This window comes from Paludibacter propionicigenes WB4 (genome assembly GCF_000183135.1).
In the GTDB taxonomy this organism is placed as follows: Bacteria; Bacteroidota; Bacteroidia; order Bacteroidales; family Paludibacteraceae; genus Paludibacter; species Paludibacter propionicigenes.
In genome coordinates this window covers 634,388-692,058 of the sequence record NC_014734.1, presented here as the reverse complement: position 1 = coordinate 692,058, position 57,671 = coordinate 634,388, and the positions used below count along the sequence as shown (strand labels likewise).

Below are 57,671 nucleotides of genomic sequence, written 5' to 3'. Positions count from 1 at the left end.
GACTTCAGCTAAACCTAAAGCTTCTTTAATTTGATCTTCATCTGCTAATAATACATCTGAACTGTCTAATACTGGTGTATATATATTTTTTGTATTACCAACAACCCTACATTTAACATAGTTCATTCCAATGCGTTCAGTTAATGGCTGATGCTCCACATCGCCGAAATCACTAGAAATAAAACCAGCTAGATAACTTGGCGCGTCTGTAATGTGAGAAATTTCTTCAATTACTCCATAAGTTTCTGATTTTTCAATATGCTTTACAACGATAACATCAAAAGGTTTTAATTGCCTCTTTTTGTCAGTCCAAAAATAAAAATCATCAATTGTGGTTGGATTCTTTTCTGTTGCTACTACTTTACCTATGATTTTCATATTAGAATAAGTTTAAAAAGTGTAAATCACTAATATATTGGCTTTTTATAAATTTCTCAGTTAAATATACAGGATATAAATGGTTTGCCCAACGATTGTCACTGCCATAACAAACGGGGTTACGCTCTCTAATGACATTTAAGCTGATCAAATCAACTTCATCAGTTTCCAATCCGTTTTCGCTTTCATTTCCCGTCATTAACATTTTTTCTATTTTTAGTACTCCGGAAAAGGGAGTATCTGTAAATTTGCTATCTCGTATTCTAACATACCAGACTGCAAATCTTGCATCCCCAAATTGTTCTCCTGGTGCATACATAAATGCCGGGGTTCTGTGGAATAAAGGTAAGTGTGCAATAACACTTGCATTACTCTTATCATTTTTATCTTTAAGCAATTCTGGGTTAAATTGCTTTGAAACTCCAATTACACATCGATAATTATTCCTGATCTTAGAAATCTCTCTAAAATCTCCTGTTTTCATTGCCTTATATTGTAATGAGCCATCTTTAATCAAATAATTATCTTGATTTAGTAGATTTCTTGAGGTAAGCTTTGCGACGATTTTTTTTTCACTATCAATCATTTCACTTTGAATTTTTGCAATTCCTTTATTTTCATATGTCTCTCCTACAGGTAGTTTGTTCGAATCATAAGGGAGAATTTTCGAAAAAATCAAATTATATCTTTTTAAGCTTCCAATTTGATTGATTTTATCAGTGAGTGAATTAAAAAATAATTCTGGTTTGTGGCCATCAGCATAAGCATAACTAGGCAAAGATAGAACTAGATTATGTTCTAGTTCAACTTTTCTGAACGTTGAACTATCTACTCGCTCACAACATCCTACTCCAATTTGTCCCGCAATAATTGGGAAAACCTTTTTTTGATATTCAATATCATCAATCTTATACGTTCTTCTTGTTCCATCAAGAAAATATCTAAATAGTGGTGCAGTCCCTTCAAATTGTTTTATTTTTTTAGTTAGATCACGCGTGTATGGTGAGTTTTCTGTTTCTCCATATTCTTTAAGATTAATCTTTTCATTTGGTTTATCTTCGTAGGCAATTGATGGCATTGCAAGAATATCATGGCAGAATTTAAATGATCTATAGCATTCTCCCTTTGTCTCTCTTGAGATAAATTGAAGTAATTTTTCCATATTTATATTGTCTTTAGATTTAAACATTCCTTTCCAAAAATCAATTGTAGCGTTAATGTATTTATTTGCATATTGTTTTGCTTATTTTTTGAAAGAATCGTTGTATACTGAAAAGCTGATGTTGAAATTATCTTTCGGAAAGATATTTATAAAAAATGAACCCCAGTATATATAGTCCTCGTAATTATTTGGTATAATTCTTCCCCTCTTTAATAAATTGACAATCCCCTAAAGCTGGCTTTCTAAAAATTGTTTTTTATCTTCTAACATAAAATGCTTTTTTTCCGCCTCAAATTTACGAATCATTTTTTAACCGCATGCAATTTAAATAAATTATTTTTCTTTTTCTGAATAATTTTCTTACTTCATCGGGGTATTTCTTTTCTTTCGACTACGCTCAAGAACCATTGGTCGTTGAGCGTAGTCGAAACGACGAAACAATAAAAAAGAGAGTCGAATACATTTCAACTCTCTTTTTGGTGCAGGTTACGATGTCGGCGGTTATTGTTTATTTTACTTTGGTTCCGCTTTCTTTGGTCATGGTGGCTGTAATGGTTATCAGATCGTCGCCCGGAATACTGATGGTAAACGTCTGACTGATGTATGCCGGTTTGGACAGTTGTACGGTGTACACTCCGGGTTCGATGGATTTGATATTTGTTCCGCCATTGTCGCCGGTAGTTTTTTCGAGTACGGTTACGCCATCCAGTATAAACGTTATCACTACGCCCGGTAGCCCCAGTCCTGTTTCGGCATCGGTGATGGTACTATTTACCATAAGCGAAGAACTGAAGTAGACGATTTTGCGATTGTCCTGATACTCGGTATACAGCGGGGTGTTGGTGAATTTCAGGGTGTCGATCAGCAGGTCTATTTTCTCAATGATCAGCATTTCGGCGGTAAAGAGGGCACCCATGCGGTCGGTAATTTGTTTACGGCTTATGGTTCCGCCCTTTGGTGTACCGATAGCTGCTTTGAAGGCATCGATGGCTGTTTTAAGTTCGGGCAATTTATTGGGTGTTACGCCATACTCTTGTAATTCGCTCTGATAGCGCATTCCTGCCGAATAAATAACCGACAGGTAGGTGTCCACTTCATTGTCGGACGCTTTACGGAAGTCGGTTGCTGTATAGGCTACCTCGTTGGCCAACACAATATTGTCGGACATTTGGGCATACAACTGCAATGCTTTACAAACCTCGATAGCCTTTTGTGTAGCTGTTTTGCGCAAGGCATCTTTTTGTTGGCTCAATCCCTTAATGTCTGTGGCCTGCTGCTCTTTAAGCAGATCAATTTCGTCGAGATTGCGTTCCAATTCGGGCTGTAATGTATTCAGCACAATAAATACAGATAATGCATTCGATTCTTTTCTCAAAAATGCAACGATACGTCTTAGCATTGAATAAATGCTGCTTTGTTTTGAAGTCATAGTTCTTTGTTTTTTATTTGTTTGTATTGATTTACAAGATATTTAGTTTGTGATCTTACTACCCCAAGCCCCTAAAGGGGATGTGTAATTAGTTTCGTCTCCTATACCTTCTATTGATTGAGTATTGTCTAGTATACCACTCTTAAGTCCCTTTAGGGGTCTGGGGCGGTATTATGTTTTTATTTGTTTGTATTGAGTTACGGGATATTAGTTTGTGATCTTACTACCCCAAGCCCCTAAAGGGGATGTGTAATTAGTTTCGTTTCCTATATCTTCTATTGATCGAGAATTGTCTAGCATACCACTCTTTAAGTCCCCTTCAGGGGTTTGGGGTCTCCTGTTTCGCTGCAAACCATCCCTTTCTTTCGTTCGGCAGATGCGTTCTTTTGTTCGTCAGACGTGTTCTTTCGCTTGGCAGATGCGTTCTACTCTACATCACATGTCGTTCTTTCGTTCGGCAGATGCGTTCTTTTGCTTGGCAGACGCGTTCTTTCGTTTGGCAGATGCGTTCTACTCTACATCACATGTCGTTCTTTCGTTCGTCAGACGCGTTCTTTTGTTCGGCAGACGTGTTCTTTTGTTCGGCAGATTTGATAATTGAATGTTGAGAATTGATAATTTTCATTTTCCATTCATCATCTTCAACTTTCCATTTATCATTTTCCATTTTCTTTTCGTTCTCTCCTCCGAAAGACGCTTCAAATATAAATGCAGTTTTGGAAACCTTAATGGGTGTGTGAAGATTGAATGCTTTTTTGGGAAAATTAAAAGCAGCGTGTGATGTTTAGCGGAAATGTGTGAAGTTTGAGGGTTAAATTTATGGCTTTTCGTGAGTTTTTGTATGCTTGTCGGGGCTGTAGTATTATTCTGAATGAATGTTCGCCTCGCAGGACAAGGTCAGTTCCGTACAAGTACGCTGAAATTTATAAGCTCTGCTGTAAAATATTATCTATCCGTTTAATTCACTTCCGGTTATTAAGCAGATATTGGTCAAAGTCGTGCCTGTGTTTATAGGATACGTTGAGTTTTTTGTCGTACCCGATGAGTTTCAGCCTCTTTTCGCCGCTTTCGGTTACACAGTATTCTATTTTATGCGTATTTACCAGGTAAGACACGTGACATGATTTAAACTCCGGGTAGACTGACATCATTTCGAGCAGAATTTTCATGCTACGCCTTTCTTTTTCTTCCATTATTCCGGCTTCGGATACGTAGTATATAAACTGATAATTACCGGACTGATAGAAAAATAAAATGTTGTAGAGCGGAATTTCTTTTCCTCCGTCACACCGGAATACCGACATAGCTTCTGCGCCCGGATGATGCAGGGTAAATTCATGTTTCTCCAGCAGATACACAATGGCCTGCAAAAGTATAATTACAACAACGGGCAGTAAATTAAAACTGAAACTAAATATCAGGATATTGATGAGGTTGGCAGGTGTGCCGGAGGCAGACTGATAGCTGTATGAGAAGCATCCCCAGTTGGCAATGCAGCACGCGGCATAAAACAGGAGCAATACGCTTAGTTCCTTCGTGAGGTTCCATGCTGAGTTATTGAAATATTGACGGAAGATACGCGGTAGCAATGCGTAGAACAGGATGAAAATCAGGATAAATACAGCTCCGAAGCAGCTCAGCATCCAATGTACCCGGGTACTGTCCGAAATATATGCTCCAACAGGCTGATGGAAGTTAAGCGACAGGAATGTATATGCGCATATTCCCGCAAAATAAACTTTTCCGTATTTATGCGTAAACAAACGTGGTATGTAAAGTTTAAGGTATGTACTAATACTTTGTGGCATAACGATTCATGCGAGTAAAACAATCGGTGTAAACAAACAGGCAGACTGTAGAACTTATTCTACTCTGCTAAAAAATAACGGCGTGAAGTTAATATATTATTTTTATTTATGAAAAAATTCAGATAAAAATATTTTGCACGCGATATTTTTCTGTTGCATTGATTGTACATTTCTGCTTATGTAAGCAGGCAGAATGACCGGATAATATACTGTGGGAGTAGATTGATGCAGAGGCAGGAAAGTTGGTTCAATCCTGTAGTTCTATGCTCATGCTGCCGATAAAGAGCCTGGCTTTGACGCGCATGATGACCTGTGCACTGTCAGCCGAGAGCCAAATGCTAATGGCATCCTTGCCGTCGAACACATTATTTTTGGGGATGGTGGGTTTTACTTTGTAGCAGCGCATGTTGCCGAGGGCGGTTTTGATAATTTCTTCGCCCAGGTAGGTAACTTCTATTTTGTAGCCTTCGTCTTCGTAAAATCCGTTGACGGTGAATTTATCGCCTTTTCTGTAGCGGGATAAATCTACGAGCCGGAAAGTCATCACACCCGCTATCACATCGCGTATATTGTCGTGCGTATCGTACACCTTTTTCAGCACATAGGTTTTTGTTTTCTTGTCGTATACCTTTACCTCGGCTTTGTTATTGGGTTGGTCAAAGCGAATTTGCTCGTCCAACTCGTATCTGCCTTCACGTATGCTTCGGTACGACTGATGGGTGGTGATGGTGGCCGTGTCGATATAGGCTGTCCAGGAATCTTTCACGTAGAAGAGTTTGGCCAGTCCGTTTGTTTGCCCGTTGATATCTACTTTGTAGCAGGTATTCGAGCCAACGTTGTAGAGGGTTTTGTCTATGCGGGTAGTGGCACTGCCAATGGTGAGTAATCCCCAACGGGCTTTGTAGTGCAGGGTTTCTCCTGCCACCACACGCTGACTTTCGACTTTCAGTCGGGCTTGTGCCATTAAGCTTACAGGCATCAGCATCAAAAGCCCTATACATAGATTGCGTAAAAACACGGGATTAATTGTTAGTTGATAGTTGAAAGTTTATAGTTGAAAATGGAGAATTTATAGTTAATAATTCTCCATTTTTCATTTTCAATTATACATTAAACAACATAGGTTGTAGAAGAGGTGTCTCCTCCCCTGCCCGTCCAGTTGGTATGGAAGAATTTGCCGCGCGGCTGGTCTGTGCGTTCGTAGGTATGCGCTCCGAAGTAGTCACGCTGTGCCTGAAGCAGATTAGCAGGCAGTTGAGCAGTACGCAATCCGTCGAAATAGCAAAGTGCCGAAGTAAGTGCCGGAACCGGAATGCCATTGGTGAGGGCTGCTGCACACACTCTGCGCCAACCGGCCTGAGCTTTTTCTACCACGCCTTTGAAGTAAGGATCCAGCAGCAGATTTTCCAGTGCGGGGTTGGTCTCAAATGCTTTTTTGATATCGGCCAGGAATATCGAACGGATGATACATCCTCCGCGCCACATTAATGCAATGCCACCGTAGTTCAGATTCCATTTATATTCATTAGCTGCTTCCTTCATAAGATTATAACCCTGAGCATACGAAATGATTTTTGCTCCGAACACCGCATCCTTCAGGTCGGCTATCAGTTGGACTTTATCACCTGTAAAGCTTGCTTTAGGTCCTTGTATGGACTGCGAAGCCAGTACGCGCAGTTCTTTCTGTGCCGACAGGCAACGTGCAAAAACCGATTCGCCGATAAGCGTAAGCGGTATGCCAAAATCAAGCGCGGTGACGGCTGTCCATTTTCCGGTACCTTTTTGTCCGGCGGTGTCCAGTATTTTTTCTACCAGCGGTTCTCCTTTTTCATCTTTGTAAGCCAGTATTTCGGCTGTAATTTCTATCAGGTACGAGTCCAGATCGCCTTTATTCCATTCTTTAAATACCTCGTGCATCTCGTCGGCACTCATGCCCAGCAGGTCTTTCATTACCTGATACGCTTCGGTAATAATCTGCATATCGCCGTACTCAATGCCGTTGTGCACCATTTTTACAAAGTGTCCGGCACCGCCTTCGCCCACCCAGTCGCAGCAGGGAGTTCCGTCTTCCACCTTGGCCGATATAGCCTGAAATATCTCTTTCACGGCAGGCCATGCAGCAGGCGATCCGCCCGGCATCATCGACGGACCGAGCAGGGCTCCTTCTTCGCCACCCGACACGCCAGTTCCCACAAAAAGTAAACCTTTGCTTTCAACATAGCCTGTGCGGCGTATGGTATCGGGGTAATGGGAGTTTCCACCATCGATAATAATATCGCCCGGTTCGAGCAGCGGAATAAGTTGTTCAATGAGTTCGTCCACCGGCTTACCGGCTTTCACCATCATAAATACCTTGCGGGGAGCGGCTATCGATTGCACAAAATCGCGCATTTCGGTAGATCCGATAAAATTCTTCCCTGCACCACGTGCGTTGATAAATCGATCCACCACGCCTTCTTCTATCCCGGGAACGGTTCTGTTGTAAACAGCAACAGTGAAACCTTTACTTTCCATGTTCAATGCCAGGTTCTCACCCATTACGGCTAACCCGATTAATCCAATGTCTGCCTTTTTCATAAAAAAATTGATGTTACCTACCGTCTTCCTGCGAAGCATACCGGTAAACATTACTTGTTAGTTGTTATTATTTTGCGAAAAAATGTATCAGTACTAAATATCCTATCCTGTGCGGAAGGGATTCAGCCGGGCATAAAACCCAACTGTTTCAGTTTTTCTGTTATCGCTTCAGGTACATTGACGGTGTGGAGCGTGTAAGCGGTAAACTCCCTGCGTACAGGGTAATCGCCGCGTTGCATTTCAAACTCTGTGGTGTCGGCTCTGAACCGCCGGTCATCGTCACGAATGTCGTAGGTGCTGAGCACTGCCTTCGCTATTATGTCCTGTTCGGTGAGGCCTGTACCATCTATTTCGATAACAGGATGTACAGGTAATTCAACCCCTAAAGGGCGCCAGTTGTTCAGTCCTAGTGAAAAAAAATTGCTGATTGCCTGCACACTCATCAATGTTCCGGTGGCTTTTCCGTCTCGCGAGTATCCTGCTATGTGGGGTGTTGCCAGGTCGGTAAGTGCCAGCAGTTCAAGGTCTATGTCCGGCTCATTTTCCCAGCAGTCGCATACAAAGCCAGAGAGAGCGCCGCTCTGTAATGCTTCTTTAACGGATGTAGTGTCTATCACTTCGCCCCTGCAGGAGTTGATCAGCACGGGTTTTCTTTTCAGCGAAGTAAAAAACGTTCGGTCACACAAATGAAACGTGGCATCTTCGCCGGTCATGTTGAGCGGTACGTGCAGGCTGATGATATCGGCTTCGTCCAGCACGTGTTGCAAACTTACAAAGTGGCCTTTGCCCTCAGCCCGTTCGCGCGGTGGATCGTTAAGCAGCACTTTCATGCCCAGAAGCTTGCACACCGTAGCCACTTTGCTACCCACATTGCCCACACCCACTATACCAATACATTTTTCGGCCAATATCCAGTTGTTTTTCTGCGCCAGCACCAGCAGTGCCGAAGCTATGTATTGCTCTACCGATTTGGAATTGCATCCCGGAGCGTTGGTCCATTGAATACCGGCTGCTTCGCAATAGTCAGTATCAATATGATCGTAGCCAATGGTTGCCGTAGCGATAAACTTCACCGCCGAACCCGCCAGCAATTGCTCATTGCAGATAGTTCGGGTGCGGGTCACAATTGCATCGGCATCTTTCACTATTTCCGGTGTTGTTTTATTTCCCGGCAAATAAATTACTTCAACTACCCCTTCAAATGCTCCCTGAATGTAGGGTATTTTATCGTCGATTATTATTTTCATGCTTGTTTTGTATCATGAATGATTGAGACATACAAATGTAAGAATAATATTTAATGATTAATTGAAAATTGACAGTGGATAGTTTATCATTCACCATTAATAATTTAGCATTAAAAAAGGCTGTACAATAAGTTTTCACTTACCATACAACCTTTCATTATTTTATAATACCCGATTAATTCATCGGGAAGAACTTACTAAAGTATAGACTTGGCGATTCCCATTTCCAATCCGCGAAGCTCAGCCAATCCTCTGAGTCGTCCGATAGCGGAATAGCCCGGGTTGGTTTTCTTTTTCAAATCGTCCAGCATTTGATGTCCGTGATCCGGGCGCAGGGCTATTGAACACTGACGGCGTTGTTGCAAAAGCACCAGTGCTTTCATTACACCGTACATATCTACATCGCCTTCCAGGTGGTTTGCTTCGTAGAAGTTGCCTTCTTCGTCGCGTTGCGTGCTTCTGAAGTGTACAAAATCAATGCGGTCACCAAAACGTTCCATCATTCCTGCCAAATCGTTGGCGCTGCTCACGCCGAACGAACCGGTGCAAAGGCACAATCCGTTGGACTGGTTAGGCACAGTTTGTATCAGTTTGGCAAAATCTTCCTCGCGACTCAGGATACGTGGTAAACCCAGGATAGATGCAGGCGGATCATCCGGATGAATCACCAATCTGGCTCCTACTTCGTCGGCCACGGGGCATACTTCCGATAAGAAATAAATCAGGTTACTGCGAAGTTTTTCGGCATTAATGTCTTTATATCTGTCCAACGCCTGTTGAAATTGCTCTACGGTAAAGCTTTCTTCCGATCCGGGTAAACCGGCTATCATATTGCGGGTAAGCAGTTGTTTTTCGTCGTCGGACATGCTTTCGAAACGTGCTTTGGCTTTTTCTATTTGCTCCGGCGTGTAGTCTTTCTCTGCATTCGGGCGTTTCAGTATAAACAGGTCGAAAGCTACGAAAGCAGCCATCTCGAAACGCAGGGCTTTGGATCCGTCGGGCATAGTGTAAGCCAGGTCGGTGCGGGTCCAGTCAAGCACGGGCATAAAGTTGTACGTAATGGTGTAGATACCACAGGCCGCCAGGTTACGCACCGAGGTTTTATAATTGTCGATATATACCTGAAAATCTCCGGTTTGAGTTTTGATATGTTCGTGTACAGGAACGCTTTCTACCACAGACCATATAAGACCTGCGTCTTCGATCATATTTTTGCGTTCCATAATATCTTCTACTGTCCATACCTGACCGTTCGGAATTTGATGCAGTGCATTCACTATGTCGGTAGCTCCTGCCTGACGAATATCTGCGAGCGATACAGGGTCATTGGGACCGTACCATCTCCAGGATTGTTTACATAAATACATAATCTTATTGACCCCTAGCCCCTAAAGGGGAATAAAGCTAGTCTATTCTCCTTCAGACAATAAGGGGATTTTTCTAAATATTATTCCTAAAACTTTAATTCATTAAACAAATAAAAATATAAAACTTACCTGGTTTTCCTTTAGGGGTCAGGGTTTAAATGGCAAATGCATCAAAACCGCCGTCGATGACAGTAAGTGTACCCGTTACGAATTTTGAAGCGTCGCTTGCCAACCAGTGCAGTGTGCCGTACAGTTCGTCCGGCTCGCCAAAGCGACCAAATGGTGTGTGAGCAATGATTTTTTCGCCGCGTGCAGTCAACGAACCATCAGGATTGGTCATCAGGGTGCGGTTTTGTTCGGTAAGGAAGAATCCGGGAGCCATAGCATTCACGCGCAGTCCTTCGCCGAATTTGGTTGCCAGCTCAGTGGCCATGTATCGGGTAAAGTTGGTTACGGCTGCCTTCGAAGCGCTGTAGCCTACCACACGCGTCAATGGGCGAAGTGCCGATTCGGAAGAGATATTGATAATACTACCCTGCTTTTGATCAACCATTATTTTAGAGAATACCATAGTCGGTAATACGGTTCCGAAGAGGTTCAGGTCCACCACCTTGCGGAAAGCATCTACTTCCAGGTCGAAAATAGTATTGTCTGGGCCAATGGTAGCACCTGCCATATTACCGCCGGCAGCATTCACCAGTACATCAATACGACCGTATTTAGCCATAATATCGGCAGCGTTTTGTTCGAGTACTTCTTTGTTCAATACATCGGTGGTTACAAAAAAGGCTTCGAAGCCCTTGGATTTTAAATCGGCCACCAGACTCTCGCCTGCTTCCACCATTCGATCCAGAATAACTACTTTACAGCCTTGTTCGCACATATATTCGGCCATACCACGGCCTAGAATACCGCATCCTCCGGTGATCACTACCACCTTGTCTTTTACATCAAAAAGATTTGTCATTGTATAGAATATTTTTAAAATAATATCCAAATACTGTGTATTGGATAATTACTCGTTGAATTTTAAATAATAATCAATGTTTTCTTTCATTAAAACATCTATCGGCACGTAATTTATTCGTGATATTTCTTGCTTGAAAATAAGTTCCTTGCACATAGCCTGAACAGTAAAATAGGCCTGTTTATTTGGCTGTTGCGCTATGAGGTACGATACGATTCCTTGTTTCAGGTAATGAACATTTTTCTCCAATAAGTCATAGCCTATTATGTGTACATCGTCGTGTTGTAGTTTTTCTAAATAACTCGCTAGGCGGTACACTTTGGAGGTAAAGGTAACAGCAGCTTTAATATTGCTATTATTTTCAAATGCATCGCGTACCTTTTGCAAGTTGGAATCTTCGTCATTATCATTAAACTCTACGTTGATGACCTTCAGTTTATCGATCATTTCCACATCCTTCACATATTGCATAAAGCCGTTGTAACGGTTTCTGGTCTGGTTTGAAACAGCCCCGTTACGACGTGTACGCACAATCATCACTTTCTCGTCTTGCTTAAAGGAACTCAACAGTAATTTAGCCGCGATATAGCCGCTCTGAAAAGAGTGTTGCCCATAGTATGTAACAAAATTGGTATTATCAACGATGGAATCGATAAACGAAAACGGAATATCTAATGCGTCCAACTCTGCAGTAAATTTCAGTGCTTCGTCACGGAAGATAGGTGCTACAAAGACTGCGTCGGGCTTTAGTGATAGTACTTCTTCAGAAGTGCGGGTGAAACTGTGAGCATCGAATTGATTGAAATATAGCTGTTTTATTCTTACATTATAATGTACAAACTCTTCTGCTGCCTGTTGAAAGCCGTTATTCACACTTTGCCAATAATCTTGATATCCGTGTTCGGGAATAAGACACACAAAGTGAAACTGTTTTTTTGATGCCAACGATCGGGCAATAAGATTTGGTTTATAATTAATTTCATCGAGCACCTTTTGTACTGCCTCTAAACTTTTGAGTGATACATCTCCACGTTGATGTATCACTCTGTCCACAGTTCCTTCTGATACTCCTGCCAGTTTAGCAATGTCTTTAATTCTAATCTTATCTCCCGTGTTTTCCATCTTTTTTCTGCAATGTGCTTGCCTAGTGTAGCTCTATAAAAAAAATTCATACAAAAGTACAACTTATTTTACAAAAAAACAATTTATTTTTAATGCTTGTGTATGAATACGAAATAATGTTATATTATAGAATAAATATTTATAATCCAAATGCTTGGCAAACCCAATTGTCTTGAGTACACCGCTCAAACATACCTATTTTAAAAATATGACAGTACAATTAATGATAAAAATATTGTGTTTACATCAAATTGTTTAACTTACTTTTTGTTTTTTCAAATGAAATGTGTAGTTTTGCATATTCTAATTTTTAAATTAATGTTTATACTGAATAAAAAAACAAAGATTTATTATGATGGAACGATTTGTTTAAAAAAATCTCTATTATTTTTGTTTTATTTTTTATTTGAGATTTTAGCTGAAATATGCGTCTGTAAAGGATTTGAAATTTAAGATAATCTATTTGGAATAAGATTTTCCAAAAATATCAAATTAAACATGTAATAATTGCGAACAATTTATTAGTCTCTCTTGTTAAAGTTAATGCAGCTTAGATAATATATCAAACAAACAAAAATCAGATTACGAATTTGTCATTCACTTACTGTTCACTATATATTAACACTAAAAAAAAGAAGCAAAATGGAAAACGAAAGAATCATTTTCAAAGCTCATAGCGAAGCTCTTGAAAAATTATTGAAAACTCCTTCTTATACAATCGGAGCTTATTCAATTGATGTTCAGAAAAAAACACTTACTCTGGGAGCTGAAACGACAAGGTTAACAAACAAGGAATTACACTTGCTAATTCTGTTAGCAGCTAATCCTAATGTAATGTTGGAACGCAAATATTTGTTGGAAACCATTTGGGATGAAAACAACTATTTCAATGGAAGAAGCATGGATGTATATTTATGCAAGTTGCGTAAATTATTGAAGGCTGACACTAACCTGATTATTATCAATATTCACGGAAAGGGTTATAAATTAATAGCTCCTTCTAAATAAGATATTGAGAGAAGAATTATTTTAATCCTATTAAGGTTTCTCTTTAAATAAAGACACGATTTATTCGTGTCTTTATTGTTCCTATTCTTTCCTCCAAATCTCACAAAAGTATTAGTATAGCTATAATAAAAATACGACTTATTCTATTATATCCCCTTGTTTAAGAGTTGATTTATAAATGTAATAAATTTATAATCAATGATATAATATTAAACATAACGCTATACTACAGAAATATGCTGAATAAAAAATGTATATTTTCGTGTATATAAAATTATTTGTATCTTCGTGGGCGAACACGGAACTGCTCATTTGAGTTGCTTTGTAGATATAATATGCTTATAATGTGTAGTTTAAAATCAAAACATTTTTTTGTATACGTTTTGCAAGATATATTTCAGAGCAGATAGGGTTATCATCGGCAGTAACTATGTGAATGACTGAAATTAACCAGTAAATATCATATCAAACAGGATAAATTATCATGAAAGACTTTTTAGATGAGAATTTTCTTTTGCAAACAAAAACCGCGCAAAAACTATATCACGAACATGCAGCTCACCAACCCATTATAGATTACCACTGTCATTTAATACCTTCTATGGTGGCTAATGATTATCGGTTTAAGTCACTGACAGAAATCTGGCTTGGCGGTGATCATTATAAATGGCGGGCTATGCGAACCAACGGTATTGCCGAGAAATATTGCACAGGAAAAGATACTTCGGATTGGGAAAAATTTGAAAAATGGGCGGAAACAGTACCTTACACCATGCGCAACCCGCTTTACCACTGGACTCATCTGGAATTGAAAACCGGATTCGGAATAGAAAAGCTTTTATCGCCTAAAACAGCGCGTGAAATTTACGACGAGTGTACCGCTAAGTTACAAACTCCTGAATATTCAGCCCGCAATTTGATGATTAAATACAATGTAGAGGCTGTATGTACCACCGACGATCCTATTGATTCGCTTGAATATCACATAAAAACCCGAAATGATAATTTTGCAGTGAAAATGCTGCCAACGTGGAGACCTGATAAGGCAATGGCTGTAGAAAATCCGGCTGCATTTCGCACTTACATAGAGCAGCTGGCCGAAGTATCGGGTGTAAGCATTTCCGGTTTCGACGATATGATTACCGCACTACGCAAACGCCAGGATTTTTTCGAAGCTCAAGGCTGTAAACTATCCGACCACGGAATCGAAGAATTCTATGCCGAAGATTATACCGAAGCAGAAATAAAATCAATATTCAACAAAGTATATGGTGGACAAGCCCTGACTGAAACTGAAACGTTGAAGTTTAAATCGGCTATGCTTGTCATTTTTGCCGAGATGGATTGGGAAAAAGGCTGGACTCAGCAGTTTCATTACGGTGTGATACGCAACAACAATACACGTCTGTTTAATAAAGTAGGTGCAGATACCGGGTTCGATTCTATCGGAACATTCACTACTGCGAAAGCATTATCTAAATTTTTAGACCGTCTGGATTCGCAGGATAAACTGACAAAGACAATACTTTATAATTTAAATCCGGCAGATAACGAGATGATTGCCACCATGATTGGTAATTTTCAGGATGGAACGGTAGCAGGTAAAATTCAGTTTGGCTCAGGTTGGTGGTTTTTGGATCAGAAAGATGGAATAGAAAAGCAGCTAAACTCACTTTCGGTTATGGGATTGATGAGCCGTTTTGTAGGTATGTTGACAGATTCTCGCAGCTTCCTCTCCTACCCGCGTCATGAGTATTTCCGTCGAACCTTGTGTAACCTGATTGGCAATGACGTAGAAAACGGATTGCTTCCACATCAGGAGCTTGATTTTATCGGTAAAATGGTAGAAGATATCAGTTACAACAATGCAAAGAAGTTTTTTAATTTTTGAACGATAGATAATTACAAACAGATTATTTTTGCAGCAGAATGCAGGAATACAAAATTACAAAGGAAATAATGAGTAAAAAGATTGTAACATTTGGAGAAATCATGCTTCGTTTAGCAACGCCTGGTTTTGAGCGTTTTAGTCAGGCCACACAGTTTACAGCCACTTTTGGTGGAGGCGAAGCCAATGTAGCTGTATCACTGGCAAACTACGGTATGAAAACAGAATTTGTAACCCGTTTACCTAAAAATGACATCGCGGAATCATGTATCATGAATTTGCGTAAATATGGTGTGGGCACAAACGAAATCTTACGTGGTGGTGATCGCGTAGGCATTTATTTTCTCGAAACAGGTGCAGTTGCGCGTGCCAGCAAAGTGGTATATGACCGTGCTAACTCTTCTATTGCAGACATTAAACCCGGTATGGTAAACTGGCACGAAATTTTCAAGGATGCGGACTGGTTTCACTGGACAGGCATTACTCCGGCTTTGTCGCAAGGTGCTGCCGACGCTTGTCTGGAAGCAATTCAGATTGCCAACGAAATGGGTGTTACCGTTTCTACGGATTTAAATTATCGTAAAAATCTTTGGAAATACGGTAAAACAGCTTCGGAAGTTATGCCGGCACTGGTTGCAGGTTGCGATATAATACTGGGTAACGAAGAAGATGCAGAGAAAGTGTTCGGCATTAAACCCGAAGGTTTTGATGTGGCTCATACCGGTGGCGAGGTGGATGCTGCCGAATTTGAATCGGTTTGTACGCAAATGATGAAAAAATTTCCTCGTGCTCAAAAAGTAATTATTACGCTGCGCGGCTCTATCAATGCTAACCACAATACCTGGGGAGGTGTGCTTTACAGCAATGGAATACTCTATCAATCGAAACGTTACGATATTACACACATTGTTGACCGCGTAGGCGGTGGCGATTCTTTCATGGGTGGATTAATTTATGGTTTACTGACTTATACCGACAGCGACCAAAAAGCGCTTGAATTTGCTGTTGCAGCTTCGTGCTTGAAACACACTATTTACGGAGACTACAATCTGGTAACGGTTGCCGAAGTAGAAGGTCTGATGGGCGGCGATGGTAGCGGACGTGTGGTAAGGTAAAAAGATATTAATACTTCTTCTTCCCGTTCAAGGGTCGGAGCTAAAATTATAGAAAATGAAATTCAACAAAATTCAGGTAATTACAGCCATGCAGGAAACCGGTATGGTTGCTGTTTTCTACAATAGCGATATTGAAATAGCAAAAAATGTACTGAAAGCTTGCTACGAAGGCGGTGTACGTGCATTCGAATTCACCAACCGTGGTGATTTTGCTCACGAAGTATTCGGAGAGTTGGTAAAATTTTCGGGCAAAGAATGTCCTGAAATGATTTTAGGAGTTGGCTCTATAGTAGATGCTCCAACTGCCGCTCTTTATATTCAGTTGGGCGCAAATTTTATTGTAGGTCCATTGTTTAATCCTGAAATAGCTAAAGTAGCTAACCGTCGACTGATTCCTTACACACCGGGTTGTGGTTCGGTATCCGAAGTAGGTTTTGCGCAAGAAGCCGGATGTGATTTGTGCAAAGTATTTCCGGGCGATGTATTGGGTGCCTCTTTTGTGAAAGGTCTGAAAGCACCTATGCCTTGGTCAAACCTAATGGTGACCGGCGGTGTGAAGCCTGAAGAAGCGAACCTGAAAGCATGGTTTGACGCGGGAGTAACTTGTGTGGGTATGGCTTCAAACCTGTTCCCTGCGGAGCTGATAAAAGCCAAAGACTGGGCAGGTATCAGCAAACTATGCAGTGACACGTTGGCTATCATCAAAAAGGTAAAAAAATAGGCTTTAATTTCATCATACACAATACTTAATTTTATGAACAAATCAACCGTAGAGAAAATTGGAAATTACCGCTGGATAATTGTAACCTTACTCTTATTCTCAACGACGGTAAATTACATGGATCGTAATGTTATCGGCTTTTTAAAGGATTATTTCTGTTCTACTAATGGATTTGGTTGGACATCACAAGAATTTTCTTATTTAACTTCAATCTTTACGATTGTTTATTCCTTATCTACAGTATTTGCGGGAATTATCATCGATAAAATTGGAACAAAAATAGGTTTGGCTCTTTCTTTAATTATCTGGTCTTTTTCCGGTATTTTAAGTGCATTTGTTGGTAAATCGCTCGTGGCTCAGAGCATAGCTCGAAGTATTTTTGGTGCAGGTGAGGCTGGAAACTTCCCATCTTCCATTAAAACTGTAGCAGAATGGTTTCCCAAAAAAGAAAGAGCATTAGCGACGGGTATTTTTAATTCCGGATCTAATATCGGAGCTATGATCTGTGCTTTGTTTGTTCCATGGTGTTTACTAACCTGGACGAAGGGTGCTGAATTCTTTGGATTATTTAGCGGTTGGCAGATGGCTTTTATAATTACAGGTTTACTCGGTTTCCTTTGGCTTATTTTCTGGGGTATTTTGTATGGTACTCCACAAAAAATGCTGGATAAGGGCAAAATTTCTCAAGCAGAATATGACTATATTCATAGTGATCTTGATGGAATTGCGGAAAACAACAATGACAATAAAGCGGATAAAGCCGGTAAAATTTCATGGTTTAAATTGTTGACTTATCGTCAGACGTGGTCTTTTGTCGTTGGTAAATTTTGTACAGACGGTGTTTGGTGGTTTTTATTATTTTGGTTACCTACCTACGTAAGACAACAATTTTGTGTGGGAATGACTCCTGAAAAGACAGCATCGTATGTAATGCTCTCAAATTTTATAGTTTTTGGTATTGCTATTTTTGGCTCTGTATATGGAGGGTCTATATCGATGACCTTTATGAATAAGGGTTGGGAAGCCTACAGATCCCGCATGACCTCATTATTGATAATTGCTTTTGTTCCGTTAGCTTTATTGGCTACACAACACTTAGCTGCTTATGGAATTGTTTTCGCAATAGCGGTCATTTGTTTAGGTGGAGCTGCTCATCAGGCTTGGTCTGCTAATTTATATACAACGGTATCGGACATGTTCCCTAAAAAAGCGGTGGGTTCAATAACAGGCATTGGAACTGCTGCAGGAGGAGTTGGTGGTGTGCTTATTCAGTTGCTTGCAGGTTATCTCGATGGAACTTTAAGCACTGGGGTAGCATATAGCATCATGTTTAGCGTTTGTGCTTTCGCTTATCTGTTAGCATGGAGCGTAATGAAGCTTTTGGTTCCTAAATTCAAATTGATAACCGATTTATAATTACAACTTGATCGTTTATCCAATCATTTAAAGAGACTCTCCGGTATAATCCAAAGAGTCTCTTTTTTATTTAATCCGATTACTAAGAAATGGATAACTGTGTATAATGGCAGTTTTACGCTTTTCTACATTGATACAAAACTTTTTGAATTCTTCCGAATCGGGTTGCAACGGTCGATGGGATAAATCGCTGACCAGTTGTTCCACATCTTTTTTTACACGTTGCGTGATTGGATTAAAATAAGTTTGGGAAAAACGTTGCCAAATATAATCAACAGCTACATCGGAAGGATGAAGCATATCAGAGGCATAAAATCGATAATCACGTAATTCGTCCAGTTGAATTTCGTAAGCTGGGAAATAGCGAACCTGCTCAAACCGCTTCTTTAATATATCAATGGCCAACAACAAAGTACTTTTGCTCAGATTATTCTCATGAGCTCCATCTTTCCAATGACGAATAGGACTTACACTGAATATCAGCTTGAGCTCAGGCCGTTTTAGCAATAATTTGTTAATCAGGTTCGTGTAACCGTCCACAATTTCTTCTACTGACAATCTGCGGCGATAAAAATCAGCTGCCGGTAATTTGTGGCAGTTGGACACTACTCTCCCACTCTTTTTTTCTTCAAAAACCCATGCAGTACCAAAAGTAATCATCAATACATCAGCCCTGCCGAGAAAACTACCAGCAGCTGACATTCCTGAATTGATTTTATTCAGGCAATCTTCAGCAGAGACGGCCGAAAAAAGGCTGCTATGAGAGAAACTGTGCCACAACGAACGCGACTCAAAAATATCTTTGCGAGTAAATTCTTTGTTCTCCAACAAAAGTTCCAAACTGTTAATAATAGAAACCGGATTGTAAAGCACACCAAAAGGATTAACCTCTGTATCAAAGTACACTTCTTGCAGTTTACGTCCAATATTCTCAGCAAAACAGGACCCGAGTGTAAGTATGGCTGTTGTATAATTAATTGTGAGCGAAGTTGTTGGTATTTCTACTTTAGTCTGAAACATAGTAATTTACTGTCTTGTCATTTTTTTAGTAAAGCAAAAGTAAGTCAAATAACCGAAAATACAAAAAAGTCCCAATCAAATAAGATTGGGACTTTAGATAATCTGCTTATGCAGTTATTATTTCTTTTTAGTTTCTGCCTTTTTTTCTTTGCAACATTCTTTTTTGTCTTTGCTGCAGTCTTTTTTGTCTTTGCAGCAAGCTTTAGTTTCAGTTTGAGCTTTTGCTTTTTTAGCAGGAGCAGTTTGAGCAGATACAGTTCCGATAGCAAAAATCGCGATTAGCGACAATAGGGCAATATTCTTTTTCATTTTGTAAGTTATTTGTTATTTATTTAAAGTAATTGTTTGACAAAGATAGAAAGCTTCTATGAAATTCCAAAGAAATAAGAATCAATTCATTTTTTTTAAACATTCATCAGGTTCGTTAATAATTACGTCTATTCATCAACTGCGGGGTGCAAACATGATAATACCCATACCAATCAACGCTATGAATCCTCCAATTAAATCATATCTGTCGGGAATAACACCATCAACCTTCCATCCCCAAATAATGGCCATAACAATGAAAATTCCACCATAGGCGGCATAAACTCTTCCAAAATTTTCGGTTTGTAATGTGGCCACAACACCGTAGGCAAAAAGTATTATACCCCCTAATGCACCGATCCACCAGGATTTATGTTCACGCAGACAAAGCCACACGAGATACCCACCACCTATTTCGCAAAGTCCTGCCACTATAAAAATAGCTATTGAAAGTAGTATTTTCATTGTTATAAACACATTTGTATTGATTAACAGCTCATTTCTCCGGCATTTTTCTTTGCTGAGAGCAGATTGTATGCACCTTTTACAACAACCTTACTCCCTTTAATGTTGAAATTATCAGGCAAAGTAATACCTGTGAAACCATTCTCAGTTACCCCTTTTTGTATCTGAATCATGCGGTATTCAGTCATAGATTTTCCGTTTTCCATTTTTTTCTTATCCAGAATAAAAATATAATCCTTATCGTCAAAGCTGACAACAGACTCGGACGGAACTGAAGTGACCTGATTGCTTTGAGCTTCGATGTTAGCATTTACGTACATGCCTGGAAGCATATTCCTGCAGTGACCTACTACATTGGCGTACACCTTATAGCTTTTGTCGTTATTAATAGATTTTCCGGTCTGATAAATAATTGCTTCGTGCTGCTCGGATTCGTTATTGATATAGAACAGAATTTTCTGACCATTACGAACTTTGTCGGCATCTTTCTCAAACAACGTAAGCTCCAGAAACAATTTATCGGTATTCACGATTTCGAACAATACATCCGAAGCTGAAACAGATTTACCAATACTAACATTTACTGCTTTCACATAGCCCGAAATGGGTGAAACCAGTGCCACCGAGCGACTTATCTTGTCTTCTGTAAGCCGTGCAGTTTGTATACCAATGAGTCCCAGCTTTTGTTCAAGTGCTTTAAGCATAGCTTTCAGGTTTTTATAATCGGCTGTCACCTGCTGCAAATTCTTTTTGGAATATACATCATCTTTGTATAGTTCTTTGTGCCGGGTATATTCGGCCTGAGCATATTCCAGTTTATTTTTGGTTTCCAGATAGTTCTGCTGAATATCAATAAATTCCTGATTTTCCAGTATCGCCAGCGTTTGTCCTTTTCTTACAGCAACTCCCGGGGTCAACGAAGTACTTTTCACGAATCCACCCAATGGCATACAAACTGTTGCCAGATTTTGCGGTGCTACGGATACGGTTCCATTCACTTTCAATGTACCGCTAAGCGATCGCATTTCCACTATTCCGGTTTGTATATCGGCCAGTTTAATCTGATCGTCTCGCAGTTCCACAATGTCTTCGGGAAGCACTTCTTCATGGCTGTTTGCTTCCTTTTTATTTACCTTTCCACACGAAGCAAAAGTCAGAAAAAGAAGAGTTATCAGTATAAATGATTTATTATTAAATGTCATAATGTATTTATTTAAATGGTTTTACCAGTAATGTAATCAATAGAAATAATTGTTTGGTTGTAGTTGTTTAACGCATCAAGATAGTTTTGCTTTATTGTCAATGCCCGACTTAAACTCTGAATATAATCCAGGTAGTCGATGGCACCGGCTTTGTAACTTTTGGTGGCCTGATCGATTATTAAATCTGCTTCCGGAACTGCCTGATTCTCGTAATAATTAAGGCTGTTACTGAACTTTGCATATTCGCCCAATAGCGAGTTATAATTCCCTTTCAACAGATTAGTTGCATTTTCGGCATTGGTTGTAGCCTGCTGCTGCTTAAGTTTTGCGGCTTTAATTTTAGCAGCATTGGGTGCAAACCACAGCGGAACGGCAATTCCCGCTTGTATACCGGTGAATCTGTCACCGGGTCCGAAAGTTCGGGAAATGCCATTGACCGTTTGTTCACCTTGTATCGTCTGACTGTAATAACCAATGCTAATGTCAGGAAGCAATTTACTTTGTTCGAGCTTTTTCTCTAGACGTGAAACCTCCATTTGATGTTTAGAATAACCCAACTGAGGATTGGCTGATAGGACTGCACTATCGGATAGTAGCAACAACCTGGCGCGTTTCAATATGGTATCAGCCGGCAAAATTACCGAAGCGGAGTTCATAAGTGTCTGCAGTTTTTGAGAAAAAATATCTACATCGGCAAGTACTTGTTGCAACTGATTACGCACTTCCATACTTTGCGAACGGGCTGTAATCATTTCCAGCCGATTGGTTTCACCGGTCTTCAACCGAAGTTCTGCTGCTCGCAAAAACCCGGAATACAGGCTATCTTGCCACTGATATAACTTTTGCTTTGAGTACAGGTAAGTCAATTGCCAGTAAACCTGCTTCACTTGGGTTGCTATTTCCAACTGCGCAGTTTTCAATTCCCATTCGCTGCTTTTTACATTGGCCTTAGCCAACTTGTGCTGATTCGCGTATACCGTAGGAAATGCAAAAGATTGAGATACTGTAAAACTATTGTCTTTTGAGTATGAATTGAATTGTCCATATTGCCCTTCTATATTGGTTTTAGGAATATCCAATGCAGCTCCTTTCAGTGCTTTTTGAACATCTACGGCATAGTTCGACGAGCGTACAGTCAAATTGCTGTCCAATGCTAATTGAATTGCTTGTCGGAGGTTTACTCTTCTGGTTTGCTGAGCATGTACGCCGTTACTACCAAATAACAGTATAATTATCAATGCGGTTATAATTGGCTTTCGCTTAAAAATTCGTTTAAAGCGATCTGACGAAAAGAAGATATAGAAAATGGGCAATACAATCAAAGTCAGCAAAGTGGCTGTTATCAACCCTCCAATAACTACTGTAGCCAGTGGTTTTTGCACTTCAGCACCTGCCGAAGTTGACAAAGCCATAGGCAAAAATCCTAATGATGCCACAGCAGCGGTAATAATTACCGGACGCAATCGTGTATGCAATCCTTTCAGTACACGCTCGGTAATATCTGTAATTCCTTCTTTTTCGAGTCGATTGAGCTCGGCTATAAGCACAATTCCATTGAGAACGGCAATACCAAATAAAGCAATAAAGCCCACGCCTGCCGAAATAGAAAAATTCATACCACGCAGCCATAGTGCGAAGATTCCACCTATGAGTGACATGGGAACGGCTGTGTAAATGAGCAGTGCTTGCTTTACGGAGTGAAAAGTGAAAAACAATAGCACAAAAATAAGCAGTAATGCTACAGGTACAGCGATAGCCAGACGGGATTTTGCAGCCTGAAGATTTTCAAACTGTCCACCATACTTTACAAAATATCCTGTAGGGAACTCAACTTTTTCATCAATTTGTTTTGTAACCTCGTCTATTACACTTTCAACATCCCGATTGCGTACATTAAAACCAATGGTGATACGGCGCTTGGTGTCTTCGCGCGAAACCTGTGCAGGTCCGGATTTAATCGCTACGCTGGCAATTTGCTCAAAAGGAATCTGACCACCATTGGGTAACGCAACCGACAGATTTTTCACATCATCCAAATCTTGCCGGTAATCTTTATCCAATCTCACCACCATAGCAAAGCGTTTCTCTTCGTCGAAAACAACACCCGCCTGACTTCCTGCAAAGGCTGTACGCAATACACGGTTCACCTCCTCAACAGAAAGTCCGTATTGAGCAAGTCTGTCACGGTTATATTCAACCTGTATCTGCGCTAGCCCGGTTACTTTTTCTACGTTTATATCCTCAACTCCTTCAACTTTTTGAATTATTTTCTCCACTTGAGCTGCTTTATCAGCTAAAGTGTTCAGGTCGTCACCAAATATCTTAATGGCAATATCCTGTTTCGATCCTGAAAGCAACTCGTTGGTGCGCATCTGAATAGGCTGTTGGAACTCAAACTTCACGCCTGCCAATGGAATCAGCGCTTCCTCCATTTTTTCTACCAGCTCTTCACGGGTTTTAGCCGACGACCATTCGCTTTTGTCTTTAAGCGTAATAATATAATCGCCTGTTTCCATAGGTGTGGGATCGGTAGGTATTTCACCTGCACCAATTTTACAAACCGCATGTTTTATCTCCGGAAAATTATCAAGCAAAATCTTATTGGCTTTCTGAACCTGTTCTACTGTATTGGAAAGCGATCCACCTTGCAGCGTAATGACTCCGGCAGCCAAATCGCCTTCTTCCAGTTGAGGAATAAACTCTCCACCCAAACGGCTAAACACACCCAAACTTATCAAAAACAACCCAATGGCTGATGCTGAAATCAGCAATTTGCGCTTCAACGCAAAATGAATCACCGGCTGGAAAGCTTTGTGGAAAAAAGCCATCAGTTTATCCGAAAAGTTGGGTTTGTATTCTGTATTTTTACTCAGAAACAAAGCCGAAGCCATAGGAACATAAGTTAACGAAAGTATGAATGCACCCAAAATAGCAAAAGCAACCACCTGTGCCATTGGCACAAACATTTTTCCTTCAATGCCTACCAAAAAGAGAATAGGCATATAAACTATCAGAATAATAATTTCGCCAAAAGTAGCTGCTGTTCTTATCCGGCTCGAAGCCTGATACACTTCTTCGTCCATTTGGTGCTGCGTAAGTCGCGTGATGCCCAAATGTTGGGTTTTGCTCATCGATATTCGATGCACCACACTTTCCACTATAATTACTGCTCCATCTACAATCAACCCAAAATCAATAGCACCCAGGCTCATTAAATTACCCGACACACCAAAGAAATTCATCATGGATATGGCAAACAGCATGGAAAGCGGAATGACCGAAGCTACAATCAGCCCGGCTCTAAAGTTCCCCAGAAACAGAATGAGAATAAAAATAACAATTAATGCTCCTTCAATCAGGTTGCGTGAAACAGTGCCAATAGCACGATCAACCAAATCGGAACGATTCAGAAACGGCTCTATTTTTATGCCCTGAGGCAATGATTTTTGAATAGATTCTACGCGGGCTTCAATGTTCTTGGTTACCTCATTGGCATTGGCTCCTTTCAACATCATCACAACTCCACCCACAGCTTCAGTAGTGTCTACCACAAAAGCACCATACCTGATGGCACTACCAAACCGAACACTGGCTACATCCCTGATCAAAACAGGTACGCCCGAAGGATTGCTTTTGACAACAATTTTTTCGATATCTTCCAGCGATTTTACCAACCCGATACCGCGTATAAAATAAGCTGTCGGTTTTTTATCAATGTAAGCACTTCCTGTATTTTCGTTGTTTTTTTCGAGTGCATCAAAAATATCAGTAAGAGTCAGATTCATCCCACGTAATCTTTCGGGATTTACGGCTATTTCATATTGCTTTACAAAACCACCGTAACTATTAATATCAGCCACACCCACAGTTCCTAACATTTCGCGTCGCACTACCCAATCTTGTATGGTACGCAATTCCATGGGGTTATATTTTCTCTCAAAGCCTTTACCAACGGCAAGGCGGTATTGGTATATTTCACCCAATCCGGTTGAAATAGGTGCCAGTTCAATTTTGGCCACGCCGGCAGGAATTACTTCCTCAGCTTCTTTAATCCGTTCGCTCATTTGTTGTCTGGCCCAGTAAATATCGACATTGTCTTTAAACACAACGGTAATGACCGACAACCCCAGACGCGATATGGAGCGGAGTTCAATGATATTAGGAATATTGGCAACGGCAACTTCTATTGGTGCACTGATGGAACTTTCCACCTCCTGTACCGCCAGCGACGGTGCTAGCGCAATAACCTGCACCTGGTTATTAGTTATATCGGGAGTTGCATCAATAGGTAAGCGAGTGAGCGAATACACTCCCCAGCCTATAAGCGCAACGGTAAATAAGCCAATAATAAGTTTATTCTTTATTGAAAAATGAATGATACGTTCTATCATAATAATCAGCAATTTAAATTGTAGAATGGAATGTTTTCAGTCATGAAAGACTAAAAACCGAGATGCAAAAAGCTCTTCAAATAATTGAATACAATTACAAGAAGAATATAAACCGAAAATTCAGCAATTTAAATCAGAAGAGTAGCGTGAAACGCAAGGATTGAGCGTCCGGATAAGGAAAAATGATTATCGGAAAGAGGAAAAACCGTTCGATTGGATAAATCTAACGTATCCGGTGAAAAAAGAGGAAAACTATTGAACAAAAATACGGTAGAAATTTGTTTTAAAAGTAGCTTGTGAATTGATTGAAATGAAGGGGTATCAGTATTAAGACGTATAAAATGGCAATTATCTAAATGATGCGCAATATCTGCACAATACAAATCGGGATGTTGCTTATCGATATTCTTTTGGTGTAGATTATGATGAATTGCGAAACAAGAATCAGTGGCAACTATCTCTATTCCTTCTTTTTCGCAGGTCTGACAACAGAAGCTTACGACATTAAACCCCGTACCCCCTATAATAAAATAAGCAGCAGATAAATAAGCAACGATGTATTTTATTACTTTTGTTTTCATATCCGAATGCAAAGATAATAATTTTTAAGAATGACTTTAAAAAAATCTTGGTTTTTTTGAAATAATCAGCTTTTATATTGTAAATTTGTTCCGTAATTATTAAAACGTATTTGATTATGAAAAGGCAATCTATTTTATTATTGTTGAGCATCTTGACTGCAAGTCTATTTATCTCATGTACACAAAAAACTATCAAAACAGACAATAAAGAGTTCAAAAAGAAATTTTTCTTATCTAAGGACACTACCAAAGGTGCTTTAACCGTAGATATTGATATCGAAATTCCAACTGCTTTTGCTGATAGCCTAGTCTTAAAATCAATTCGAAATGTTATTATAACCAACTTATTTGGAGAAGAATACATTTCTCACCCCAACAATTCTATTGTTCAGCTATTTAGCAAAAACATCTTTACTGAATACAAAGAAAATAATGAGCCGTTACTGCAAGAATTAGATAGTACCAACCGATATTCTTTTAACAACGAACATACCTTGTCAGGCTTTAGTTTATTAAGCGATAAAAAAATATACGTATATGGTATTGAAAGATACGTATATATGGGTGGAGCTCACGGACTTGAGACAAGAAACTACTATAATTTTGATTTGAAGACAGGTAAGTTAATCACTGAAAATGATATATTTAAGGCTAATTATAAAGCAGAACTTATCAAGCTCATAAAAGCACGGATAGTAGAAGAAAGTAAAGAGGTAAAAGATGAAAAGGATGCTGAGCCTATTCTCAATTTAGAAGATACGGATTATTGGACTGATTCTATTAAACCTAACGGCAACTTCTACATTACCGATGAAGGAATTAATTATGTATTTAATCCGTATGAAATAGCGCCTTATTACCTGGGACAAACTGAGGTTACTTTGCCGTTTAAAAGACTGACCGGAATTTTGAAACCCAATAGCATAATCACCTATCTGGTAAAGAAAGATGCTAAACAATAAGTTTTAAACAACTAAATAAATTTCAATGAATTCTTTCTTTGATTTACTCAAAAACCGACGCAGTATACGCAAATATCTACCCAAAGCGGTGGAAGCAGATAAAATATCCCAGATAACAAAGGCTGCATTAATGTCGCCTTCTTCAAAACGAAGTAATCCGTGGGAATTCATTGTGGTGCAAGACGATGTAACGCTAAAAACTCTGGCAGATTGTCGTCCGCACGGGTCTCAGTTCCTGGCAGGATCGCCGCTTGGAATCATAGTTACAGCCGATACCACAAAAACAGATGTGTGGATGGAAGATGCCTCTATTGCTGCAATTCTGTTGCAACTACAGGCTCAGGATTTAGGACTGGGTAGTTGTTGGATTCAGGTGTACGGCAGACATAAAGATGACGTTACCACAACAGAATCGTTTATTCGCAGTTTATTAAATATACCTGAGCATTATGCAGTATTGTGTATCATTTCTATCGGCTATCCCGACGAAGAAAGAAAACCATACGATGAAGATAAGCTGGTAATATCTAAAGTTCATAGTGAAAAATTCTAACTTTATTCCATAAATGTCTATGTCTATAAAAAAGGATAACCGACTGGCCTGGGGAGTTTCATTACTCGTATTTGGATGTTTATTTTTGTTTAAACAAATACAAATTATTCCGGCCGAATTTGAATCGTACATTTTCGACTTTAAGAATTACCCGCTTATTTTGGGGGTGATTTTTCTGCTTTGTCACAGCAATAAAAATATAGGTATTGTACTGTTGGTAGTTGGTCTGCTTTTCAGACTCTCGGACATTATTCACTATACAAAACATATTTCTGATTTTATTTGGCCTGTATTGCTTATACTTGCGGGTGCCATAATGGTTTTTGGCAAGAAAAAGTAACGGCTTAACCCCGTATTCTTAATTATTTATCTATCTAATTGTGTACTATGGAAATTGTATTAATCGGTTCAGGAAGTGTAGCCACACATCTGGGTTCAGCACTTCAATCCAAAGGGATTACTATCAAACAGGTTTTCAGCAGAAATCCTGAAAATGCGCAACATTTGGCGAAAAAGCTAAACACAACGTATATTGATGATTTGGAAGATTTATATCTCGATGCAGACTTATATATTTATGCTTTGAAAGATTCTGCGTTGAAAAGTGTTTTACGAAAAATGGAAAGAATTCCCGCCGGAATTCATGTACACACCGCCGGAAGTATTCCAATGACTGATTTCGAAGGATTTACAGGTAGTTATGGCGTTTTTTATCCTCTACAGTCTTTTTCTTTAAAGAAAGATGTCGATTTTACTCAGATACCTATATGCATTGAAGCAAGTAGTATCGAGATTGAACAAGTTCTGTTTGATTTAGCAAAATTATTGACGGATAAGATTTATACAATCAATTCAGAACAGCGAAAGAAACTTCATTTGGCCGCAGTTTTTGCCTGCAATTTTACTAATTATATGTACGATATTGCATCTCAAATACTTGACGATTCAGCGATTCAATTTGAAATAATTCAACCGCTTATAGCAGAAACAGCCGAAAAAATAAAAACGCTGAGTCCTTATGATGCACAAACAGGACCTGCTATAAGATTCGACGAAACCACCATTGCCCGACATCTTCTCATGTTGAACAAATATCCAGAAATAAGTAAGATATACAGCTTGTTATCAAAAGAAATTCATACAAGACATAAACGAAGCTGATTAGCTGCATATTACAACTAATTGCAAATTTATATTGCTCATTTACTCTTATGATAAACTATTTAAAACTTATCCGGCTTCCTAATCTGCTGTTTATAGCACTGGTTCAGTATCTTATGCGGCAGGTTATACTGATACCTATTTTGCAGGTTTACGGGTTTGATGCATCTATGGAGATAGGAATGTTGAGTTTGCTTATAGTTTCATCGGTTTTTATTGCTGCCGGTGGTTACGTCTTGAACGATTACTTTGATATAAAAATTGATGCTATCAACAAACAAAACAAACAGGTTGTAGGCAATGTAATATCCAGACACACAGCCATGTTATTGCACCAACTTCTAACCGGAGTAGGTGTGATTTGTGGTTTAGTGCTGGCCTATTTTGCACGAAGCTTCACTTTGGCTTTTATTTTTATTGTCATCCCTGGGCTATTGTGGTTTTATTCTGCCAGTTATAAGCGACAATTTATTATCGGAAATCTGGTTGTGGCTTTCATCGTTGGAATTACGGTTTTGATTGTCGGGATTACTCAACTTGCATTTCTTCAAAAAGAATATGGAAACTTAATCTTCGAAACACCCATTCCGCGTTTATTTTATGGTTGGATTGGAGGATATGCTCTTTTTTCATTTCTATGTACCTGGATTCGTGAAATCATTAAGGATATGGAAGATGAAAAAGGTGATAGAGAAATGGAATGCAGGACAATGCCAATAAAGTGGGGACTAAAGAAAACCAAGATATTTCTTTATGTACTTATCGCAATAACTGTAGCTGGTCTTTTTCTTGTCGATTATATGTTTATTCACTTCACAGGAACATTAACGCTACGATACATTATTTTCGGCTTAGCTTTACCCTTTTTGGCATTGGCTTATATGGTGTATGTAGCTAAGGTTCCGAAAGATTTCCATCAGGCCTCTACCCTATCAAAATTTATCATGTTATCAGGAGTTTTGTATAGTTTTGTCTTTTATTATTTACAGGCAAAACAACATGGAATCAGCTTATTTAATTTATTTATTGTTCGATAGATAGAAGAGTTGAAGTCCTTTTATCGTTCTTATTTTTATTGTCTCATTTCAAAAATTGATATAAATGCTTGCTAATCTTGCCAATTTTCAAATAATACTTGGATCTCAATCGCCACGCAGAAAAGAGCTTCTTCAGGGGTTAAATATACCTTTTGAAGTAAAATCCATTGACGTAGAAGAAACTTACCCCAGTCAACTTGTTGGAGTTGACATTCCAATGTATCTGGCTGAGAAAAAGGCTGATGCTTTTGCTGAATCTATGAACAGCAATACGTTACTGATAACTGCCGATACAATTGTTTGGCACGAGGGTCGTGTATTTGGAAAACCCCGGGATAAAGCTGATGCTACACGCATGCTCAAATCTCTTTCGGGCAAAACTCATCAGGTTATTACTGGAGTTTGCATCAGCACACTGGATAAACGAAAAACGTTTCACGTAATTTCAGAAGTAAGATTCGCCAGATTAAGCAGCGATGAGATAGAGTATTACCTTCAAAATTTCAGTCCTTATGATAAAGCAGGTTCATACGGAGTACAGGAATGGATAGGGTACATCGGGGTTGAATATATAGAAGGATCTTATTTTAATGTAATGGGATTACCTGTTCAACGCCTTTATGCAGAGCTAAAACGGTGGAAGAAGTAGAGCGCTTAAGGGATATTTAATAGTTTATGAAGCTGTAGTGACAACCTCCATCTAGGATTTTTCTTTACAAAATCAATAGCATACTTCACATTTTCATCTACTTGTTCAAATCGTTTTTTTGCTTCGCCTAAAAAGATAGGGCTAACAATATAATTATCAGCCGCTGGTAATTCTGCGATATCGGGAAGTACATCACCGTCACCAATCGGATATCGAAACTCATTTACATGTTTGAAGTTTTTTCGTAACACTTCCGGTTTTACTTTAGGACTACAGCTTATGTATTTTATCAGCGATGGGACAGGATTAGTACCATTTGTTTCTATGCAATTATAATACTCGGAAAAATGCGATAGAATTTCATCGGTTAGTTGTAAAGTAGGCTCTCCACCAGTCCAGATAATTAAATTATTCGGATAATCTTTTTTACCAACGAATTTATTTACTTCTGCAAGTATTTGAGAAACAGACATAGTCTCACCTTTACTCCAATCAGTATCGCAATACCAGCAATTTTTATTACAATTCGATAATCTTACAAATACAGCCGAACGACCCGCGTTGGCGCCTTCGCCCTGAATTGAATGAAAAATTTCAACAACATTGAGTAATATCTCATCAGCTTTACTCCTCATATCTACAATTCGTTTTAGGTGTTTCACTCATTTCGACAGCCACCAACAATGGAAATTCGGGTTTGAATAAATCAAAAATATACTTACTCATATTCTCCACAGAGGTCTGAAAATCAAATACATCGTTAAGATGTCTGTGATCAAGCGTATTATTAACCCAGTCCGAAATTGGTTTTAAGTCATTATAATCCTGTACAAAACCGTCTTTGTTTGGTTCTCCCCTCAGAAATATTTTTAATGTATAATTATGTCCGTGAATCCGTCCACACGGGTGATCATTTTTTAAACCGTGTAATTGATGACTCGCCGAAAAATGAAACTCTTTACTTATAGTGTACATATCTTTTCTAAAAGAAAACGTTAATTATTCCAATTCTACAAAAATAACCAATAAATCTCTACTTTCATTACTCTTCGGTGTTTTTACAACTCTTTTAAAACAAACTTACGAACAAAGCAATATTCAACAATGTCACAATGACGCCTAATGAATAAAGTAGTATTTTTGAGAATAGCGTATTTCTGTACTTTCCCATAACCTTTTGAGATGAAGTAAGATAAACCTGTAAAAATATGGTGAATGGAAGCTGAATACTTAAAATCATTTGGGAAATTATAAGTCCCTGAAATGGATTGGTAATGAGCAGAATAATTCCATAAGCAATCAGCAGAGAAATAGCGACTCCCATTCTGGAGTGATTATCTTTTATATCATACGGTTCTTTGTACATGCCTGCAAATATGGAACCTGCCGCCATGCCCGACGTGATTGTGGATGCAATACCGGAAAAAAGAAGTGCAACGGCGAAAACAATAGCAGAATTATTTCCCAAAAGAGGTACCAGTAAATGATTTGCCTGCTGTAGTTCTGAAACCGGGGTTCTTGTTTTAAAAAATGTTGCAGCTGCCAGCAGAATCATAGCGCTGTTTATAGCCCAGCCTACCAACATAGAAACTAAGGTATCTAGAAACTCATAGCGAAGTTGTTTCTTTATAATTCTATCATCCTCCATATTCCATTGTCGGCTCTGAATAATTTCTGAGTGCAAAAACAGATTATGGGGCATAACAACTGCACCCATCACACTCATTATAATTAAAATAGATCCGTTTGGAAATGTTGGGGTTACCCAGCCTGTAACAGCTTCATTCCAGTCAATGTGTACCAATGAGAGTTCATACAGAAAAGATAATCCAATTACAGAAACAAAAGCAATTATCCATTTCTCTATAATTTTATAAGAATTAGTATAGAGCATGATAATCACAAACACTGTAACCAGCAAAGCACCTGCTTTTACCGGAATTTTAAATAACATTTCTAACGCGATAGCACCTCCTAGGATTTCGGCTAGAGATGTAGAAATAGAAGCCAACATAGCCGATGATAATAATATCTTTGAGTATGCGGGTTTCAGGTAAATAGCAGCAGCCTCCGATAAGCAAAGGCCGGTAGCTATACCTAAGTGCGCAACGTTATGTTGCAAAAGTATCAGCATGATAGTAGACAGAGTCACCATCCACAACAGTGCATACCCAAACTCCGCTCCGGCAGCTAGATTTGATGCCCAATTTCCCGGATCGATAAATCCAACCGTAACAAGTAATCCTGGACCTATAAATTTTAGAATATCCAAGCCTCCAAAAACCGGTCTGTAGTTTTTTCGGTCAATATTTTTGAAAAGTTTAAACATATATTTTAGACTTTGCGTTTAGCGTAACTTTAGCATTCTTATTTGTATTTTATGCTAATAAGAAAACATTCAGATTCAACAATTTGTATAATTTCTATACTGTAAATTAATTCATAAACCTCTTTCTTGCTAACAGCACAGAAGAAATATTGTTTAAGGACATGTAAAGAAATAATACGTTTTCTCACAAAAGTATATAAACTAAAGCATTCAGAAAAACAATAATAAATTTTAGAGGAAAATAATATAAACGAACAGAGCTAAAACACATAGAATTTTGTTCTACGGGTCTTAGCTCTGCCAAATGAGAAAAAAGTTACGTTAAGCTAAACTTATAATCAAAGGAAATGAATAAATGAGATTGAATGCAATCTACAATCTAGTTTAATCAGTAAAAAACAAATGTATATTACTCCTTTTTATTATTTAAAAGAAAATTGCCATGGTCAACAATACTAACATATATGTTGAAAAAATGATAGAGGCAGTTTTTACAAATGATTGAATCTTTATAGTTTTCATATTCGTATGATTTTAATGAGTGATTTTATATCTGTGATTGACATTACAAATATACGTACAAAAGCGTAACTTTCTATCAATCAGCTTAATGTAGTATTAGTTTTGGACTTGTAGTAATTATTTTAATAAAAGGTTGACTTTTCTTTTTGTATATAACGAAGGAATATTCAGAATTATTATGCAGTATATTACTGAAAAAGTGATATTTACTCGATTTAGTATTTGTTTACAGATTATTTAGGATAAATATATGTGTAGTAATTTGTTTAATTCTATGTAATAATTACCACAGCAAGCTAATAACAGGCATTAATACCTGCTTTTTAAAAAGCATATTTATTCAAATATATAGGCAGGATTTATATTTTATTAGTACTTTATAGTGCTTTTGTTGACATACTTTAACCTTGCCAGGCGAAAAAAAATATAAGCCAGCCTGAACAACTGTAGATTATTTTACATGACTCTATAGTTTTATGGTACTGAAACATTCAATTTTTGTAGAAGTATATTTGAAGATGATTAAGTAATAAGAATTTTGAATGAAAAATTAGATGAGATATTGCTTATATTATCAATCATTTATATCAGATTATTTCAGAATCAAAAATCATTGAAATTACTCATATTTAAACAAAGCATTAAATATTAAATGAAAATGAATAAATACAGATATAAGCAGAGATCGTATTTACGTTATTCCATGTTATCAAAAATAGCTCACTAACAAAAGAGAATAATTATTAGAAAAAAATGATTTAAGCTAGCGTAATTATTTGGATAATTAAATAAAAATAATTACATTTGCCTCTTCAAAAATAGTAGCTACTAAATCTTTTTGTTTAACTGTTGAAAATAAAACAGATACAATTATTGGATTAGATTCAAGCTTATATATTTTTATATTGTCTACTCAGAAATTATGTTCACTAACACTATATTAATTCAAAAATTACGAGAAAATGAAAATTGAAAACGAAAGAATTTTGTTAAATGAATTAGATGAAAATCTAAGAGCACTTATGATTGTTCCGAGTTATAAACTGGGAGCTTACACGTTTAATGTACAAACCCGAGTACTTTCTTTCAATGGAGAAGAAACAAAACTTACACGTAAAGAAACTTATTTATTTGTACTGTTTGCAGCAAACGTTAACGCTATGCTGGATCGTAAGTACATGTTGACCACCATCTGGAAAGATGACAACTATTACAATTCAAGAAGCATGGATGTTTATATCTGTAAGCTGCGTAAATTACTCAGCAAAGATCCTGATATCACAATTATCAACATACATGGTAAAGGATACAGAATAATTGTAAATCAATAATTTTACAATAAGCATATATAAAAAAAGGCTGAATCGATATGATTCAGCCTTTTTTTATACGTGAAATTCATTAACGTGGCAAAACGTTTATTTCTAATTTATCATATGCCCGGTTAGCTTTAGCACGAGCTTCTTCTATAGTATCGGCACTTGCCAAAATCACTCCCAATCGTCTGTGACCCACAACTTCCGGTTTTCCGAATATACGAAGCTGCACATCGGCTTCAGCCAACACATTCTCCAGGTTGTCAAATACGACTTTATCACTATCACCCTCAACTACAATAGCTTTTGAGGCAGAAGGACGATTAAACCGTACAGCTGGTACAGGTAAACCAAGAATAGCACGAGCATGAAGTGCAAATTGCGACATATCCTGCGATATCATTGTTACCATACCTGTATCGTGTGGGCGCGGTGACACTTCACTGAACAAAACATCATTGCCACAAACAAAAAGTTCCACTCCAAAAATTCCATAACCACCTAACGCATCGGTTACCAGTTTTGCAATTTTCTGCGCTTTTTCCAATGCACTGTCAATCATTGGTTGAGGTTGCCATGATTCTCGATAATCGCCATCTTCCTGATAATGACCTATTGGATTCAGAAATGTTGTACCGGCACTGTGACGTACGGTCAACAATGTAATTTCATAATCAAACTTTACAAATGCTTCGACAATCACACGCCCAGCTCCTGCCCGACCGCCTTCCTGAGCTATTTTCCAGGATCTGTCAATGTCTGCAGCAGTTTTAATAACGCTTTGTCCATGGCCGGAAGAACTCATGATAGGCTTTACCACACACGGAATACCGATTTCGGCAACAGCCGATTCGAATTCTTCTTTGCTGGAAGCAAAACGATAAGGAGAAGTGGCAATCTGCAAATCTTCGGCTGCCAAACGGCGAATTCCTTCACGGTTCATTGTAAGAAAAGTTGCTTTGGCTGTTGGTATAACATTAAATCCTTCCTTTTCCAATTCGACCAAAGTATCAGTAGCAATAGCCTCAATTTCCGGAATGATATAATCAGGTTTTTCTGTTTCAATTACTGCGCGCAATTTTTCTCCATCGAGCATAGAAAATACATGTGAACTATGCGCTACTTGCATAGCCGGAGCATTTGGATATTTATCCAGCGCTACTACCTCAATTCCATAACGTTGCAATTCAATAGCAACTTCCTTTCCCAGTTCTCCCGATCCGCATAAAACGGCTTTTTTGCCTACCGACGAGAGAGTTGTTCCAATTTTTGTCATTAATTTGTTATCTGTTTTATTTAGTATGTTTAGCTATATTTCTCAGGTTATTTATTTGGATTTCAGTCCCAAATACAAGCAGTTTATCTCCAAGACTTATGTAGTTATCCGCTTTTGGATTTACCTGCAATTCACTCGTAGAGGTGTAACATCCAATCACAACCAAGTTAGTTCGGTTCGGGATGTTCGCTTCACGATAAGTTTTATTAATCAGGTCGCTGTCTTTATTTATTTCAACAAGTCCGAATTTATATTCTTTCATTTCTTCCTTAGCTCCGGCAAATTCAACAAAGCTGAAAAAATCGGTACTCGAAGTTGCGATTGAAATAATACGTTCTGTAGCTATTTCGATAGGTGAAACAATGAAATTGGCTCCGGCTTTTCTGAACTTTTCGGTAGAATTTGTTTCGGCAACACGTGTTATTACTTTGATGTTTTTATTCAAATCTTTGGCACTCAATGTAACAAAGAGATTTTCGGCATCGGTTGAAAGTACGGAAATCAGAATCTTTGCCCTTTCTACTCCTGCTTTCAGCAAAACTTCATCTGTTGTCGCATCGCCATCAATATGGATGAATTTTTGCCCGTATATTTCCTTTAATCGTTCGCTTCTTTCGGTATTATTTTCAATTAGTACAACTTCCAACCCTTTCTTCAGCAAATCGTCTAACACGCTTTTTCCGGTCTTCCCATAACCACAAATGATATAGTGATCATGCATTGAATCTAGTACTTTGTTCATTTTCCTTTGTTTTAAAATATTTAAAAGTTCGCCCTCAACAAAGAAAGCTGAAATTTTTCCGATAGCATACAAACCAATTGTAAATCCCGAAATAACGATACAAATAGTAAAGATCTTACCGGCACTTGTAATCGGAACAACATCACCATAGCCAATGGTGGCAAAGGTAATTACCAACATATAAAGTGATTGCAGCGGACTTAAGCCCTCAATGATAATATACCCCAAAAAGCCTACTATCAAAATACCGGATAATGCCAGTAATGGAACCAGTAACTCTCTCAGTATTAAATTTCTTACTTTTGATTTCATTTCGGACAAATTTAGTCGTCAATATAATTAAATCGTGTAACTATTTTAGTATGTATCACTAAATGACTAAATTAGTCGCAAAGTGCATATAAATCTCCACGAGGATTGACCAATAAAACGGGTATCGTTGATTTGTTTACAACATGGTATTCTTTTGGTCCAAAAATGATATCATCCAAGCCATAATCGCGCGAAGCAGAGACAATTATAATTCCGGCATTCATATTCTCCGCTAACTGAACGGATTCCTGTTCTACTTTAAAGCTGTCTTTTGTTGCTTTATCCAGCGAATATTTAAAGTCAAACTTATCGAATAATGACTTCATCTTTTCTGCATTTGCAGCAGCTTTTGAACCATAATCGTTGGCCAGTAGCATCTTAATCTCCGAGTTACAGAATCTACCAAAAGCAGCTGCAAATTGCGCTTTTTCGAGCTCTTCTTCTAAAAAACCTATCGGTAATAAAACACGTTTTAAATCCAGTTCGCCGAATGAATCCTTAAAAAACAAATACGGAATGCGTAAGTCTCTACAGAATTTCAACTGACTACGGATAGACCTGAGTTGATTGTTCGGAAGTTGAATAAATAAAAATGAAGCTTCCAACTCTTCACAGATTTCCGTCAATGCGGATTCATTGGAATTTCTTACGATTATTTTAGCTTGAATAGTTTCATTCAATAAACCATTCAATTGATTTTCACGTTCCGAAATCAATTCATCAGTAGCAACAAAACTAAGCAAACCAAACTCTTTCCCCAGTTGAGTTGCTAGCTTAGAAGCACTTATGAGCAAAGTCTTAGCCGTACTTATTTGTTGAATTTGAATTAAAACCATCTATTATTTTAATATGGGAGTTATTCTTGAAAATAAACTCTCTTTACTCTCCGCGAAACACTTGTAAGCACTTCGTAAGGAATGGTTTTCAGCCAACCGGCCACTTCAGAAATAGTCAGATTATCCCCAAAAATCTCGACCGAATCACCCTCATTTGCTTCTACATTTGTTACATCAATCATAACCAAATCCATGCAAACATTACCTATTACCTTTGCACGTTTTCCATTTACAAGCACTTCACCTCCTCCGTTGCCCAGCTTACGGTCAAATCCATCGGCATAACCTATCGGAATAATGGCGATTCGTTTATCTTCGTTCACAATACCTTTCCGGCTATAACCCACTGTTTCTCCAGCTTTCACGGTTTTAATCTGCAAAATAATGGTTTTCAGAGCACAAACCTGCTTAAGTTTTACATCGGGAAGGGAGCTTATGCCGTAATGTCCTATTCCCAATCGAACCATATCAAACTGGTATTCGGAAAATCGTTCTATACCGGCTGAATTGAGAATGTGACGCATAATATTATGCGAGAAAGCACCTGATAGCTGGTCAGCACAATCGGTGAAAGTATCTATTTGCTGTTTTGTGAAAGAGTCAAATTTTGCTTCGTCAGATCCGGATAAATGAGAAAACACAGAACGAACCTTAACCTGATTTTGATTCTTTAGGCGAGTCAGTAATTCCTCCATATTTTTAGGTTCGAAGCCGAGGCGATGCATACCGCTATCAATCTTAATATGAATCGGATAATCAGTCAAACCAAGCTTTTCTGCCGAAGCAATAAAAGCATCAAGTAGCCTAAAGCTGTATATTTCAGGCTCAAGCTTGTTGTCGAATATCATACCGAAACTTCCTTTTTCAGGATTCATCACCACGATAGGTATTCTAATTCCCTCACGGCGCAGTTCGGCACCTTCATCAGCCACTGCCACTGCCAGGTAATCGCATCGATGATGTTGCAGTGTACGTGCCACTTCAACAGCTCCGCTTCCGTAGGCAAATGCTTTTACCATGCACATTATTTTCGTTTCGGGGCGAAGTTTAGCGCGGAAATAATTCAAATTATCTATCAGCGCATTCAGGTTTACTTCCAGCGTAGTTTCGTGAGTTACCAGTTCGAGCTTCTCAGAAATGTCTTCGAAATGGTATGTTCTGGAACCCTTGAGTAGAATAATCTCATTTTTCAACTCGCGAAGAATTGGTGATTTCAGAAAATCTTCGGTTTGTTCAAAGAAAGTTTTATCAACCAACTCGAATATGTCGGCATGTTTGGATATTTCAGAACCGATACCTATAATACGTTGTACATTTTTGTTGTGTACCAGCCCGGAAACAGTTTTATAAAGCTCATCTGATGTTTGACCGCTTTGCAGAATATCCGACAGAATCAATGTTTTTGATAGTTTTTTAGCAGTAGCTTGCTGGTTCAGAAAATCAAGTGCAATGCTTAACGAGTTCAAATCCGAATTATAACTATCGTTTATAATCAGACAGTCACGCACACCTTCTTTTACTTCAAGCCGCATAGCTACAGCTTCGAGCAGTAAAATTCGTTTAGCTATTTCAGCGGTTTTCAAGCCTAAATACAACATCACAGCCACACATTGTAGCGCATTTTCGATAGAAGCATCGTCTGTGAAAGGGATGGTTACAGACGACTCTACAGCATTGTATTTCAACACGACTTTAGTGCTCGACACCGTTTTTTCTTTTTGTACTATCTGAACGGTAGCTTTATCAGACTTTCCCCAGGAAAAGAATACGCCTTTGAAAGCGGATTGAGCTATAGATATTTCTACAAGCTTATTGTCGCTGCAATATACAAGCACTTCCGATTGATCAAAAAGTTGGAGCTTTTCTTCGCATTTCTGCTTGAGTCCACTAAAATTTTCCTGATGCGCATCGCCTAAATTGGTAAAAATGCCTATTGTCGGTCGAATAATCGGTTGGAGACGTTTCATCTCGTGCGGTTCGGAGATTCCCGCTTCAAAAATACCCAATTGAGTACTTTCGCTCAAAGCCCAAACCGAAAGCGGAACGCCAATTTGCGAGTTATAACTTCTGGGCGAGCGTGTAATCACATAGTCGGTGTGTAAAAGTTGGTAGAGCCATTCTTTTACAACTGTTTTGCCATTACTACCGGTTATACCAATAACCGGAATGTCAAATGCATTGCGGTGAGCAACTGCCAAAGCTTGCAAAGCTTTCAAACTATCCTCCACTTTCAAGAAAACAGCATCGGTCATTTTCTCAAACTCAGGATGCATTTCACTCACCACAAAGTAACGAAGGTTCTGTTGGTAAAGCTCAGCAATATAATTGTGACCGTTATTCCTAGCCGTATGAATGGCAAAAAATAAACTTTCTACCGGAAAAGATAATGAACGGCTATCGGTAAGTAACCAATTTATTTCGACAGATGGAACGTTTGAATCATTCGCTCCAACAATCTGAGCTATTTTATTTAGTTTCATGTTTTTCAGTTAGCAATGAACAGTGAACAGTAATCAGTGAAATCGCTGATAGCCGGTAACTGTGCATTCGATATTATCTTCTTTTTCCAAAAATACGCAACAGGTAAAGAAACAGGTTGATGAAATCGAGATATAAAGTCAACGCTCCGATAATGGCTACTTTCTTACCTTCATCGGTATCTTCATTACCAATAATGTTGAGTTTCTTTAGTTTCTGCGTATCATAGGCTATCAACCCTACAAATATCAACACTCCGGCATAAGAACTAATCCAGTAAAGCATTTCACTTTTCAGGAACATATTTACCAATGAGGCGATAACCAATCCGATAAGTGCCATAAACAGGATATTACCAATTTTTGTCAAGTCCGATTTTGTAAAATATCCATAAGCGCTCATGGCTGCAAATGTACCGGCTGCAATAAAGAATACGTTAGCAATTGAATCGGCTGTAAATACAAAGAAAATGGCTGATAATGTTACTCCGTTGAGAACCGAGTATAAAATAAAAACAATAGTGGCTGTAATGGCCGACATTTTATTGATAGCACCCACTAAAACACCAACAAGCACTAATTCCAGAATCATCAATCCATAAAATACAAACCTTTCACCGAAAATTAAACTGAGAATTTCAGGCGAATTGGCGGTACGATAAGCTACCAGCCCGGTAATGATTAATGCCATTGACATCCAGCTATAAACTCTTACAAAAAAACGTTTGGTTTCTGCTATTTCCTGTTCTTTTGAAATCTCATAAAAGTTATCCATAATCCTACTTTTTAATATAAATATGTTATTATTGTTCCATTGGTAATTCGAGCCAAAGCAGTTCTTTTTGTCCGATTCGTTTTTCCCAAACCTTTATCGTGTCAGAAACGGCAAAAACAGAATATCCTCCTACCGGATCTTTAGCCCTTAAAGCCGATCTGCTGATTATGCCCGGTATTCCATCGTAATTAAACAAAACATTGCGATGATAATGTCCTCCCAAAACTGCTTTTATATTGTGTTTTTTTAGTATATCCGTCGCTTCCTTCCAGTTTTCCACATCGCCTGTCTGTAGCGGATAATGCGTTACTGCAAACATGGGTACATCGGTTTTTGCGCTATCCATCGTTTTTTGTAGCCAATCAATATCTTCATTCCTGATAATTCCCTTGCCTGATTTCGCCTGCGGTGCAGTAGCAAAACCAATGAATTTATATCCTTTGTGTGTGAAAGAGAATTTATCCGCTTTAAAAATCTTTTTGAAGTTGGCAGCCTGAGGTTCGGACCAGCGAATATCATGATTGCCCGGAAGAATGAAATACGGCATGTGTAATTTTTCGAGCTGCTTTCGGGCGATTCTGAGCGAAACTGTATCGCCTAAATCGGATACATCGCCCGAAACTATTACAAAATCAATATCATTAAGCGAATTTACATCGTTCACTGCATTTATAAGATCTTCTGTTGGTTGAGTATTTGTGGGCGATATGTGAGTGTCTGTAAAAAGTGCAAAGCGAAATGGTTTTGCAGCAAATGCAGCACACAGGAATAGAACCAGATAAATCAATATGAGTGTATTCCGTTTTTTCATTCCACTTACTTAAAATGAGGCAGCTTTAGTGTAAAACAAAGTTTTATAATTGGAATGACAAAGATACAACAGCTGAATTGATTTTATACCTGTGGGTGGTAAAATATTTTACATAAATCTGTGCTTAATAAAAAAGAGCAAATCTGGTGTCGATTTGCTCTTTTGTTTGTTTTGGTTTGACAGACTTATTCATCGATAGAATTTATCTCTACCAATAATTCGTCTTTCATCACAGATTGACCGGATTGAACCCGGATTTTGCGAATAACTCCGTTGCAATTGGCGGAAATTTCGTTCTGCATTTTCATTGCCTCCAGACTCAGAATCGGTTCACCCTCATTCACAAGGTCGCCTTCCGAAAGGAAAATGTCAACTATTTTACCCGGCATGGGAGCAATAATATTGTTTTCGTTTATCTGTTTTCCGTCTTTATCAATCATACCGTGACGAATGTAAGAGAAAAGTGATTCCAGGCTGAATTTATATTCCACACCATTTACTTTAATCACGGCTTTGTTCTGATCGCGCGAAACAAGTTCGCAATGAAAGCGTTTTCCTTTCCAGTCGAAAGTGTAATGAAAATCTTCCTGTTCCAGAAAATCTATATCTTCCTCCTGTCCGTTTATTACAGGTTTTGATTCTTTTGGAATATAGATTTTGTAACGTTTACCGTTTTCGCGCATTGCAATAAACAGGCGCGAAGCATCTCTTTTATAAATATATGAAGTTCCCATTTTTATTCTTTTAATAATTCAATCTCTTATTCAGCACCCAAACATTGAGCGAGTCATTTTTATATGTTGGCAAGTCCGAAGAAAGTTGCAGATATTCTGATGCATACATAATGGTAGCAGCCAAGGCACCTATCATTTCATCTTCATCATTTTCAAGCATTTCAGGAGTAAATACCGAATCGACCCAACGGGTGGTATAGGTAGCATTTACAAATTCGGGATGCTGTAGTACCGTGCGGCAAAAAGGAACGGTGGTTTTTAATCCTATCAGACTGAAATCGTACAATGCCGCCAGTGTTTTCTCAATCACATCGGCACGATCGGTGCCATGCACAATTATTTTGGCGATCATCGAGTCGAAATATGGCGTTACAACCGAACCTGATTGTACTCCGGTTTCTATGCGAATTTCTTTGCTTTGAGGGAAATAAATTTTGTCAATAAAACCTGTCTGAGGACTGAAGCGGTTTTGGGGATCTTCCGTATTCACACGACACTCGATAGCCCAACCCTTGATGTGAATGTCTTCTTGCTTTAGTGTCAGTTCTTCGCCCAATGCCACGCGAATTTGCCAATCGACCAGGTCAACTCCCGTAATCATTTCCGTAACCGGATGTTCAACCTGAATACGGGTATTCATCTCCATAAAATAATACGAACCGTCTTCGTCCATAATAAACTCGATGGTACCAGCAGAATAATAACCAATTGATTTGGCAAACCGAACCGCCATGTCGCCCATTTCTTTTCGCATAGCAGGGGTTACACTTGCTGAAGGTGCTTCTTCGAGTATTTTCTGATGCTTACGTTGCAATGAACATTCTCTTTCGCCTAAATGAACGACATTGCCATGCTTATCTCCCATTATCTGAAATTCCAAATGCTTTGGATTTTGCAGGTATTTTTCAATAAACATGTCACCGTTACCAAATGCTGCTAATGCTTCGTCCGATGCCGATTTAAAATTTCGCTCTATTGTTTCAGGCTTTTCAACAATGCGCATGCCTCGCCCACCACCGCCGGCGGAGGCTTTAAGAATGACCGGATAGCCAATTTTGTCGGCAAAAGCTTTAGCAGCATGCGCATCGGTAACCGGACCATCGCTGCCCGGCACCAAAGGTAATCCGGATTTTATAGCCATGCTTTTTGCAACAGTTTTAAGTCCCATATCTCTAATCAATTGCGGAGAAGGACCGATAAAATTTATTCCGTTATCAACGCAAAGCTGCGCAAAATCGGGATTTTCGGATAAAAAACCGTATCCGGGATGAATCAAATCTATATTGTGCTCTAACGCTAGATTTACAATTCTTTCAGGATCCAGAAAAATCGGTTTGTCATTTCCGGCATCACGAGCCGGTATAATTTCGTCGGCGTAATTGAGATAAAGAGCATCGGGCTCTCTGTCACTTTGAAAAACTACAGCCAACATACCCTGTTTACGGGCTGCACGAATAATGCGTATAGCTATCTCGCTGCGATTGGCAATTAAAAGTCGTTTCTTCATATTCTTTTTTGATATTTGCCTTTGGCGATATTATCTCACTTCGTTCGTGATATTTGCCTTCGGCGATAGTTTCTTTATTTCATTTGCGATATTGCGTCGCACTACTCACTTTGTATGAAATATTTGTTTTCGATGATATTACTTCACAATAATTACAGGTATTAGCCAATGATTGGCAAAGCTAATAACACACGCAGTGTAAATATCGCCCATAGGGCAATTATCAACGAAGTTAATAACCATTTACAAAGGTATACTTCCGTGTTTACGTGCAGGTTTCGTGTATTGTTTATTCGATAATATATCAAATGATGTTATCAAAATCTGTCTGGTGTTCGAAGGAGTTATTACTTCGTCTATCAGTCCTAACTCTTCAGCCTTATACGGATTGGCTATTTCATTTTTATATTTGTCTACCAACGTTTTTTCTAATTCGGCGCGGTTCTCGGCATTGGCGAGTTCATGCTTATTCACGATTTTGATAGCGCCGGCCGGTCCCATTACCGCTATTTCGGCAGTTGGCCAGGCAAAATTAAAGTCACCACCCGTTTTTTTACTACTCATTACAATGTATGCTCCACCGTAAGCTTTGCGTGTGATAATGGTGATTTTGGGAACAGTGGCCTCACAGAAAGCGTACAGCAGCTTAGCTCCATTGCGTATTATGCCGCTGTGCTCCTGCTCTATTCCCGGCAAAAATCCCGGGACATCTTCCAGTATAAGTAGCGGAATATTGAATGCATCGCAAAACCTGACGAAACGTGCCCCTTTGATGCTGGCATTGATATCCAGTGTTCCGGCCATAACTTTGGGTTGGTTAGCCACAATTCCGATCGTTTTGCCATTCAGACGGGCAAATCCTACAAGAATGTTTTGGGCAAATTTTTCGTGGACTTCAAAAAATGAATCTTTATCAACAATGATGTTGATAATTTCTTTCATATCGTACGGACGATTGGGGTCATCAGGGATAATTTTGTCCAGATATTCCTGTCTGGATACATAGGAGCTGACCAGGTTGGAAACCGGCAGCGTTTCGTAGTTATTGGACGGGATATACGAAAGTAATTTCCGTATCAGCATGATAGTGTGTTCTTCATCATCCGAAACAAAATGAGAAACACCGCTTTTGCTAGCGTGTACATTTCCACCACCAAGTCCTTCCATATCAATTTCTTCGTTCAGCACTTCGCGAACCACATCCGGCCCTGTAACAAACATATACGATGTCTGGTTGGTCATAAAAATAAAATCGGTCAGTGCGGGTGAATATACTGCACCTCCGGCTGCCGGTCCCAGAATAGCACTGATTTGAGGAATGATGCCCGAAGATTTTACGTTGTTCTTGAAAATACTGGCATAAGCCGACAAGCTTTTTACTCCTTCCTGAATACGGGCACCTCCTGAATCCATTAAACCTACAATGGGAGCACCAAGTTTGAGCGCCATTTCCTGTACTTTGGCTATTTTCATGCCGTGTGCATAACCCAGCGAGCCGCCTAAAACCGTAAAATCCTGCGCATAAGCAAATACACTTCGCCCCTGTACCAGTCCGCGTCCCACAACAACGCCATCACCAAAATTTGATTGTTTACTGCTCATAGGAGTTTGCGAAGGCGACACAAAGGCATCGAATTCAAAAAAAGTTCCTTCGTCAAAAAGCACATTGATACGTTCACGTGCGGTAAGTTTTCCTTTTAAATGCTGGCGGTGCGCTGCATTGTCCTCCATCTCTTGCAACGCTTTAAGGCGCTGCTCGAATACTTCGTTTTTGTTCATTTTTATTCCTGAATTTTTGATACTACAAATCAATAAACAAAGAAATAGCAGAAAAGTTAAACCTGAAAGTGGAAAAATTTCATTTTTTTATTCTGAGTTGTCCTAATTTAATGATAAATCAGTAACTGCTTCATGAGAAAAGATGATTAACTGTTAAACTTATATTGAAAATCAGTAACTTTAAATTTTAAAATAATGACAGCATTTATTGTGTTAATAGTGATTATTTATTATTTTTGTAATTTAAAGCGAATACTACTTATAAATTCTATTATAAATAACATATTTGATATTATGAAAATCAAAACAACACTATTAATCACTTGTTTATTTGTAACCATATGTGCTTGCGGTCAGATTCAGGATTTGGCGAAACTAGCCAATGGGAAAATTGTATACAACTCCACATTATATGATTCGAATGAGAATTTATATGGTTATCTATACATATATGAACGAGACGCAGACAGTCAAAATAAAACAATGGAATATGTTTTTTTAGACAGAAATCTCAACAAGGTATCCAATAAAGAATTTACAAGTAAACAATATAATAATGTTTTGAGTGGATATTATGATTGCACATTGATGGGTGATTATGTAATTATGAATAAAATTTACTATTACAGAAACAGCTTTACCGGTATTTCGAAGCTATTATTATCTACCTTCCAAACTATTTCTTTGAAAGATAATACAGTGTCAGCCGAATTTAAATATGAGAATAATCAGTTTACTGAATTTATTTCTGATTATGATCAAATGAAAAAAGAATACAAAGGACTTGAAACAAGAAATTATGTAAGAGGATTTAATAATGGCATTTTTAAAGGCTTTTTTATTACAGAAGACAATAATAAAAAGAGTTACCTGGAAAAAGATGTTCAACTCTTTAATGAAAAGAAAGAACTCTTATGGAAATATGAATACAACCCCAATGGTACTGAAAAGCAATATAATTCTTTCAATTTTTTACACGTAAATAAAAATACAATCTATGTGGCCATCTCCAACTGGACCAAAGGAGATTTTGGAGGTGTAATGAATATTAATGAATATGCCATTGTTGCTTTAGATCTTCAATCTGGCAAAGAAAAGTATAAATATGTTTTGGAAAGAGTTGGAAGCGAATATAGTCATACCCTCAGAGTAAAAGAAATTGATAATAAATTATATATCACGGGCAACTACTCTCCTTATAAAAAGACTGATTTTACACTTGACCAAAATTTGGGATTTTATAAAATTGTATTGAATGAGAACGGAAATGAAATCGAAAAAAAGTACACTCAGTGGAGCGATTTTACAAATCAAATAGAAGTAGATGAACGAGGGAGAATGGAAAAAAACTTTCGATTGAGACCCATTAAGTACTTTTTCTTTAAAGATGGATCTATTTCTATTCTGACTGAGAAATATAAATTCGATGCCTTTTGGACAGGACTACCAAAAACAACTGATTATGTTTTATTTAATATGAAAACAGATTTCACTCCGGGCGAAGTGAATACTATAAAAAAAGAACTTAGTCATTACAGTGCCGAATTCTTATTCTCACAATATATAAAAGATCAAACAGGTGTCGTTTTCTTTTACTATGACGTAGTAAAAGATCCCAATGCTAGTTTATTCAATAATACACCAAACTTATTATTAGGTATAAACACAATTATAAACGGAAAACTGACGGAAGAAAAAATTCCACTTACTGCAAAAAAGAAATACTCAATATATCCACAGCCAGCAAAAGAAGGATACATAATGCTTAGAGAATATAACGAGAAGGATAAATACAATCAAATCAGATTAGAAAAGTTGAATTACTGACATAAACTAAAGAGGCTCTTTATCAAGAGCCTCTTTGATTATAATAATCTGCAATTACTTTTATCTCGGACAAATTTAAATTCCACATAAAATTCAAAAATTGCTTATAACTTTCCGATTGATTTTTCGGATCAACACGCTCTAAATATCGGTTCAGCTTATATTCCTTTCTTGCATTGTATATTTTTTGAAAGTATTCTCCCAGCCATTTTTTATTATAATCCACATTGTCCTCATTTTGCAAGCAATACAAACAAAAATAGATTCCTAAGCCATATTCTTCCTGGAATAAAAGACTGGCTGGTTGTTCCAGCTTCGCAATGTTTTGCAATTCTTTAAATTCAGGAGAAGCAATCTGAGGAGCATCAACTTTATTCAACTCCGGATAAATCCTCTTCAATGCAACAATTCTTAATTCCGTTTCAGGGTGTGAACGAATAGAATCTTCATTATATTTTTCTTTATATTTCGAATAATCGTAATTTGAGAAATCTTCTGTTTTTAACCATTCCTCTTTAAAAGGCTGACTTGGCAAATTAAATATCTTTTTATATGTTTCAAGTTTCAATCCAATAGGTCGTATCGTATCATATTGTTCAATCAATCTCAACGAATTCAGGTATTCCGTTTTATTATAATTGGTGTTCTTAATTAAAATATAACCTAGCGAATCTGCTTCATATTCTTGCTTCCGACTACTCTTGCCTCCGTCGTAGAGAATACCTTTCAACTTATTGTATGCTTTTTCGCCCCTATTAGTGTTGTCTTTTTTTATTTCATAAATTTCATCTTTGTAATCCGAACCTTTTTCAAGTTTATAACGTCGTTGAATTTCTATTAGGGCGTGCTTCAAAATATAATGTGCTATTTCGTGCGAAACTACCGAAGCTAATTGTGATTCATTTTGTAAATAATAAAAGGAACCCAATTTCAATACAAAATTCTTATTGCCCATACTGGCAGCATTTAGTGAAACAGACTTTGAGATATAAAATTTCAAATCCTGATTAAGTATTGGATTTGCAGTTATAATATTTTGCACAATTTCATCCAGCTTCTTGTTGAATGGAGTATTAAATAAATACTCACCTTTTTGAATATCCTCTACAAAATCTTTATCCAGCAATTCATATTTCTTTTTTATATACGAACGTTCGGTTCCTTGATAATCATCCTTTATTGAATTATAAAATTGCTTTGCATTTTCTCTGTAAATTCTGGCAGCTTCGGTTCGAACAGGTAAATTGGCGGTATCAATAGGAATATAAATTTGAGAATGAATGTTTTGAGACATCAATATAATCAGCATAAAATATAATACTCTTTTCATTATCAGCTAGAATTTAAATAAATTAGAATTGAATGTAGTTTTATCTAATAATACTAAAATAACCAAAGCAGCACAGCCACCACTATCAACGCAGGAAGCATATTCATGATTCGAAGTTTTTTGATTTCGAGAATATTGATACCCAATCCGATAAGGAGAATGCCGCCCACACTGGTTAAGCCCAGAATGATTGTTGGCGTAAAAAACGAACCGGCATACATGGCCAGCAAGGTAAGTAGCGCCTGAAAAATAAATAGAGGAATAGCCGATACAACAACTCCGACACCAAATGCGGAAGCCAACAACAAGGCGGAGAAAAAATCCATCAATGATTTGGTATAAAGCAGGTCGGACGAGCCACCCGTACCCTCCTGAATAGTGCCAAGTATGGTCATGGAACCGATACAAAACAACAGAAATGCCGTAATCAGGCCTTCCGAAAATTTGTTGTTTCCTATTTTAAAGCGTGCTTTGAGGTAATTGCTCAAGCGCTCTGCTCCGGCTTCGATGTTCAGCCATTCGCCAAGCAGCGAACCTATAGCCAAACTGCCAACCACGATAAGAATATGATCCATTTTCACCACCATAGAAATACCGATAGCCAGAGTAAACAGACCTACCGCCTGAAAATAAATGCCGGTAATGCGCTGGGGCATGTTTTTATTCAGCAGTAGACCAATGGTTCCTCCTGCTATTACGGCTGCTGTGTTAACGATGGTTCCAATCATATTGGTTTTAGAGTTTTTATGTTTGAGGGTGGACAAAAATACGATTTTTTTGTCTGATTTACAATTTACAAAAACGTCAACAACGTACAACCCTCATTAAACCTATATTTCTACTTTTTATCCTAAAATATTTCAATAACTTTCTAACAAAACGTTAGGATAATTATTTTTTTTAATTTATTTTTGCTCTCACAATGTGAATCTTGGCTTCGGAAACGTCCTATTGGGCATCTATTTACCCGTCCGAAATATCGGACAAAGCAAACTCCACCGGATTCATGCCATCCGAACTTCGGACGGGGCAAATCTCATCAGATTTATGCCATCCGAACCATCGGACGAGGCAAACTCCATCGGATTTATATCGTCCGAAACATCGGATGAGGTAAATTCCAACGGATTCATGTCGTCCGAAGCACCGGACGAGCTAAACCCGGCGGGAGGCGTAAATCCGAAACATCGGACACAATAAAATTGACCTAACGAACTTTTCATCTCTAACCGGATGAATTGAATTAAAATAATTCATTACATTTTTAATTGACTATTTATGAAGAAAATTTTGTTATTTGATTTGCATTCTACTCACAACGATGAGCATGCACTTTTTCACAACAATGTTTACAAGTTGATTATGCTTGAATCGGCTGCCAGGTTGGGCATTGTAAATTTTATTACCGACTATGAAACAGCTATAGCTGCTGAAGAAGCCGCTATGGGAGTTGATCCGGGCAGTGTGTTTACAACAAGCATCACACAGGCCGACAAATACCGCGATCAGCTCGACAGGAGTTTCGATTTGCTGGTAGAGTCTAAGACCATTGACTTTGACCCCAACGTGCGCGAAGCTGCTTTCCGGGTAGAGCGTATTTTGAAACAATCAGGGTACTTACGTAAGCTCCCTTACGACGACAAATCGAAAGCTTACAACACTCGCAACAAAAAACTGACTACCATCTACGCTAACGATGTAGCTATTATTGGTGGTAGTGCCTTGTTGGATCAACAAAATGCTGCGAATGAAGATTTTCTTAATCGTTTTGGCGACCGTGCCAGCGAAGAAGCCCTTGCTATCAGTGGCAATGTGAGAGCAACACGCGTTGTGACTGATGACGTTTACGAAGCTATCATAAATCAGGTCAATGCACTGGCAATTGTAAACGGCGAAGCCGATTATGCCAATTTTATCGATAAAGTAAATTACTATGTCAAATATAATAAAGACGTATTGGCTGCCCGACGAGGACGCAAAAAAGATGATGATACGCCGGAAACACCGGAGAAATAGAGCTTTTGAATATATTGGTTTATTGGTAGAGGCGCAGCAGTGCGCCTCTACTTTTTTAGACTTTAGGAGGATAAAATTTAGAAAAAAATAAAATTTGATGTTTATTATTAGTATGTTTGCGAAGAAATAATATAATTTAAATTAGGTAAATCTATGAAAAACAAAATTGCATTGATTAAACTTGGATATGTTGACCGTTTCGTAAATTTCAATAAAATAAAAAAATGGAAATCAGATTTATTTGAAGTTACAGAAATTTATTGTAGAGAATATTTACCTGAAAGTGATGTTGATGATAATTACTTTGATCTAAAGTATACTAAAAATAAATTAGGAAGTATTATCTCTTGCCCAAGTGGTTCTGACTTTGCAGTTGCAATAATGCCGTACCGATTAGTAGATAATTTTTACATGCACAGAGTTGGTGGCAATTGTGTCATTATTTCTTTATACGAAATATCCGATATATTAATAAGAGATCAGATTTCTATGGAGAACTTTATCACAAAACAACTGTATGAAATATGTGCATTGAAATACTTAGCAGGTGACTTATCAAGTGATGAAGTTTATAATTTTGTTCATAGAGATACGAGAGGATGTTTATTTGATATGAATGGTGAAAGAACAAATATATTATACAATACAGAAAAACCTATAATCTGTGATTCTTGTAAAGATAGGTTCAAAAAAGAACAGATTAATGCAAAAGTAATATCTGTGTTGGAAAAAGAACTAAAAAAAATAAAGAAACCTCCAATTCTACAAATAGAAAAACATATAAAGAAATACCCTCTTGCCACAATGATTATGAGTGGAATAGTGGCCATTATTCTGAATTTATTGGCAAATCTTTTATGGGATATTTTTAAAAAATCTTGACAAATATCGAAACTATAATGAACATAATCTATACTGCCCTTTCAGGGCGCAGGCTATTGGTTTATCCATTTCCCCAAGGCGTCGCCATTTCATGGCTTTGCCATTGGGCTGAGATATGGTAGGCTTTCAGCCTGAAGATCTCATGCAGAAGATTGCTAAATCAATTATATGGTTTTCTAAATCATAATCGTTTATTGGTTTTTTCTTGCCAACATACCTTTGCAAATCTTAGGGCTGAAAGCCCGAAATAACCCAGCCCAATGGCAACGTCCCGAAGGGGCAACGCCTTGGGTTAATGAAAATAGACAACATCCCTCCACCCCAAAAATTCACCAACATCCTATTTCCGGAAATTGTATAATTCAATTGTAAATCGTAAATTTGTCAATCACAAATACGGTTTCTATGAATTCATTTCTCTATCGCGTAGCGCAAACATACTATTCCCATCATACGGAGTCCATAAGCAATTTAAGCTTTGTTTTTCCCAACCGTCGTGCAGGGCTGTTTTTTCAGCGCTATATCTCTCAGATAGCTGCTAAGCCGATTTTTTCACCCGAAATACTGACTATCAACGAATGTTTCTCTATGGCATCGCAGTGGCAAACTGCCGACCGCCTGAGCAACCTGTTTCGCCTTTATCGCATCTACATTGAACAAAGCGGAAGCGACGAAAGCTTCGACTCCTTTGTGTTTTGGGGTGAAATGCTGCTGTCCGATTTCGACGACGTGGATAAATACCGTGTCGATGCCCGTCAGCTGTTTACCAACATCACCGAGCTGAAGCAAATCGACCAGATGTTTAATATTTTTACCGAGAAACAGGTGGAAGCCATCCGCCAGTTCTGGAGCAATTTCGTGCCCGTCACCGAGGGCAAGTCGCAGGAAGATTTCATAGCTACCTGGAAAATTTTGTTGCCCGTTTACGAGCAATTCCGTGCCGAGCTGATTGCAGAAAACACCGCTACTGAAGGCATGATTTGTCGCGATGTGGCCGACCGCCTGCGTGCCAAAGAGCCTGTATCCGAGCTGGAAGAGAAGCAGTTTGTGTTTATCGGGTTCAATGCCCTCAACCCCTGCGAACGTACCCTGATGGCTGAACTGAAAAAACGCGGTCAGGCCGATTTTTACTGGGACTACGATGCTGCCGAACTGCGCGATGCAGACAATCAAGCCTCGCGTTTTTATGCCGAAAATATTCATCTTTTCCCGTCGAAATATGAAATAGATGCCGATGTCGAGTCCTTGCAGGAAAAAGAGATAGAACTCATTGCTGTGCCCTCGGCTGTTGGGCAAACTAAACAGGTATATTCCATTCTGAATAAATTATACCCAACGGAAAATGATGATAAAGACAAATCTCAACTTATTACTACCGACTACCAACTACCAACTACTAACTGGATTAATACTGCCGTGGTGTTGCCCGACGAAAGTCTGCTTGTTCCCCTACTCCACTCGCTGCCGGCACAAATTGGCAAGGTAAATGTCACCATGGGTTTTCCGCTAAAATCCACACCTGTATCGGGGCTTATCGAACACATTTTCGAGCTGCAATGCCGCATGCGCACCTCCGGCGACCGCATTTCATTTTATCATCAAACGGTTTCCAACATTCTGAATCACCAGTATATCGCCCTGCTTTGTGGCGACGAGGCCAACCGCATCACGCACCAAATGGCGGAGAATAACTGGATCTATATCGATGCCGATGAATTAAAACGGAATGAACTGCTGGCTACCATCTTTGTGCCGCAAACAGACACGCAGACTTTTCTGCCTTATCTGCTCCATATTTTGCGCACCCTGCAAAACGGCTGGCAGCAAGCTTCCGGCGAGGAGCACAACTATCAACTGGAGTGCGACTTTCTGTACCAATATTATGTCACCATCAACCGCATGTCCGATATCATGAAGGCCAAGCCTATGGATGTGGGCATGAGCATGGAGACGTTGGTGCGCTTGACCCGACAACTAACCTCCGGTATCACCATTCCCTTTATTGGAGAACCGTTGGACGGACTACAAGTTATGGGTGTACTCGAAACACGTGGACTCGACTTCGAAAACCTGATTATCACATCGTTCAACGAAGGTGTTTTCCCTGCAAAGAGTAGTAACAATAGTTTTATTCCCTACAATCTGCGTCGGGGTTTTGAGCTGCCAACTACCGAGCATCAGGATGCCATCACGGCCTATAATTTTTATAGGCTTATTCACCGGGCTAAACGCATTTACTTTTTGTACGATTCCCGCACCGAAGGCATGCAAACGGGCGAAGTCAGCCGCTTTATGCATCAATTGCATTATCACTATGATGTAAAGGTCCAAAAGAAAACCGTATCATTCGACATAGGTTTTGGTAGTCCGCAGGCCATTCAGATAGACAAAACAGCCGCTGTAATGGAAAAACTGCTCCGGTTCACATCATCCGAAAAATACAGTCCCGCACTTTCGGCCAGTTCCATCAATACCTATATTGATTGTCCGCTACAGTTTTACCTTACCAAAGTTGAGAATGTGGAACAAACTGACGAGGTAGCAGAAACCGTTGAAGCAAATATGTTCGGGACGCTTTTCCATAAAGTAATGGAAAACTTGTACTTACCGTATAAAGGTCAACTAATGCAATCGGATGATTTTGATTCATTAATCAAAAACACGTTGAAAATAGATTTAGAAATAAACAGTGCATTTTCAAGAGAATACTTCAAGAAGAAGAATAACGCCGTTGTACAGCTAGAAGGTAATAATTTACTAATAGCCAGCGTCCTTAGAAAATACATTCTACAGGTTCTGAAAATCGATCAAAAATACGCGCCTTTCAAATATATCGGCTCCGAAGAGAAATTCACGATAAAATACCCGATACAAAATACTAAAACAGGCGTAAACATAAAAGGATTCATTGACAGAATCGATGAAAAAGAAGGGCGACTACGTATCCTTGATTACAAAACAGGATCTGGAAAACTTGATTTCAGGAATCTGGATGAGGTATTTGAGCATGATAAAGATAATCGTCCAAAGTTTGTTTTGCAAACATTTTTATACTGCATTCTTTATCAGGATGAAAATAAAGTTAGCAACCTGACTCCCGGTATATTTTATATCAGAGATTTGTTTAAGGAAGATTTTGACACTGTATTGATAAACAAGGAGTCAAAAGAAAAAGTAACAGACTTCGAGCAATATAATGAAGCATTCCGAAAACATTTGACAACTTGTCTTGACGAAATGTTTAATCCTGAAGTTCCTTTTACCCAGACCAGCAATTTGAAAGTATGTCAGTATTGTCCGTATGTCGGAGTTTGTAATAGATAAATAATGAAATGATATGGTGATTTGATAATGTGTTGATGCGTAAATTTGTTTGGATTGTTTTGATTCCAGGATTTGCAAATAGTATCTTTTATTCGTCAACATATCATTACATCATCACATTATCGCATCAACACATTAAAACCATGTCACAAGAAATAGAACGAAAATTCCTCGTCAAAGGCGAATACAAATCACAAGCTGTGCGGTCATTCCGTATCGTACAAGCCTACTTGTCATCGGTCACCGGCCGAACGGTACGTATCCGCATCAAAGGCGAAAAAGCCTATATCACCATCAAAGGCAAGAGCAATGAATCAGGACTGAGCCGCTATGAATGGGAAAAAGAAATTCCGTTCAATGAAGCCGAAGAACTGTTGTTGCTCTGCGAACCGGGTGCCATAGACAAAACCCGATACGAGATTCCGGTCGGTAATCATATTTACGAAGTGGATGAATTTTATGGCGATAATGCCGGATTAACACTAGCAGAAATCGAACTGAAAAACGAAACTGAAACTTTCATCAAACCCGATTGGATAGGCGAAGAAGTAACCGGTGACCGACGCTATTACAATTCTTGTCTGACAAAGAATCCCTTTAAAAACTGGTAGTACGAACAACTATTTACCTGCCATCAATGTTATTAGTACGAGTCAGAAGGAAACAAAAGCAGAATCTAATTGCTCGAAACATTGATATTATTCCTTGAAATCTCAGAGGTCGTAACGAATTGTAAGCAAATGGCAATAAAAATGATTAATGTATATGATTCTCAGGTGAAATAAGTCGAAATCCGATTATTTTTTTATTGATTAATTTTTCACGAAGATCAAATTCTCAACAGCGTAACTAATGTTGAGAACATGCGTCGGAATTGGGTTTATAGAAAAATATCAGACTTTTTTAAGTACAAAAAAACAATAAATAACAACATATTAAATTCTTTTTCGGGCAAATTTAATTACATTTGCGGGTCAATTTTAAATCATAACATAATGGCAAAAATTAAAGGAGCAGTTGTTATCAATGTTGAACGTTGTAAAGGCTGTAATCTATGTGTAGTGGCTTGTCCATCTAATGTATTAGCATTAAACAAAGAAGCAAATTCGAAGGGTTACAATTATAGTATTATGGCTGATGCGGATTCATGTGTTGGTTGTGCTGCCTGTGCATTAGTTTGCCCGGATGCATGTATTACCGTCTATAAAGTCAGAGTCTGATTTTATAGATGCTTTCAATTAATAACTGTAACAAAAAAACTATTCAAAAAAAACAGAATATGGAAGAAGTAAGACTAATGAAGGGAAATGAAGCCATTGCACATGCAGCTATCCGTTGTGGATGCGATGGATACTTTGGCTACCCTATTACTCCTCAGTCCGAAATAATGGAAACGCTTATGGAACTGGAACCCTGGGAAACAACCGGGATGGTAGTTTTACAAGCCGAAAGCGAAACTGCATCAATCAACATGGTTTATGGCGGTGCCGGATGCGGAAAAAAAACAATGACAAGTTCATCAAGTCCCGGTGTAAGTTTAATGCAGGAAGGACTTTCTTATATAGCATGTGCAGAATTGCCGTGTGTGATTGTAAATGTTATGCGTGGTGGACCCGGATTGGGTACCATTCAACCTAGTCAGGCTGACTATTATCAGTCCGTAAAAGGTGGTGGACATGGCGATTACAAATTGATTACGTTAGCTCCTGCTTCTGTGCAGGAAATGGCAGACCATACTGTTATGGCTTTTGACTTAGCTTTTAAATATCTAAATCCCGTATTGATTCTTGCAGACGGAATTATCGGTCAGATGATGGAAAAAGTGGTATTGCCACCATTCCAGCCCCGTATGACTGAAGCTGAAATTCGCGAGAAATATCCATGGGCGACCTTAGGTAAACCTGCTAACAGAAAACCGAATGTGATTACTTCCCTTGCGCTTCAGGCCGAAGAAATGGAAACCATAAACCTTCGCCTGCAAAGCAAATACAAAAAAGTTGAAGAAAACGAGGTATTGTATGAAGAATTTTCTTGCGAAGATGCAGATTATCTTATCATTGCATTCGGAATTACTGCCCGTATTTGTCAGAAAACAGTAGAAATGGCACGAAACGAGGGAATTAAAGTAGGATTATTACGTCCTATAACGTTATTTCCGTTTCCAACTCCGGCTATTAGCAATTATGCAGATAAGGTAAAAGGAATGTTGACAGTTGAAATGAGCGCCGGTCAAATGGTAGATGATGTCAGATTAGCTGTCAATGGTCGTGTACCTGTTGAATTTTACGGACGTATGGGAGGAATTGTTCCTGCGCCTGATGAAGTTCTGGCAGCTTTGAAA

Annotated in this window: 51 protein-coding genes (2 of these 51 running past the window's edge); 20 read left to right on the top strand and 31 right to left on the bottom strand. The window is 38.5% G+C overall.

Going from position 1 to position 57,671, the window contains the following annotated elements; translation table 11 throughout:
• The 11 genes from PALPR_RS02820 to PALPR_RS02775 all read right to left on the bottom strand — a co-directional run.
• Positions 1–378, bottom strand: partial view of an ATP-binding protein gene (locus tag PALPR_RS02820; protein WP_013444100.1) — the 5' portion only. The gene continues 1,290 nt to the left of window position 1, outside the view; the window shows 378 of its 1,668 coding nt (coding positions 1–378); its start codon is at positions 376–378; its stop codon lies beyond the left edge, outside the window.
• Position 379: 1 nt separating this feature from the next.
• Entirely contained in the window at positions 380–1,540 is a 1,161-nt protein-coding gene (locus PALPR_RS02815; RefSeq protein ID WP_013444099.1) for a hypothetical protein, read from the bottom strand.
• Between the two features lie 508 nt (positions 1,541–2,048).
• Positions 2,049–2,969, bottom strand: coding sequence for a carboxypeptidase-like regulatory domain-containing protein (locus tag PALPR_RS02810; RefSeq protein ID WP_013444098.1), 921 nt, complete (start codon positions 2,967–2,969; stop codon positions 2,049–2,051).
• Positions 2,970–3,489: 520 nt separating this feature from the next.
• Entirely contained in the window at positions 3,490–3,636 is a 147-nt protein-coding gene (locus tag PALPR_RS15875) for a hypothetical protein (protein WP_013444097.1), read from the bottom strand.
• 295 nt (positions 3,637–3,931) lie between these two features.
• Entirely contained in the window at positions 3,932–4,777 is an 846-nt protein-coding gene (locus tag PALPR_RS02805; RefSeq protein ID WP_013444096.1) for a LytTR family transcriptional regulator DNA-binding domain-containing protein, read from the bottom strand.
• A gap of 247 nt (positions 4,778–5,024) precedes the next feature.
• Complete coding sequence (locus PALPR_RS02800; protein ID WP_171805016.1) at positions 5,025–5,756, bottom strand: DUF3108 domain-containing protein; 732 nt, start codon at positions 5,754–5,756, stop codon at positions 5,025–5,027.
• A gap of 131 nt (positions 5,757–5,887) precedes the next feature.
• Positions 5,888–7,354 (bottom strand): decarboxylating NADP(+)-dependent phosphogluconate dehydrogenase, encoded by a 1,467-nt coding sequence (gene gnd / locus PALPR_RS02795; protein ID WP_041620622.1) that lies wholly within the window; start codon positions 7,352–7,354, stop codon positions 5,888–5,890.
• A 122-nt stretch (positions 7,355–7,476) separates the two neighbouring features.
• Complete coding sequence (pdxB, locus tag PALPR_RS02790) at positions 7,477–8,601, bottom strand: 4-phosphoerythronate dehydrogenase PdxB (RefSeq protein ID WP_013444093.1); 1,125 nt, start codon at positions 8,599–8,601, stop codon at positions 7,477–7,479.
• Between the two features lie 197 nt (positions 8,602–8,798).
• Positions 8,799–9,968 (bottom strand): mannonate dehydratase, encoded by a 1,170-nt coding sequence (gene uxuA, locus PALPR_RS02785; RefSeq protein ID WP_013444092.1) that lies wholly within the window; start codon positions 9,966–9,968, stop codon positions 8,799–8,801.
• Between the two features lie 154 nt (positions 9,969–10,122).
• The gene (locus PALPR_RS02780; RefSeq protein WP_013444091.1) at positions 10,123–10,935 is read right to left on the bottom strand and encodes an SDR family oxidoreductase; all 813 of its coding nucleotides are present in this window, start codon (positions 10,933–10,935) and stop codon (positions 10,123–10,125) included.
• Positions 10,936–10,983: 48 nt separating this feature from the next.
• Positions 10,984–12,057 (bottom strand): substrate-binding domain-containing protein, encoded by a 1,074-nt coding sequence (locus tag PALPR_RS02775; protein WP_013444090.1) that lies wholly within the window; start codon positions 12,055–12,057, stop codon positions 10,984–10,986.
• A 642-nt stretch (positions 12,058–12,699) separates the two neighbouring features.
• Between PALPR_RS02775 and PALPR_RS02770 the strand changes: the two genes are divergently transcribed.
• From PALPR_RS02770 to PALPR_RS02750, 5 genes are all read left to right on the top strand, one after another.
• Positions 12,700–13,065 (top strand): winged helix-turn-helix domain-containing protein, encoded by a 366-nt coding sequence (locus PALPR_RS02770; RefSeq protein ID WP_013444088.1) that lies wholly within the window; start codon positions 12,700–12,702, stop codon positions 13,063–13,065.
• Positions 13,066–13,549: 484 nt separating this feature from the next.
• The gene (gene uxaC / locus PALPR_RS02765; RefSeq protein WP_013444087.1) at positions 13,550–14,956 is read left to right on the top strand and encodes a glucuronate isomerase; all 1,407 of its coding nucleotides are present in this window, start codon (positions 13,550–13,552) and stop codon (positions 14,954–14,956) included.
• Between the two features lie 68 nt (positions 14,957–15,024).
• On the top strand, positions 15,025–16,068 hold the full coding sequence (locus PALPR_RS02760; protein WP_041620615.1) for a sugar kinase: 1,044 nt from the start codon (positions 15,025–15,027) through the stop codon (positions 16,066–16,068).
• Between the two features lie 55 nt (positions 16,069–16,123).
• Complete coding sequence (locus tag PALPR_RS02755; protein WP_013444085.1) at positions 16,124–16,789, top strand: bifunctional 4-hydroxy-2-oxoglutarate aldolase/2-dehydro-3-deoxy-phosphogluconate aldolase; 666 nt, start codon at positions 16,124–16,126, stop codon at positions 16,787–16,789.
• 33 nt (positions 16,790–16,822) lie between these two features.
• Positions 16,823–18,205: an MFS transporter gene (locus PALPR_RS02750; RefSeq protein ID WP_013444084.1), complete on the top strand. Its 1,383-nt coding sequence runs from the start codon at positions 16,823–16,825 to the stop codon at positions 18,203–18,205.
• Between the two features lie 66 nt (positions 18,206–18,271).
• Here the strand turns inward: PALPR_RS02750 and PALPR_RS02745 are convergent, their stop codons facing one another.
• The 6 genes from PALPR_RS02745 to PALPR_RS02720 form a co-directional block, all read right to left on the bottom strand.
• Positions 18,272–19,225, bottom strand: a complete 954-nt coding sequence (locus tag PALPR_RS02745; RefSeq protein ID WP_013444083.1) for a GSCFA domain-containing protein — start codon at positions 19,223–19,225, stop codon at positions 18,272–18,274.
• Positions 19,226–19,342: 117 nt separating this feature from the next.
• Positions 19,343–19,534: a hypothetical protein gene (locus tag PALPR_RS02740; protein WP_013444082.1), complete on the bottom strand. Its 192-nt coding sequence runs from the start codon at positions 19,532–19,534 to the stop codon at positions 19,343–19,345.
• 135 nt (positions 19,535–19,669) lie between these two features.
• Positions 19,670–19,999, bottom strand: coding sequence for a YnfA family protein (locus tag PALPR_RS02735; RefSeq protein ID WP_013444081.1), 330 nt, complete (start codon positions 19,997–19,999; stop codon positions 19,670–19,672).
• 23 nt (positions 20,000–20,022) lie between these two features.
• Positions 20,023–21,201 (bottom strand): efflux RND transporter periplasmic adaptor subunit, encoded by a 1,179-nt coding sequence (locus PALPR_RS02730; RefSeq protein ID WP_013444080.1) that lies wholly within the window; start codon positions 21,199–21,201, stop codon positions 20,023–20,025.
• 11 nt (positions 21,202–21,212) lie between these two features.
• Positions 21,213–25,592 carry a CusA/CzcA family heavy metal efflux RND transporter gene (locus PALPR_RS02725; RefSeq protein WP_013444079.1) on the bottom strand — a complete coding sequence of 1,460 codons (4,380 nt, stop codon included), beginning with the start codon at positions 25,590–25,592 and terminating at the stop codon, positions 21,213–21,215.
• 128 nt (positions 25,593–25,720) lie between these two features.
• A complete protein-coding gene (locus PALPR_RS02720) occupies positions 25,721–26,173 on the bottom strand; it encodes a hypothetical protein (protein WP_013444078.1) in 453 nt (150 codons plus the stop codon).
• A 116-nt stretch (positions 26,174–26,289) separates the two neighbouring features.
• Here PALPR_RS02720 and PALPR_RS02715 point away from each other — a divergent pair, with 116 nt between their 5' ends.
• From PALPR_RS02715 to PALPR_RS02690, 6 genes are all read left to right on the top strand, one after another.
• Positions 26,290–27,135: an RsiV family protein gene (locus tag PALPR_RS02715; protein WP_013444077.1), complete on the top strand. Its 846-nt coding sequence runs from the start codon at positions 26,290–26,292 to the stop codon at positions 27,133–27,135.
• 25 nt (positions 27,136–27,160) lie between these two features.
• The gene (locus PALPR_RS02710; protein WP_013444076.1) at positions 27,161–27,688 is read left to right on the top strand and encodes a nitroreductase family protein; all 528 of its coding nucleotides are present in this window, start codon (positions 27,161–27,163) and stop codon (positions 27,686–27,688) included.
• Positions 27,689–27,707: 19 nt separating this feature from the next.
• Positions 27,708–28,028 carry a LiaF transmembrane domain-containing protein gene (locus PALPR_RS02705; protein ID WP_041620160.1) on the top strand — a complete coding sequence of 107 codons (321 nt, stop codon included), beginning with the start codon at positions 27,708–27,710 and terminating at the stop codon, positions 28,026–28,028.
• Between the two features lie 47 nt (positions 28,029–28,075).
• The gene (locus PALPR_RS02700) at positions 28,076–28,849 is read left to right on the top strand and encodes a Rossmann-like and DUF2520 domain-containing protein (RefSeq protein ID WP_013444074.1); all 774 of its coding nucleotides are present in this window, start codon (positions 28,076–28,078) and stop codon (positions 28,847–28,849) included.
• Between the two features lie 50 nt (positions 28,850–28,899).
• Entirely contained in the window at positions 28,900–29,886 is a 987-nt protein-coding gene (locus tag PALPR_RS02695; RefSeq protein ID WP_013444073.1) for a geranylgeranylglycerol-phosphate geranylgeranyltransferase, read from the top strand.
• A 64-nt stretch (positions 29,887–29,950) separates the two neighbouring features.
• Positions 29,951–30,535 carry a Maf-like protein gene (locus PALPR_RS02690; protein WP_013444072.1) on the top strand — a complete coding sequence of 195 codons (585 nt, stop codon included), beginning with the start codon at positions 29,951–29,953 and terminating at the stop codon, positions 30,533–30,535.
• 5 nt (positions 30,536–30,540) lie between these two features.
• On the opposite strand, the gene PALPR_RS02685 is transcribed toward PALPR_RS02690, so the two are convergent.
• The 3 genes from PALPR_RS02685 to PALPR_RS02675 all read right to left on the bottom strand — a co-directional run bounded on the left by PALPR_RS02685 (position 30,541) and on the right by PALPR_RS02675 (position 32,864).
• Positions 30,541–31,170 carry a 7-carboxy-7-deazaguanine synthase QueE gene (locus PALPR_RS02685; RefSeq protein ID WP_013444071.1) on the bottom strand — a complete coding sequence of 210 codons (630 nt, stop codon included), beginning with the start codon at positions 31,168–31,170 and terminating at the stop codon, positions 30,541–30,543.
• A complete protein-coding gene (locus tag PALPR_RS02680) occupies positions 31,160–31,510 on the bottom strand; it encodes a 6-pyruvoyl trahydropterin synthase family protein (RefSeq protein ID WP_013444070.1) in 351 nt (116 codons plus the stop codon). The genes PALPR_RS02685 and PALPR_RS02680 overlap by 11 nt, the downstream gene beginning before the upstream one ends.
• Positions 31,511–31,604: 94 nt before the next feature.
• Positions 31,605–32,864, bottom strand: coding sequence for an Nramp family divalent metal transporter (locus tag PALPR_RS02675; protein ID WP_013444069.1), 1,260 nt, complete (start codon positions 32,862–32,864; stop codon positions 31,605–31,607).
• Between the two features lie 1,484 nt (positions 32,865–34,348).
• Here PALPR_RS02675 and PALPR_RS02670 point away from each other — a divergent pair.
• Positions 34,349–34,717, top strand: coding sequence for a winged helix-turn-helix domain-containing protein (locus PALPR_RS02670; protein ID WP_013444067.1), 369 nt, complete (start codon positions 34,349–34,351; stop codon positions 34,715–34,717).
• Positions 34,718–34,787: 70 nt separating this feature from the next.
• Here the strand turns inward: PALPR_RS02670 and purT are convergent, their stop codons facing one another.
• The 9 genes from purT to PALPR_RS02625 all read right to left on the bottom strand — a co-directional run bounded on the left by purT (position 34,788) and on the right by PALPR_RS02625 (position 45,951).
• The gene (gene purT, locus PALPR_RS02665; protein ID WP_013444066.1) at positions 34,788–35,978 is read right to left on the bottom strand and encodes a formate-dependent phosphoribosylglycinamide formyltransferase; all 1,191 of its coding nucleotides are present in this window, start codon (positions 35,976–35,978) and stop codon (positions 34,788–34,790) included.
• 16 nt (positions 35,979–35,994) lie between these two features.
• Positions 35,995–37,032 carry a potassium channel family protein gene (locus PALPR_RS02660; RefSeq protein WP_013444065.1) on the bottom strand — a complete coding sequence of 346 codons (1,038 nt, stop codon included), beginning with the start codon at positions 37,030–37,032 and terminating at the stop codon, positions 35,995–35,997.
• Positions 37,033–37,103: 71 nt separating this feature from the next.
• Entirely contained in the window at positions 37,104–37,868 is a 765-nt protein-coding gene (locus PALPR_RS02655; RefSeq protein ID WP_013444064.1) for a universal stress protein, read from the bottom strand.
• A gap of 20 nt (positions 37,869–37,888) precedes the next feature.
• Positions 37,889–40,348 carry a bifunctional UDP-N-acetylmuramoyl-tripeptide:D-alanyl-D-alanine ligase/alanine racemase gene (locus PALPR_RS02650; protein WP_013444063.1) on the bottom strand — a complete coding sequence of 820 codons (2,460 nt, stop codon included), beginning with the start codon at positions 40,346–40,348 and terminating at the stop codon, positions 37,889–37,891.
• A gap of 73 nt (positions 40,349–40,421) precedes the next feature.
• Positions 40,422–41,120: a Bax inhibitor-1/YccA family protein gene (locus PALPR_RS02645; RefSeq protein WP_013444062.1), complete on the bottom strand. Its 699-nt coding sequence runs from the start codon at positions 41,118–41,120 to the stop codon at positions 40,422–40,424.
• A gap of 28 nt (positions 41,121–41,148) precedes the next feature.
• Complete coding sequence (locus PALPR_RS02640; protein ID WP_013444061.1) at positions 41,149–41,931, bottom strand: metallophosphoesterase family protein; 783 nt, start codon at positions 41,929–41,931, stop codon at positions 41,149–41,151.
• Positions 41,932–42,116: 185 nt separating this feature from the next.
• Positions 42,117–42,665, bottom strand: coding sequence for an acyl-CoA carboxylase biotin carboxyl carrier protein subunit (locus tag PALPR_RS15270; protein WP_013444060.1), 549 nt, complete (start codon positions 42,663–42,665; stop codon positions 42,117–42,119).
• A gap of 10 nt (positions 42,666–42,675) precedes the next feature.
• Positions 42,676–44,172: an acetyl-CoA carboxylase biotin carboxylase subunit gene (locus PALPR_RS02630; protein WP_013444059.1), complete on the bottom strand. Its 1,497-nt coding sequence runs from the start codon at positions 44,170–44,172 to the stop codon at positions 42,676–42,678.
• Positions 44,173–44,415: 243 nt separating this feature from the next.
• Complete coding sequence (locus tag PALPR_RS02625; protein WP_013444058.1) at positions 44,416–45,951, bottom strand: acyl-CoA carboxylase subunit beta; 1,536 nt, start codon at positions 45,949–45,951, stop codon at positions 44,416–44,418.
• Between the two features lie 294 nt (positions 45,952–46,245).
• On the opposite strand from PALPR_RS02625, the gene PALPR_RS02620 reads away from it, so the two are divergent.
• Positions 46,246–47,778, top strand: coding sequence for a hypothetical protein (locus PALPR_RS02620; RefSeq protein ID WP_148226417.1), 1,533 nt, complete (start codon positions 46,246–46,248; stop codon positions 47,776–47,778).
• 22 nt (positions 47,779–47,800) lie between these two features.
• Here the strand turns inward: PALPR_RS02620 and PALPR_RS02615 are convergent, their stop codons facing one another.
• Together PALPR_RS02615 and PALPR_RS02610 are read right to left on the bottom strand one after the other, a co-directional pair.
• The gene (locus PALPR_RS02615) at positions 47,801–49,108 is read right to left on the bottom strand and encodes a M48 family metalloprotease (protein ID WP_013444056.1); all 1,308 of its coding nucleotides are present in this window, start codon (positions 49,106–49,108) and stop codon (positions 47,801–47,803) included.
• 53 nt (positions 49,109–49,161) lie between these two features.
• Positions 49,162–49,836, bottom strand: a complete 675-nt coding sequence (locus PALPR_RS02610) for a DUF554 domain-containing protein (RefSeq protein ID WP_041620157.1) — start codon at positions 49,834–49,836, stop codon at positions 49,162–49,164.
• A 196-nt stretch (positions 49,837–50,032) separates the two neighbouring features.
• Here PALPR_RS02610 and PALPR_RS15755 point away from each other — a divergent pair, with 196 nt between their 5' ends.
• The 7 genes from PALPR_RS15755 to PALPR_RS02575 form a co-directional block, all read left to right on the top strand.
• Positions 50,033–50,308: a hypothetical protein gene (locus tag PALPR_RS15755; protein WP_148226416.1), complete on the top strand. Its 276-nt coding sequence runs from the start codon at positions 50,033–50,035 to the stop codon at positions 50,306–50,308.
• A gap of 78 nt (positions 50,309–50,386) precedes the next feature.
• The gene (locus tag PALPR_RS02600; protein WP_013444053.1) at positions 50,387–51,124 is read left to right on the top strand and encodes a DUF6261 family protein; all 738 of its coding nucleotides are present in this window, start codon (positions 50,387–50,389) and stop codon (positions 51,122–51,124) included.
• A gap of 153 nt (positions 51,125–51,277) precedes the next feature.
• Positions 51,278–52,006 carry a hypothetical protein gene (locus PALPR_RS02595; RefSeq protein ID WP_013444052.1) on the top strand — a complete coding sequence of 243 codons (729 nt, stop codon included), beginning with the start codon at positions 51,278–51,280 and terminating at the stop codon, positions 52,004–52,006.
• Between the two features lie 405 nt (positions 52,007–52,411).
• Complete coding sequence (locus tag PALPR_RS02590) at positions 52,412–55,330, top strand: PD-(D/E)XK nuclease family protein (RefSeq protein WP_013444051.1); 2,919 nt, start codon at positions 52,412–52,414, stop codon at positions 55,328–55,330.
• A 143-nt stretch (positions 55,331–55,473) separates the two neighbouring features.
• Positions 55,474–55,941 carry a CYTH domain-containing protein gene (locus PALPR_RS02585; protein ID WP_041620603.1) on the top strand — a complete coding sequence of 156 codons (468 nt, stop codon included), beginning with the start codon at positions 55,474–55,476 and terminating at the stop codon, positions 55,939–55,941.
• Positions 55,942–56,325: 384 nt separating this feature from the next.
• Entirely contained in the window at positions 56,326–56,550 is a 225-nt protein-coding gene (locus tag PALPR_RS02580; protein WP_013444049.1) for a 4Fe-4S dicluster domain-containing protein, read from the top strand.
• 59 nt (positions 56,551–56,609) lie between these two features.
• Positions 56,610–57,671, top strand: partial view of a 3-methyl-2-oxobutanoate dehydrogenase subunit VorB gene (locus PALPR_RS02575; protein WP_013444048.1) — the 5' portion only. It continues 21 nt past the right edge of the window; the window shows 1,062 of its 1,083 coding nt (coding positions 1–1,062); the start codon lies at positions 56,610–56,612; its stop codon lies beyond the right edge, outside the window.

Bases quoted from the DNA above. Each gene is read 5' to 3' on its own strand.
- PALPR_RS02815 (WP_013444099.1), bottom strand. From the start codon at position 1,540: ATGGAAAAATTACTTCAATTTATCTCAAGAGAGACAAAGGGAGAATGC.
- PALPR_RS02810 (WP_013444098.1), bottom strand. From the start codon at position 2,969: ATGACTTCAAAACAAAGCAGCATTTATTCAATGCTAAGACGTATCGTT.
- PALPR_RS15875 (WP_013444097.1), bottom strand. From the start codon at position 3,636: ATGGAAAATGATAAATGGAAAGTTGAAGATGATGAATGGAAAATGAAA.
- PALPR_RS02805 (WP_013444096.1), bottom strand. From the start codon at position 4,777: ATGCCACAAAGTATTAGTACATACCTTAAACTTTACATACCACGTTTG.
- PALPR_RS02800 (WP_171805016.1), bottom strand. From the start codon at position 5,756: ATGCCTGTAAGCTTAATGGCACAAGCCCGACTGAAAGTCGAAAGTCAG.
- gnd (WP_041620622.1), bottom strand. From the start codon at position 7,354: ATGAAAAAGGCAGACATTGGATTAATCGGGTTAGCCGTAATGGGTGAG.
- pdxB (WP_013444093.1), bottom strand. From the start codon at position 8,601: ATGAAAATAATAATCGACGATAAAATACCCTACATTCAGGGAGCATTT.
- uxuA (WP_013444092.1), bottom strand. From the start codon at position 9,968: ATGTATTTATGTAAACAATCCTGGAGATGGTACGGTCCCAATGACCCT.
- PALPR_RS02780 (WP_013444091.1), bottom strand. From the start codon at position 10,935: ATGACAAATCTTTTTGATGTAAAAGACAAGGTGGTAGTGATCACCGGA.
- PALPR_RS02775 (WP_013444090.1), bottom strand. From the start codon at position 12,057: ATGGAAAACACGGGAGATAAGATTAGAATTAAAGACATTGCTAAACTG.
- PALPR_RS02770 (WP_013444088.1), top strand. From the start codon at position 12,700: ATGGAAAACGAAAGAATCATTTTCAAAGCTCATAGCGAAGCTCTTGAA.
- uxaC (WP_013444087.1), top strand. From the start codon at position 13,550: ATGAAAGACTTTTTAGATGAGAATTTTCTTTTGCAAACAAAAACCGCG.
- PALPR_RS02760 (WP_041620615.1), top strand. From the start codon at position 15,025: ATGAGTAAAAAGATTGTAACATTTGGAGAAATCATGCTTCGTTTAGCA.
- PALPR_RS02755 (WP_013444085.1), top strand. From the start codon at position 16,124: ATGAAATTCAACAAAATTCAGGTAATTACAGCCATGCAGGAAACCGGT.
- PALPR_RS02750 (WP_013444084.1), top strand. From the start codon at position 16,823: ATGAACAAATCAACCGTAGAGAAAATTGGAAATTACCGCTGGATAATT.
- PALPR_RS02745 (WP_013444083.1), bottom strand. From the start codon at position 19,225: ATGTTTCAGACTAAAGTAGAAATACCAACAACTTCGCTCACAATTAAT.
- PALPR_RS02740 (WP_013444082.1), bottom strand. From the start codon at position 19,534: ATGAAAAAGAATATTGCCCTATTGTCGCTAATCGCGATTTTTGCTATC.
- PALPR_RS02735 (WP_013444081.1), bottom strand. From the start codon at position 19,999: ATGAAAATACTACTTTCAATAGCTATTTTTATAGTGGCAGGACTTTGC.
- PALPR_RS02730 (WP_013444080.1), bottom strand. From the start codon at position 21,201: ATGACATTTAATAATAAATCATTTATACTGATAACTCTTCTTTTTCTG.
- PALPR_RS02725 (WP_013444079.1), bottom strand. From the start codon at position 25,592: ATGATAGAACGTATCATTCATTTTTCAATAAAGAATAAACTTATTATT.
- PALPR_RS02720 (WP_013444078.1), bottom strand. From the start codon at position 26,173: ATGAAAACAAAAGTAATAAAATACATCGTTGCTTATTTATCTGCTGCT.
- PALPR_RS02715 (WP_013444077.1), top strand. From the start codon at position 26,290: ATGAAAAGGCAATCTATTTTATTATTGTTGAGCATCTTGACTGCAAGT.
- PALPR_RS02710 (WP_013444076.1), top strand. From the start codon at position 27,161: ATGAATTCTTTCTTTGATTTACTCAAAAACCGACGCAGTATACGCAAA.
- PALPR_RS02705 (WP_041620160.1), top strand. From the start codon at position 27,708: ATGTCTATAAAAAAGGATAACCGACTGGCCTGGGGAGTTTCATTACTC.
- PALPR_RS02700 (WP_013444074.1), top strand. From the start codon at position 28,076: ATGGAAATTGTATTAATCGGTTCAGGAAGTGTAGCCACACATCTGGGT.
- PALPR_RS02695 (WP_013444073.1), top strand. From the start codon at position 28,900: ATGATAAACTATTTAAAACTTATCCGGCTTCCTAATCTGCTGTTTATA.
- PALPR_RS02690 (WP_013444072.1), top strand. From the start codon at position 29,951: ATGCTTGCTAATCTTGCCAATTTTCAAATAATACTTGGATCTCAATCG.
- PALPR_RS02685 (WP_013444071.1), bottom strand. From the start codon at position 31,170: ATGAGGAGTAAAGCTGATGAGATATTACTCAATGTTGTTGAAATTTTT.
- PALPR_RS02680 (WP_013444070.1), bottom strand. From the start codon at position 31,510: ATGTACACTATAAGTAAAGAGTTTCATTTTTCGGCGAGTCATCAATTA.
- PALPR_RS02675 (WP_013444069.1), bottom strand. From the start codon at position 32,864: ATGTTTAAACTTTTCAAAAATATTGACCGAAAAAACTACAGACCGGTT.
- PALPR_RS02670 (WP_013444067.1), top strand. From the start codon at position 34,349: ATGAAAATTGAAAACGAAAGAATTTTGTTAAATGAATTAGATGAAAAT.
- purT (WP_013444066.1), bottom strand. From the start codon at position 35,978: ATGACAAAAATTGGAACAACTCTCTCGTCGGTAGGCAAAAAAGCCGTT.
- PALPR_RS02660 (WP_013444065.1), bottom strand. From the start codon at position 37,032: ATGAAATCAAAAGTAAGAAATTTAATACTGAGAGAGTTACTGGTTCCA.
- PALPR_RS02655 (WP_013444064.1), bottom strand. From the start codon at position 37,868: ATGGTTTTAATTCAAATTCAACAAATAAGTACGGCTAAGACTTTGCTC.
- PALPR_RS02650 (WP_013444063.1), bottom strand. From the start codon at position 40,348: ATGAAACTAAATAAAATAGCTCAGATTGTTGGAGCGAATGATTCAAAC.
- PALPR_RS02645 (WP_013444062.1), bottom strand. From the start codon at position 41,120: ATGGATAACTTTTATGAGATTTCAAAAGAACAGGAAATAGCAGAAACC.
- PALPR_RS02640 (WP_013444061.1), bottom strand. From the start codon at position 41,931: ATGAAAAAACGGAATACACTCATATTGATTTATCTGGTTCTATTCCTG.
- PALPR_RS15270 (WP_013444060.1), bottom strand. From the start codon at position 42,665: ATGGGAACTTCATATATTTATAAAAGAGATGCTTCGCGCCTGTTTATT.
- PALPR_RS02630 (WP_013444059.1), bottom strand. From the start codon at position 44,172: ATGAAGAAACGACTTTTAATTGCCAATCGCAGCGAGATAGCTATACGC.
- PALPR_RS02625 (WP_013444058.1), bottom strand. From the start codon at position 45,951: ATGAACAAAAACGAAGTATTCGAGCAGCGCCTTAAAGCGTTGCAAGAG.
- PALPR_RS02620 (WP_148226417.1), top strand. From the start codon at position 46,246: ATGAAAATCAAAACAACACTATTAATCACTTGTTTATTTGTAACCATA.
- PALPR_RS02615 (WP_013444056.1), bottom strand. From the start codon at position 49,108: ATGAAAAGAGTATTATATTTTATGCTGATTATATTGATGTCTCAAAAC.
- PALPR_RS02610 (WP_041620157.1), bottom strand. From the start codon at position 49,836: ATGATTGGAACCATCGTTAACACAGCAGCCGTAATAGCAGGAGGAACC.
- PALPR_RS02600 (WP_013444053.1), top strand. From the start codon at position 50,387: ATGAAGAAAATTTTGTTATTTGATTTGCATTCTACTCACAACGATGAG.
- PALPR_RS02595 (WP_013444052.1), top strand. From the start codon at position 51,278: ATGAAAAACAAAATTGCATTGATTAAACTTGGATATGTTGACCGTTTC.
- PALPR_RS02590 (WP_013444051.1), top strand. From the start codon at position 52,412: ATGAATTCATTTCTCTATCGCGTAGCGCAAACATACTATTCCCATCAT.
- PALPR_RS02585 (WP_041620603.1), top strand. From the start codon at position 55,474: ATGTCACAAGAAATAGAACGAAAATTCCTCGTCAAAGGCGAATACAAA.
- PALPR_RS02580 (WP_013444049.1), top strand. From the start codon at position 56,326: ATGGCAAAAATTAAAGGAGCAGTTGTTATCAATGTTGAACGTTGTAAA.